Source organism: Pedobacter gandavensis (assembly GCF_032678745.1).
GTDB lineage: Bacteria > Bacteroidota > Bacteroidia > Sphingobacteriales > Sphingobacteriaceae > Pedobacter > Pedobacter gandavensis_C.
In genome coordinates this window covers 173,014-230,684 of sequence record NZ_JAVTST010000008.1, presented here as the reverse complement: position 1 = coordinate 230,684, position 57,671 = coordinate 173,014, and the positions used below count along the sequence as shown (strand labels likewise).

The window sequence follows — 57,671 nt, the reverse complement described above, 5'->3', positions numbered from 1 at the left end:
TCTACAGCTGCTTTGCGCATTGCGAGAAGGCTCAGTGGTTTATGGCCATTATGGTATGGCTTCATCATCATTCCTGCATTTATCAGGGACTTTTTCTATCAGCTTATTTCGAAAAACAGGTATCGTATCTGGGGTAAGCTGGAAAACTGTATGGTTCCAACAGCTGCGCTAAAGTCTAAATTTTTAGAGGAAAAATAGTTCAACAAGGCAGGCGGTTAAATTGAAGGTAAAGTGAATGATTATTCCATACCAAAGTGTGTTTTCTTTTATTCTGAGGAAGGCTAAGATCATCGCGAATGGTAATAGCCAAAAGAAGGAGAAGAAAGAAAAATGAATGAGGAAAAATAGGGCGGAAGAGATGTATATCGCTTCATTACGGTCAACCACTTTTAACAATTTACCTAACAAATAACCCCTGTATGCGAGTTCTTCAAAAATGGCAGGGCAAATTGCCATAAAGAAAATCATGAGGAATTTGGAATACTTGTAAGAAGAATACGGTGAATAATAGGACTGTCTTTGATTAAATAACTCATCATTGAGCAGCTCCACAAGAAAATGGACAATTACAGCACTTAAGGTGGTTAAAAGAACAATGACTATTATTTTCTTAAGAGAGAAGCTGGACCATTTCAATAAGCTTTTGTTATCCTTCCAATCTGAAAGGAAGAACGCAATGGCGCTAAAGGCAAGTAGTCCTTGAAAAAAAATCTCTGTAGCGAGGCTACTTTTTTTTATAATCAGCGCTGACAGACAAATGATGAGTTCGACGGCAAAAAACAGAGCCATGCCCTGGATATTGGACCATTTGTGCGCAGCAGAAATTTCCTGCTGTACTTGTGGACTGCCACATCCAGGACAAAATTTATTGCCTGCCTTCCCAGGCTGTGCGCAATGTTCACATTGCAGGGAATTAAAATCTTCCAATTAAAGAATATTTAATTCTTTTTTGAGGTTGTCAGCTTCAATTACCGCTTTAATGCCTTTAATTAAATAACCGATGATAATAATTTTCACAATGATTCCTGAAAAGATACTGATTGGGTCAATGATGGCAATTAGCAGATGGAGGATCACATAAAGTGATAATCCTGAAATGAGTGCAGTGGATGCTTTTCTTTTTGCTAAAAGACCAAGGCCAAGAAATGCCGCTATTAAAATAAGAGTTAGGATCATATCGGCAGTTTGTTCAACTCCGGATTGTCCCTTAAACGCGGTAAAAAGAAAAGATACCCCACAAAGTCCTGCTACCCAGAATAAAGATTTTCTCGCATTTTCTACTTTTTCTTCCAGGTCTATCAGTTCAATTTCTTTGACACTTCGCTGTGAATGATGAAGTTCCTGTTCCCGTTCAGTTCCCTTTATAGGGAAGCCGCAGATGTTACAAAAAGCATCGAGAGGCGCGTAGTCTGCCATACAGCCATTGCATTGGCTAGCATTGTTTATTTCCATGAGTTGCGTATAATTATGGCTAAATATAGTAAAATGATAGATTCAAAGCCAAAGCATCGGAAATTAAGGTTATAAATATCTTTTACTATACTTAACGCCCATCATATCATACCTCCGAAACTGCTCTTTAAGTCGCTCCTTAAAATTGACAAAATTGCGCTTAGGCTTCGGGCTCCACAGTACTTCACTTAAGGCATCTAATCTTGGAAAAAGCATGTACTCCACTTTAGCTGGATTGGTGATGTATTCCGTCCATAAGTTTCCTTGTCCACCCCAAATGTATTTGGCTTCAGCAGGGGTCAGTACCGTGGGTACAGGCTCATAATTATAGACATCTGCTAAAGGTAAATACCGGGCTGCAGTTAAGGAATCATCTTTTAAAAATTGCGAGTGGTTGAAGTACATGAAATTTTCTGGCGTCATGATCACTTTATGTTTTTGTTTCGCAGCGGCAATGCCTCCTTTTTCTCCGCGCCAACTCATTACAATTGCATTTGGAGCAAGGCCACCGTCTAGAATTTCATCCCAGCCGATGATGGTTTTTCCTTTGCTGTTCACAAACTTTTCAATCCTATGTATGAAATAGCTTTGCAGTCCATTCTCATCTTTTAAACCTTTCTCTTTAATCAGCTGCTGAGAAAAAGCAGATTGTTTCCACCAGATTTTTGAACACTCATCACCGCCAATATGAATATAAGGGGAGGGGAAAAGTGCCATGACTTCTGTGAGAACTTCTTCCAGGAAATTGAAAGTCTGATCAGAAGGAAGTAATACATTGTTGAATTTATTGAAGATGCCCCAGGTTTCTGCTACTTTCTTAGGTTGTTTTGGTGTAGTGCTCAATTCTGGATAAGCGGCAAGGACCGCCATGCTATGTCCTGGCATTTCGATCTCCGGGATAATGGTAATGTATCTGTCTGCGGCATATTTGATCACCTCTTTGACTTCTGCCTGGGTGTAATAACCGCCATGTCTGATGTCATCGTTTCCTTTTCCAGGATAGAGGCCAATGATGGATCCATCTCTCCAGGCACCAACAGTAGTTAAGCGTGGATGTTTTTTGATTTCTATACGCCAGCCATGGTCATCGGTCAGGTGCCAATGGAAATAATTCAACTTATGCATGGCGAGGTAATCGATGTATTTTTTAACAAAGCTGACATCAAAAAAGTGTCTGCTCACATCCAGGTGCATGCCGCGATAAGCGAAGCGTGGATAATCCGTAATGCTCACCGCCTTTATTTGTAAAGGAAATGGTTTTGGGGAAGGAGGTAGGAGCTGGATCAGCGTTTGGATCCCATAAAATGCACCAGCAGGGGCGCTGGAACGTATCGTCACAGACTTTGCCAGTACTTCCAGACTGTATTGTTCTGGATTTTTAATATTTGTGCGCTGCTGTGCTGGATATTCCTTGATCAAGTTGATCACATTCTTCCTGTTTGGATCTGCAGTGGTGGTCAATGTTAAATCGAGCAGATAATATTTTTTAATGAAACTGATGAAGAATTCGGCGGAAGGCCTCAGACTATTGTCACTGATAAAAACCTGTGTACTTTTATTGGCGATGGTAAAGTTATCTGTGGTTCTCCCTATTTTCATTTCCACAGGCTGTGGAATTAAGGAAGGGGTAGGGTATTGAGCAAAGCTGCTCAGCTGAAGGCAAAGTAAGGCGCTCAGCATGGATATAAAGATTTTCATAAAATTCAGGATACTAAAAAAGGGTATTAACCTTGGCAAAATAGCAAAAAAAAAGGCACCCCGGATTGGGATGCCTTTAATATATTAGCTTAAAAGATTATTTAGCTTTGTTTTTGCTTTCTTCACCTTCCATTTGCTCTTTTAATTGAGCAAGTACGCCTAGATCGCCAAGAGTTGATTTCTCAACTGAATCTTTAACTTTCTTAACTGCAGTGTTTGAAGCTTTAGCTTCTTTTTTCTTAGTAGCTCTTTCTTCAGCAACAGCTTCAGCTTTAGCCTCTTCCCAGATACGGGCATGAGAAACAACGATACGTTTAGCATCTTTGTTAAACTCAATGATTTTGAAGTCATTAGTTTCTTCAGCTTTGATAGTTGTTCCGTCTTCTTTAGCCATGTGTTTAGTTGGAACGAATCCTTCTACACCATATGGTAAAGCAATAACAGCACCTTTATCAGTTACTTTAACAACAGTACCTTGGTGAATTGAATCTAACGTGAAGATAGTTTCAAAAGTATCCCATGGGTTTTCTTCTAGTTGTTTGTGACCTAAGCTCAATTTACGGCTTTCAACATCTAATTCAAGAACAACTACGTCTAATGTATCACCTACTTTAGTGAATTCGTTAGGGTGGTTAACTTTTTTAGACCAAGAAAGATCAGAGATATGGATTAAACCATCAATACCTTCTTCAATTTCTACGAATACACCGAAGTTAGTCATGTTTTTAACTACAGCAGTATGTTTGCTTCCGATAGGATATCTTTCAGCAACATTTTGCCAAGGATCTTGAGTTAACTGCTTAATACCTAAGCTCATTTTGCGTTCGTCTCTGTCTAAAGTTAATACTTCAGCTTCGATTTCATCGCCAACTTTCAAGAATTCTTGTGGGCTACGTAAGTTTTGTGACCAAGACATTTCTGATACGTGGATTAAACCTTCAACACCAGGAATGATTTCTAAGAAAGCTCCGTAATCAGCAACAGTAACAATTTTACCTTTAACTTTAGAACCAACAGCTAAGTTAGTATCTAAAGATTCCCAAGGGTGTGGAGTCAATTGTTTTAAACCTAATGCAATACGTTTTTTCTCGTCATCAAAGTCAAGAACAACAACGTTGATTTTCTCATCTAAGCTTAATACTTCTTTTGGATGCTCTATGCGGCCCCAAGAAATATCAGTGATGTGAAGTAAACCATCAACACCACCTAAATCGATGAATACACCGAAGTCAGTAATGTTTTTAACAGTTCCTTCTAATACCTGTCCTTTTTCAAGTTTAGATACGATTTCAACTTTTTGGCTTTCTAAATCGTCTTCGATTAAGATTTTATGAGAAACTACTACGTTTTTAAACTCATGGTTGATCTTAACAACTTTGAATTCCATTGTTTTACCCACGTATACATCGTAATCGCGGATAGGTTTGATGTCAATTTGTGAACCAGGTAAGAAAGCTTCAACACCCATGATGTCAACGATAAGACCACCTTTAGTACGGCTTTTAACAAATCCGTTGATGATTCTGTCATTGTCAAGAGCCTCATTAATAGACTCCCATGATCTTTGGGTTTTAGCTCTTTTACGAGATAAAATCAATTGACCGTTTGCGTCTTCTGGAGCTTCCACGAATACGTCAACGGTATCACCAATTTTCAAATCAGGTGTATCACGGAACTCAGAAGTAGATACTAAACCGTCAGATTTAAATCCTACGTTTAATACTACGTCTTTATTGTTGATAGACACAACAATACCACTGATGATTTCACCTTGGTTGATTTGATTGAAAGTATCGGTATACATGTCTTCAAACTTTTTACGGTCTTCATCAGAGTATTTTCCGAAAACTTTATCATCTGCATCCCAATCAAAATCTTGATCTGGTGTTGCTAATGCTGATTTGATCTGTTCGATCGACACTGAATCAGCTTCTGATTCAATGGTTTCTTTCTCAGTGAGACGAGCGTCTGCACCTTGTAATTCGGCTTTTTTAGCCTCTAGTTCTTTTTCTGCTACTTGTTTTTTAGCCATTAAAATTTAATCTCCTTTTCCCGTGAGGGACTGCAAAGGTATAAATAAAATAATTTAAAGAAAAGAATTTCTTGATAAATGTTGTTGATTTAGAACAGATTGGACGGAAAACTTCCTTTTTTCACTATGCAGTGAAGAAAACCAGACAGATTTCCGGATCAAAAAGTAGGAAGAACATCTTGATCTTATTGGGCAGGTAGCCAAAGTATTTTTTAAAGGCACTGGTGAAATGAGTCGCGTGTTTATAACCCATCTTTTCCGATACCTCAGATACCCGGGAATCACCTTGAAGTAGCATGGCTTTAGCCTGTTCCATCTTATATTGGTTCAGATATCCGTAAACTGTAGTGCCATATGCAGCCTTGAATTGTTTCTTCAGGTTAAACTCATTCGTGCCTACCATATGCGCCAATGTCCGAAGTGAAAATGGACGGTCAATGTTCTGAATCAGAATTTCGCGTACCTCCTGCATCTTGTCCAGCTCTTCCTGCTTTAATCGGGGAGCCGGTTGCTGTTGTTGCAGCAGTTCCAGTTGAGAAATCTTGATGGCCAGTAATTCGATTACTTTAGACTCCAGAAATAAGCGTTCACAAAAGCCGGTATGGGGAGAGTTTTCAATCCCATTTAAAATCGCATTGATTTCCGGGGTGATGTGTAAATGCTGCTCGGAGAATAAAATGATATTTTGATCAGCGGCTTCGGGTGCTGGTAATTGTAAATGAATCGCTGCAGGATGATCTTCTGGCAAATACCTCGATAAAAACCCCGGACTGATCTCTACAAAAATCACCTCATTTGATTCCTCCAGTAAAGCGGTCTGAAAAGGGGAGTTTCCTGTGGTCCAGATCAGATTATACTGCTGACTTTCCAGTAGAGGGAGCACGCTGGAAGCCCCTTCCTCCTCAAAAGATAGTTTTCCTTTGATCACAAATATCATTTGATAACCAGCTTGATTTTCACGATCCTCAGTTAAATCAAGGGTGTAATGAGCGCTTAAAGCCGGTTTTCTCTTCGAATAACCAATAGCAAGGTCCTTAGATCCGTAAAATGAACGGTCTTTTATTTCTCCTTTTAGCGTCATCTGTTCTCCCTTTTGCGTCATCGGCTACTGATATCTTTGCGGCGAAGTTAAAGTTATTAAGATTAAATCTTAATAAAATATCAAAATAATATTTAGATGAACAAAAAAGCTACCCTAATTATTTTACTATTAACGATCTCCACAGGTCTCTTTGCGCAGGTAAGGATGATCACAGGGAAAGTAATAGATCAGAAAACCGGAGTAACCCTTCCAGGAGCAACTGTTATCCGCAAGGCCACCAACGAAGTGGTGAGTACCGATGCAGCAGGTAAATATTCCATTAATGCGGAAACCGGCGATTTACTTTCTTTTTCTTACACAGGCTATATGAGCATAGAATTGAAAGTGACTGCGGATAAAAATACACTGAATGCCTATCTGGATGATTCGGTAAACCAATTGTCGGAAGTAGAAGTTACCGGTGCTTTAGGTATCAAACGTCAGGCAAGAGAATTGGGTACCTCCGCCACGCTGATCAGCAATGAAAGTCTGAATCAGGGTAAAGTAGTGAATCCTTTACAAGGTCTGGCCAGTAAAGTTGCCGGATTGAGAATCAACATGAACGATGCCACAACGGGTAAGACCGATCAGTTGGTACAAATCAGGTTACGTGGTTCCAGGTCCTTCAACGACGCGAAAAACAATCCTATATATGTAGTAGATGGGGTACCTGTTCCAGACATTGGCCGTTTAAATCCGAATGATATTGAAAACATTACCGTGCTTAAAGGGGCGAATGCTGCTGCATTATATGGTTCAGAGGGTGTAAACGGTGCTTTAATGATCACCACTAAAAAAGGACAAAGAGGTAGGGGAACGGTTAATTACTCCAATACCACCACTTTTTCAAATGTTTACCTGCTGCCACCCGCACAAACACAATTCGGACAAGGACAAAATGGGGTGTATTCTCCAACAGAATATGAATCATGGGGACCAGCTTTTGATGGTAGCATTAAAGACCTGGGCCTAAAATTACCAAACGGTGTACAGCCAACCGCATTGTACGCTGCACCATCAAAAGACAACCGTTTGGATATGTTCCAAACCGGTAGAACTTTACAGAACGACCTTTCTTTTTCTGGGGGTGATGAAAATTCTACCTACTATTTCTCTGTTCAAAACGTAAATATCAAAGGAGTAATTCCTGGCGATAAAAGTTCCAGAACAGGAGCGAGGTTTAATGGTTCCAGAACTTTTGGAAAATTGAATACTTCTTATAATGTCAATTACATATCCGCAAATAGAAACACCACACCAGATGGACCATGGTATAGCACTTACGTGCAGCCTGCAAATCTTGACCTGAATAGATTAAAAAACTGGAGAGATCCTAACTCAGCAGCGAACCCGCTGAACTATTATACAGATGCTACTGCGGCAAAGAATCCATTCTTCTTAATGGATAACAACAGAAATACTTCCAATCAGCAAACTATTAATGGAAAGATTCAACTTGATTATGATTTTGCCCCATGGTTTTCTGCAATTTATCGCATTGGATTGTACAGTACTTCAGAAGAAAGTAGAGCTACTACCAATAAACTAGCTTCTCCTTCCGGAAACAGGAATGTGAATGGTTCAGTAAATGATGGTAACAATGATTTCCGCAGGGTCAACAGTGATTTAATCCTGAATTTCAAGAAAGACTTCGGAAAGTTTACGAACCGATTATTAGTAGGACAAAACATCCGTATGGATGATTCTAAATTGACTTCTATAGGAAGTGCCAATCTTTTATTCCCAGACCTTTTCAATCCGGGGAGCCGCGCTGGCGAGCTGGATGGTACTGCTTCGATTACTAAATACAGGGCATTGGGTACGTATTTCGAATATACTGGCGGATATAACAACTATTTGTTCTTAACCTTAACAGGTAGAAATGATATCGTTTCGGTATTGAGCAAAGAGAACCGCTCTTATTTCTATCCTGGTGTAAGTACTTCATTTGTATTTACAGAAGGGATCAAAGCCTTAAAAGACAATAAAGTACTTTCGTTCGGAAAGGTTTTTGCCTCTTTTAACAAAACAGGGAACGTGACTTTAGATCCTTACAGCTTAAACAACGCCTATTCGCAGATCAATGGTTTTCCTTTTGGTGGCTTAGTAGGCTTTACGCCTAACTTAACGAGTCCGAATCCTGATATCAAACCGGAATTTGTGAAATCTTACGAGGTTGGTACTCAATTGGGTTTCTTCAATGATCGTTTAAACTTTGAAGCGGCATATGTGTATTCAGATTCTGACGGTCAGATTTTTGATGCGCCGATTTCCAGTGCTACCGGTTACAATAGTACCATTGTTAACGCAGGGCGATTGACCAATAAAATCATTGAATTGAGCTTAAGTGGTGATGTGATTCGTAAGGACGACTTCAGGTGGAACCTTGGTTTTAACTTCACACACATTAATAATAAGGTGAAAACTATTTTCGGTGGACAGGAAGAATTCAGAATGTTCAGACAAGCTTATGCAGTAGTTGGACAAACCTATCCATTATTGAAGGTGAGTGATTACCTAAGAGATGCGCAAGGAAGAGTAGTAGTGGATTCGAAAGGAAATACAACTACTGTAGCCGATAGCGCACCACTAGGCACCATGGTACCTCCTTATCAAATGGGTTTAAGTACGATGATTAGTTTTAAAGGAATCAGCATTGGCGCTCAGTTTGATGCCCGTTTAGGTGGTTGGTTATATTCTGAAGTAGTACCAAGAATGTACACTGCAGGTACACATCCGGCAACTGTAGCTCATGGCCGTCAGCCTTTTATTTTCCCTAATTCGGTAATCAATACAGGTACAGCAGAGCAGCCCGTATATGTAGAGAATACCACAGTGTTCTCCAAAGGCGATAAAGCATTCTGGGACGGACAAGGAAAAGTGCAGAGAAATACAGCTGCAAAGTCCGACTTCTTTAAACTAAGGGAATTGAACATTAACTATGCTTTACCTAAAGCATTACTGGCTAAACAAAAAGTGATTCGTGAAGCTAGTTTCGGCCTTGTAGGTACAAATCTATTCATCGTTAGACATAAGAGCAATACTTATGGAGATCCTGAATCCTTGTACAATCAAACCGATGGTTACCTGAGTTTCAGACAGATTCCTCCAACCAGAATGTTTGGTTTTAACCTGAACGTGACGTTCTAATTTATTAAAGATATACACGCTGAAGAATAACATATAATGAAGAAAAGTATAAAAATATTCGTTTTCGCGGCCAGCTTATTCAGTCTGACTTCCTGCGATAAATTCCTGGATGTGAATGACAATCCGAATGGTCCAACAGAACAATATCTGATCTTAAGTGCCCGTTTACCGGGTGCTTTAATCAGTACCATAAACCAGGAAACGGTACAAATCAACCAGCTTGCAGCCTTTTGGGCAGGTTATTGGGGCACTACCTCTGAAGCAACCAATAAGTTCTATAAAGAGAAAACCTATAATGGGGTCGCTATTCGCGGAACCAGAGACGGGATTCAAATTTGGGAAGGCACTTTTAACACCTTATTATATTATCAATTGATCAAGGAACAGGCGCAAAAAGAAAATGCACCGTTTTACTCCGGAATTGCGAAAATCATGCAAGGATGGCACTTCTTACACCTGGTAGATATTTATAACAATGTCCCTTTTGAGGAAGCCTTGAACAGAACACAATATTTGAAACCTAAATATGAAGATGGAAAGACAGTATATGAAAAGTCTATTGCGCTGATTACTGAGGGGATGTCAGAGATTAAAGCTGCTACTGCAGATCAAAGTCCGGGCAAAGCCGATATCATCTTTAGCGGCGACAAGCAGCTTTGGGCTAAATTTGGGAATACCATAAAGTTGAGAGCGCTCATCCGCCAGTCGCAAGCAAATAACGACGCTTACATTACTGCTGAAATCGATAAGATTAAACTGGAAGGAACTGGATTTTTAGGCTTAGGACAACATGTCGCTACTAAACCTGGTTATATCAATTCTAAAGGTAAAATGAACCCATTCTGGGAAACCAATTACAGAGGAGTCAACGCTTCGGCTACCAATCATGTGGAGTTACGTCCAACACAATACATCATTGACAAGTATAAAGGATTGAATGATCCTCGTCTGGCTAGTTTATACACGAGTATCAACGGTACTTTTAAAGGGGTGCTTTTCGGAAATCCTAATGTAGATGCGCAATATGCAGCAAAGAGTACTTCTGCTTTTAAAGGACCAATTGAAAATGATAGTAAACCTACCGGTCTTTTCAAAAGCTTTGATCAGGCACTGATTTTAATGGGCTCTTTTGAAAGTTTATTCCTGCAAGCTGAAGCAGCAAACAGAGGATGGATCGCCGGTTCTGATCAGACCTTCTATGAACAGGGGATTGCAGAGTCATTTAAATATATGGAAGTAAATGCAGGAGCATTTGCAGACTATAACAAACAAGGTTCAGTGAAGCTAAGTGATGCAGCGCCAGCTGAGCGCTTAAAAAGAATCATTGAGCAAAAATGGTTAGCCTTAAACAGCATCAGTAGTCTGGAAGCCTGGAGTGATTACAGAAGATTAGGATTCCCTGATATTCCTAACTCTTTATTGGCTCCTGCACCAACAGATAGACCATTAAGGTTAATGTATCCGGAATCAGAGCGCCAAACCAATGCTGCAGAAAGTGGTAAGCAAGGCAATGATGAAGTGACCGTAGGAAAGATCTGGTGGAATAAATAAGTCTTCAAAGAATTAAAGTAAAGCACCCCATAGTAACAAATCCGCAGGTATTAAGACTTAGTCTAAATAATTGCGGATTTGTTTTATATTTGTAAAAAATAGCCTTAATGAAACCAACTACACCTAAAAGCGCCTGGCAAAAAACACGTAAATTTTTTAACGACATCCATTTATGGATTGGATTAGGAAGCGGGATCATTGTGATCCTGGTTTGTTTAAGTGGTACCCTGTATGTTTTCAATACAGAATTCAAGGAGATGGCGAATCCTGAATTGTATAAAGTAAATGCACCAGCAGCTGCAAAACCATTGCCGATTGAATCGCTGATTAAGCAAGTCAAAGAAAGCACAGGGGGGAAAGTAGTTTCAATAAAAATCCCTGCAGATCCAAACCGGACTTATCAGTTTATGGTGAGGATGAAGGAAGGTGATAAAGAAGGGAAAGATAAAGCCAAAGCTGGACAAGATAAAGCCCTTGCCGGAAAAGAAGGTCCTGGCCGCGAAGGAAAAGCTGGAAAAGGAAAAGCTGGAAAAGGAAAAGATGGCAAAGGAAAAGCTGGGAAACCGGAAGAAGGAAAAAGACCTTCGGCTTTTGCAGTAAATCCATATACTGGTGAAGTTATTGGCAATATCTCTGAAGTAAAAGGTGCGACGGCTTCCTTCATGAAAACCATGTTTAGCCTACACAGATGGTTGTTATTAGATAAAGTAGAAAAACCGATTTTCGGCGAACTTGAAAATAGAAAATTAGGAAGTTATATTACTGGTGCTGCCACTATATTATTTACACTAGGCGTGATTACCGGAATGGTGATCTGGTTTCCTCAAAGGATTAAATCCTGGAAACAAGGACTAAAAGTTAAATGGTCTGGAAGCTGGAAAAGAACCAATCATGATTTGCACAATAGTCTGGGTTTTTATTCTTGTATATTTCTATTCCTGATGGGGATTACAGGCCCACAATGGTCTTTCCCTTGGTACAGAGAAGCCTTAAGGAAATCTTTGGGTACTTATCAGCCAGAAGGATTTGAGCCGCCTAAAGACCCGGTTTCGACGGTTGTAGCGGGTGCTGCTCCTTTAAACCTGAGTGATTACCTTAAAAAAGCAGATCAAGTATTGTCTTATCAAGGTGATTATAGTATCAGCTTACCAAAAGATTCCGCTTCGGCCATCGCAATTATGAAAAACAAAACAGGATTTTTTGCACCTGCTGCAGGGGATAAAGTGCTGTTGGATCAATATACTGGCAATGTACTGAAGATGGAAGTGTTTAGCGATAAACCTTTCAACGAGCGTGTTTCTGGTTCTATCAAAGCCCTGCATTTGGGTGATGTATATGGAATGTTTACCAAGATTATTTATTTCCTGGCCTGTCTGATCGCAACCAGTTTGCCAGTTACAGGAACATTGATCTGGCTGAACAAGCTAAAAAAGAAAAGAAAGAAAAAGGTAAAAGAAGTGCCTGCTATGCGGCTTTCGGCTTAAATTTATCCCGATAATCTTTAGGAGTCATTCCGGAGTTTTTCTTGAAAAGCTGTCTGAACGTTTTCAGATCATTATAGCCGGAATCTAACATTACTTCCAGAATACTGAGGTTGGTTTGCTCTAAGAGCTTTTTAGCCGCCTCAATTCTGGTTTTTTGTAAATATTCAATCAGTGTATTTCCCGTAGCCTGTTTAAACCTGCGCACGATATTCCTCCTGCTGGATGGAATATGTTGCAGGATATCTTCAATCGTTACGGCCTCTTTATAGGCATTTTCAATGCAGACCTGTGTTTTGGCAACCAGCTCATCGCCATGGTCTCTTACCGGATGAAAACTACCAAAATAGCTCTGCTGCTCCCGGTTCATATCAATAGAAAATATTTTGGCAATGTGTATGGCCGTATCCCGGTTACAATAATTGTGGATCAGCATCAACATCAAATGAAAACTACTCGTTGCCCCACCACTGGTATAAATCCCCTGATCTACAGTAACCACCTTTTCCGGTTTAAAATAAACATCAGGAAAGCAGTTGGCAAAGGCATTACTCGCATTGACATGGGTAGTGGCAATTTTCCCATTCAGTAAACCTGTGGCGCCCAATAAAAAAGCACCCGTGCAGAAACTTGCCAGTTCAGCCCCTTTTTTATACTGTTGTTGGAGCCATGGCAGGAACTCCAGGTTTTGCTGGATGGCTGTATTTAGGTCCTGATGATCAAATGCAGGAATTAAAATCAGATTTTGCTGCCCGGATTCGGACAAGCTAAGTGCCTTGTATTTTTCAAAAAGATTGCCCTCCGGGGAAACGGTTGCATTCCGAATCAGGCTGATCTGGAAAAGGGGGCTACGGCCAATTTCCTCATAATGATGATTTACAGTATCAAACACATCCAGTATCGCCGCTACACTTAGTAAACGATATTTATTGGGGAGTAATAAAGCTACCTGTACCATTTGATTTACGTTTTATGCGCTGCAAATTAATAAATAATCTCTCATATTCAATAAGATAGAGAAAGCATATATTGGCAAACGAAATGTAATGGAAACCTGTTCCGCTAGGGCTTTGCTAGGGGCATATTATGGTACTGATACCCGGGATCCGGGCCTGATGCCCAATAGCTATCCCAAGTATACCCTATTACTTGCCCATCTTCTAGCATTTCTATGTGGAGTCTGTTTCCAAATATATAACAGTTGGTGTTCAGGAAATGTTTATTAGGGCTACTGCTGGCTTTGCGCTGCTAAATCTTGTAACTGGTGTCTCTTTTTTCTTCTGATAGTACCAGGAAGCTTTGTACACTGCCCACATTTGGAAGTTTAGACAATTGACCGCGTAGAAAGTCATTGTAACCCTTCATATCAGGAGATACAATTTTGAGGATGAAATCGAAATTACCAGTAATATAATAACACTCTCTAACATCTTCGAACTGTACCACTTCTTTTTGAAAAGCACTTAAAGCTTCCTCAGAATGGTCGTTCATCTGGATATGTGTAAAAGAAATAATGCTGTTGCTACTTTTTTGAAGGTCTACCAAAGCAGTATAACCTTTAATATAGCCATTTTGCTCCAGCCATTTTACCCGCTCAAAGATCGGTGAAACACTTTTCCTTAACCTTCTGGCCAATTCTTTATGCGTCATTCGGGCGTCTTCCTGTAGCAGGCGCAAAATTCCAAGATGGGTGGGATCTAGTTTAGACATTTTTCAGCAAATAGATTTATAGCTTAGTGTAGGTGTTTTACAAAGTAATATGGGTCAAATATAGTATTATTTATTTTTTATGAAACATTTCAAGGCTATCTGCCAAAGGATAGTGTATAACTTACCTTAACCCCTTAAAAAATAGGGAGGTAGGGAAATTAAATTTTGCAATGGAGCCGGCACAGAATTGCTGCCCGAAAATTGTATGGTATAAAGCAGTCAAAACAGAAAAATTTGCTGAATGTAAGTGGAAAATGAGATATCTGTTTTGACCTTCCGAACTTTGGAGCTATCAACCATAACCTATAAACAATGATCAAACATAATTTCGGTGCCGGACCATGTATTTTACCAGCGGTAGTTTTAGATCAGGCAGCAGATGCTGTCAGGAACTTTAATGGCATTGGCCTCAGTGTTTTGGAGATTTCTCACCGAACGCCAGAGTTCGAAGCGGTCATCAATGAAACACAGGATTTGGTGAGAGAATTACTTGGCGTTTCTGCAGATTATAGCGTCTTGTTTTTGCAAGGTGGTGCCAGCACTCAATTTTCTATGCTGGCCATGAATTTTCTGCAACAGGGTAAAAAAGCAGCTTATCTGGACACAGGCTTCTTTTCTTTGAAAGCCATCAAAGAAGCCTTGTTTTATGGAGAGGTGGAAATCGTTGCCTCTTCAAAAGATAAAAACTATTATTATGTTCCTAAAGCATATCAAATTCCAGCCGATGCTGCGTATTTTCATTATTGCTCAAATAATACGATTGAAGGAACGGAAATGTTTAGCGTTCCAAATACCAATGTTCCGGTGATCTGCGATATGTCTTCGGATATTTTTAGCAGAAAGATTGAGGTAGGAGATTTCGACCTGATCTATGCAGGAGCACAAAAAAATATGGGACCTGCAGGAATGACACTGGTAGTGATTAAAAATAGCTTGCTGGAAAAGATCGAAACTGATATGGCTTCTATGTCCGATTATCGGATCTTCAGAGATAACAACTCTATGTTCAATACCCCTCCGGTATTTTCAATTTATGTAGCCATGTTGAATTTAAGGTGGCTAAAAGAAAAGGGAGGTGTTCCACAGCAGGAAATTGAAAATATTGCCAAAGCGGAATTGTTATATAACGAGATAGATAGAAACTCCTTGTTCTATGGACTGGCAGATCCTGCCGACAGGTCCAGAATGAATGTGACTTTTAAGGCGAAAGATCTTGACTTGGAAAGCAAATTTTTAGATTTCGCAACCGCACAAGGCATGGTGGGTATTAAAGGATACCCTTCTGCAGGTGGTTTCAGGGTTTCCCTATACAATGCATTACCATTATCAAGTGTAGAAGCATTGGTGAAATGTATGCAGGATTTTGAAGTAGAGCATTTAAACAAAAAAGTATCATTTGAAAATAAAGCGACGGTATGAGACAATTGAAAATTGCACCATCTATTACCAATCGGGACTCCGAATCTATTGATAAGTATCTAACAGATATTGGAAGAATCGACCTGGTGAATGTGGAGGAAGAGTTGAATCTGGCCAGAAGAATAAAAAAAGGCGATAAAGCAGCACTGGATAAACTAGTGAAAACCAATTTACGCTTTGTCGTTTCTGTGGCCAAAAAATATCAAAACAGAGGTTTACAATTAGCAGACCTGATCAGTGAAGGCAACTTGGGTTTGATTAAAGCTGCGGAACGGTTTGACGATACCAAAGGTTTCAAGTTTATCTCTTTCGCTGTTTGGTGGATTCGTCAGAGCATCATGCAGGCATTGGCTGATCAAAAGAGAATGATCCGCCTTCCTGGAAATCAGGTGCTAGGCATCATCAAAATCAACAAAGCATCAGATTTATTAGAGCAGAAGTTAGAACGTTTGCCTACCTATGAGGAGATTTCTCAGGAAACTGAACTTTCTGCAGATAAGGTTTCTGACTATTTATCAAGCGCACCTCTGTCTTTTTCATTAGACATGACCACCAATGAAGAAAGTGGTTTTAGTTTACTGGATAGTCTGGTCAATACCAATGTGCCGAATACAGATGCACAAATGATGACAGAATCGCTGAGCGAGGATTTGCAGCGTACTTTAGGGGTACTTCCGGAAAGAGAAAAATGGATTATCACGCTTTTCTTTGGACTGGATAACCATACTGCCTTAACATTGGATGATATGGTAGAAGTCTTTAACCTGAGTAAGGAGCGCATCAGACAGCTAAAAGATAGGGCACTGAAAACACTAAGACAAAACTGCAGAACCCCATACCTGGCAGAATATTTTTAAAAAGAATAAATAAAATGACCACCCTGGAAAAGCATTAAATTTCCGGGGCTTTTTTTATAGGAAGCAATAAATGCTGAAAAAGAAAGCGCTTGCTAAAATCCTTTAAACAAAAAAAGACGAAGTCTGGAGCAACTTCGCCTTAATTTAAGAGATAAATCCCTTGTACACCCAATAGGATTCGAACCTATGACCTACGGTTTAGAAAACCGTTGCTCTATCCAGCTGAGCTATGGATGCATGTCCCAATTTTTGGTGGGGCAAATGTATAAGTAAAACAGGATACCTGCAATAGTTTGTGAAAAGAAATAATTAAAGAAAAACCAGGCCTATTTGGCTTTGGTTTTTTCTTTTAAATTCGATAAGTCTTTCAGTTCCACTTTTCGGAAGTCAATCGGCTGTCCTTCACTTTGTAAGGCAATAAAACCGCTACTTAGCAATTTGCCGTCAATCTTGATTTTAGGATCATAACCATTAGCGGTACCACCACCAATTTGTGGCTTCGAGTATTGTAATACCGTATCCCCATTGATGATATGCGTGATTAGCGAGTCACCTAAAACGACTAATTCCGCACGAACCCATTGGTCGCCATGATAAGTTTTTGAAGTTGAATTGAGACAATGGGAAGCGGCAATTTTTCCTTTGTAAACTACATTTGTCCCCGGAGAACACATGTTTCCTGTAGGTCTTGGTTTGCCATCTCCCAGGCCTCCTAAAAACTGCATCTCTACAGAAATCGGCCAATCCTGTTCCTTAGGCATCGTTCTTGGATCCTGAGAATGGAACATCACTCCGCTATTTCTTAACGTATAATCGGGTGCGCCTTTCTGTAAATCACCTACAAAGCGATATTCTACCACCAAATGGTAATAGGAGTAAGGCACCTTATAATACAAATGACCAAACTGGTCGTTAAAGTCGCCATACTGGTCGTATCTTACTTTTACCATGCCATCTTCCACGCGGAAAGTATTGCCATAATTCTCGCCAACCTCATGATGAGCAATCTTTACAAACCAATCATTGATATCTTTTTGATTAAACAAGGAGATAAAGCCATCTTTATTTGCCGCCTTGCCGGCAGGTCCTTGCGGTGCTGAAGCTGGTTTCTTTAATGAACTACAGCCAAAAAAAAGGGCAGCGCAAGCGAGGGGAACAAGGAATAATTTCTTCATAATTTGGTTCAGATTTGTTTGTGGTTGAAGCCAAAGTACAAAAAAAAGAGGATATCCATATCTGAATATCCCCTTAGGCTATAGTTCTTAACGAGGTGGTTAAGACTTATTTTTGTTTTGCTACAGGTTTAACAGCTGCTTTTGTAACAGGAGCTGCTGCAGTTTTAGTAACTTCAGCTTTGTGAGCTACTGCTTTTGCATGGTGTTTATGAGCTACAGGTTTTGCAGTTGCAGCAGGAGTTTGTGCGAATGCGCCGAAAGTTGTTGCAACTAATGCAAGCGCTAAAATTGTTCTTTTCATGTTTTTAATTGTTTTATGTGATTTGTTAGATCAAAGTTGCTCATCAAACATGAAGATTTTATGAAGATTGAATAGGTTGGATTATTTTCTTTGGAAATATAATCGTTACCCTTGTTCCTTTACCAATTCCCGAATCGATATCCAGGTCAATCTGATGGAAAGCGGCAATACTTTTCACAATTGATAGCCCTAAACCATAGCTGTCTTCTTTTTCCGACTGGAACTTTTCAAAGCGTTGAAAAGCATGGGAAACCTGGTTTATTTCCATTCCTTGGCCGGTATCGGCGATAACCACGGCATAACTATCGTTAATAATCGTATCATAAATCTGAACGCTTCCAGATGGAATATTGTATTTAATCGCATTGTTTACAATGTTCATTAGTAAAGTATGAAACAAAGAACGGTTTCCTTTGAAAACATAGGACTCCGTTAAATTGATGGTAAAACTTAGGTTCATCATCTCCAGCCGATGTTCCAGTTCTTCATAAACTTCATGAATCATTTCCTTCAGCACAATCGTATCCGGTTTTTTGTATTGGTTGTTTTCTACTTTGGAAATGAGCAACAGGCTATTGATGATGGACTTGAGACGATTGAGTGTTTTTAAACAAGCAAATATCTTATTCTCCCCTTCAATACTTAACTTTTCATCGTTCAGCAGGTTTTCCAGTCTGGTGTTTAAAATAGAGATCGGGGTGAGGAGTTCATGAGAAACATTGGCAATGAATTCTTTTTCGCTCAGGAAAAGATCAGTGATTTTATTCATTAACGTGCTGATGCTTTGGTCTAGTATCCGGAAATCTTCTGTGGTCGTTTTTACAGGCTCATAATTGAAACTAATCGGATCGTTTACCTTGTTGAGCTTCTGGTCAATGATCTGATAAAAAGGGGCCAGTAAGAATTTACTAAAGGCGAGGTCAGTTACAAGGGTCAGGACTACAGCTGCGAGTAGGATTACAAAGGTGAATACGGAAATCGTATGTTCCAGCTGCCCAACCGTGGACATGGTTTCTCCAAGTTCCAAAAGGTATCTTTTTCCCTGGTATTCAAACTCAGCGGTTAGGATCTGGTATTCCTCCTGATTCCCCTCAATTTCCCGTGTTTCCTGAGAAAAATGCTGTTTTAATTTCTCCTGATGGTTGTTCTTGACTTCCTTTAGAATGATGTATTCTTCTTTCAGTAAGTTGTAATCGGTAAATGTTTTTTGTTGTGTCAACAGATCATTGATCGCGGCACCGGACAGGTGAGTCACCAGCTTGTTCTTTTTCTGAATCAGACGCTGGTGCATGTGGTTCACCGAAATCCTGTTGATTGATACCAGGATTAAAATGCCCATTAGGGTGATGATTGCCGCCTTCGTGAGCGTATTATATAAAGCAAGTTTGAGTTGCAGCTTCATCTTTCCCAGAGTTTTATGATGTCGAATTGATTCGGTAACCAATGCTCCTTACCGTTTCAAACCAATCGATATGGGCGTGTACCGAAAGCTTTTTCCTTAAATTTTTCACATGAACATCCACAAAGTTAGAGTCGGAATTGATTTCCAGGATATCACCCCATACATGCTCCGTCAGGTTGATCCTCGAAATCACTCTGTTTTTATTCAAAACCAGGTAATTAAAGATCTCAAATTCTTTTCCTGTCAGATTAATCTTTTGCCCCTCGAAACTGAGCTTATGATTCTTGATATCCAGGATAAAGTGATGGATGTTGACCTCATTCATTTCCAGCTTATGCTTTCTTCTAATGATGGCATGCATCCTGGCCAGGAGTTCCGTGAGGGAAAATGGCTTAGGTAGATAGTCATCTGCTCCGGATTCCAAGCCCTTAATCCGGTCTTCCACATCGCCTCTTGCGGTCAGGATAATCAGGGCATCCTCGCGGTCTTTTAATTGTTTAAACTGATGGAGTAATTCAAAACCATCGCCATCAGGAAGCCCAAGATCCAGTAAAATAAAGTCGTAAGTGTTCACAAATATTTTTTCCGCTGCGGAAGATTTCTTCCAGGCATGTTCTATGGTATACCCTTCTTTCCCCAGAAATGTTGCCATTTCCAAAGCCAGATTTTTTTCATCTTCCACAATCAGAATATTCATACAGCCAATATTACATAAAAAAATAATGATTATCAGGGCTTTGATTTTCTGAGAAAAACAGCACAATCTTAGTTCCAAAAGGCCTGATTATAATTTTTATTATCCTGAAACAATATTGATATATAGGTTGTTGTCAAATCATAACCAGAAAAGCGTTAGTAAGAAAAACTAGCGTTTTATGATATAATACGACAACAATACCCATTAAGAATCTCCCTTCATCTGGTTAATTAATAATATCAAATGAACAATGAGTATCGGTAAGAGGAAAGTGTGAACGAGGTGATCTGGTATTCATTTTTATAGAAAGGAATAACAAACTATGATGATTTTATAAATACTTCATTTTCCTACCTTATGAAACTACAAAAACCGATCTTAACGTTCTTCCTGATCCTACCGGTTACCTGGTGTTCGGTTGCTTTTGGACAAACGGAACAGCAGACTAAAGAATTGAAAAATGCCACACTACAGGAGGTGATCAACTATGCCCTGGTCAATAAGCCCGGAGTGCAGCAATCGTTGATCGATGAAGAGATTGGAGAGCGGGATATCAAATCTGCGCTTTCAGGTTGGTTTCCTCAAATCAATGGTACTGCGAATTATAACCATAACCTTAAGCAGCAGGTGAGTGTACTGACCACTGGTGGACAGAGTCAGACATTGATATTGGGTACTAAAAATACTTCTGCGTTTACGATACAAGCGGATCAGAAATTTCTGGATGCTGGATTAATACAAGCCTCCAAAGCTTCGAAGTATTACAGACAGCAGTATCAGCAAAATACAGAGAATACGAAAATCAATACCGTAGTAAGTGTCAGTAAAGCTTATTTCGATGTACTGACAAGTAATGAGCAGTTAAAGATCATTAATGAAAACATTGCAAGGCTGGAGAAGCAGCTGAAAGATGCAAAGGCACAATATGAAAATGGTTTGGTCGACAAAACCGATTATCAGCGGGCACAAATTAGTTTGAGTAATTCCAGGGCAGATAAAAAGAGGTCAGAGGAATTGATCAAATATAAATATGCTTACCTGAAAGAACTGATTGGCTATGCCGGGGAAAAGGATTTTAGTCTGAACTTTAATGCGGTAAAGATGGAAAATGAAATTCTTATTGATACCAATCAAAGGGAAACTTATGAAAACAGGATAGAATACCGGTTGCTTCAAACACAAAAGCAGCTGCAGCACCTCAATACCAATTATAATAAATGGTCTTTCTTGCCCAATATCTCTGGTTTTATCAACTACAACTGGAATTACCTCAATAACAATTTTGGGGATCTTTATAACAAAAATTACCCGAGTTCCTTATTTGGCTTAAAATTGAATCTGCCTATTTTTCAGGGAACCAAAAGAATTCAGGAGCTAAAAAAATCACAATTGCAGGAGCAAAGGATAGACCTCGATCTGGTCAATGCCAAGAATCAGATTAAGACGCAATATGAGGCAGCTATGGCGACCTATAAAGCCAATCTGAACGATTGGAAAACAGCAGGAGCCAATGTTGCGATTTCCCAACAGGTGTATCAAACCATCAAATTACAATATGATGAGGGTATAAAAACTTACCTGGATCTGATGACCTCAGAAACAGACCTGCGCACCGCTCAGCTCAACTATTTAAATTCTCTGTACAGCCTTCTTTCTTCCAGAATAGATGTACAACAAGCATTAGGCACAATTACCGTAAACCAATAAGTACTCAAATGAAGACGATTAATCACGTAAAACTAGGCATTGTTATTTTGGGCTCCATTTCTTTAGCGTCATGCGGTAATGGAAATAAAGCTGCACAGCAGCAAGCAGGCCCGCCTCCCGCAACTCCAGTATCGGTTTATAAGGTAGCTGCCCAGCCAGTCACCACGGTGGATACCTATCCCGGCGTAGTTGTCGCGCTGGATGAAGTGGAAATCAGGGCGCAGGTTGGTGGATTTATTACGGCCATCTATGTACGTGACGGACAAAAAGTAACGAAAGGGCAAAAGCTCTACGAAATAGACCGCACAAAATATCTGGCGACTTATAATTCGGCAAAAGCTAATGTAGCAGTTGCTCAGGCCAATCGGGACAAGGCTAAGAAGGATGCAGAACGTTATAAGAACCTTGCTGCCCAGGATGCGATTGCAAAGCAACGCGTTGACTATGCCTTAACAGATCTGGCAAATGCAGAATCTCAGGTAGCTGCCGCAAGGGCAACACTTTCTGCGGCAAACAACGATCTTCAAAATGCCATCATTGTTTCTCCTTTAACCGGAACTATAGGTATTTCGCAAGTGAAACCAGGCGCCTTAGTAGCGCCCTCAACTACAATTCTAAATACCGTTTCTACTGGAAACCCGATTGCAGTAGACATCACCGTAAATCAAGGTGATATTCCGCATTTCCTGAAAATGAAGAACAATCCACAAATCCTGAAAGACTCTGTTTTTACAGTACAATTGCAAGATGGAAGTTTATATAAACGTCAAGGTAAAATCATTACGATAGACCGTGCTGTAGATCCCGCAACCGGGACTATAAAAGTACGGATTGGTTATCCCAATAATGCCGGAAAACTAATCGCCGGGATGACGGTAAATATGAGAGTGCTCAACAAATCCACAGATAATGAATTGGTGATCCCTTATAAAGCAGTTACTGAGCAGTTAGGTGCATTTAATGTATATGTAGTGGCTGATAGTAATAAGGTAGAACAACGGATTGTTCAACTGGGTAAACAATTTGACAAGAGTGTGGTGGTAAAAGAAGGCCTGAAGGCAGGAGAAATGGTTGTCTCCGAAGGGGCGCAAAATTTAAGGCCTGGTGCTGTGGTAAAATTTTAAAAGAATCTCAAGCTTATGATCTCAGAAGTATTTATCAGGCGCCCGGTCACGGCCATCGTAATTTCCATATTAATTGTACTGATTGGAACAATTGTTATCACAACTTTACCCATCAGTCAGTACCCAAGTATTGCACCTCCAACAGTTACCGTTTCAGGAACCTATACCGGAGCTGATGCGCAAACTGTGGAACAAACAGTGACCACTCCCATAGAAAGCCAAATTAATGGCACACCCGGAATGAAGTATTTGTCTTCTAACAGTACTTCCGATGGACGTTCTTCTATCACAGTAACCTTTGATGTAGGAACAAATATTGATATCGCTGCACTGGATGTACAGAATAGGGTCGGAATCGCCGAACCTTCCTTGCCGGAGGCAGTTAACCGTCTAGGAGTAACTACCAAGAAAGCGAATAATGATATTTTAATGGTGGTAGGTTTATATTCTCCCAATGGGACTTATGATGATAAATTTATATCCAATTATGTCAATCTATACGTAAAAGATGCCTTATTGCGCGTTCAGGGAGTAGGAGATGTTCAGGCTTTTGGTCAGCCATTTAGTATGCGGATTTGGTTGGATGCCAATAAACTCGCCAATTATGGCCTTACCCCGGCAAATGTTTCGGCTGCCGTACAGGAACAAAATACCCGTGTCCCGGGAGGTAGTGTTGGGGCACCTCCACAACCAGATCATCAGACTTTTGAATTTTCTGTGATCCTGGATGGTGATCTGAATACGGTAGATCAGTTCAAGAATATTGTCATTAAAACAGGAGCCGACGGTTCTGTCGTTTATCTAAAAGACGTTGCCAGGATAGAACTTGGTGCTTTTAGTTATTCCATTAACTCTAAGGTGAATGGAAAAGTGGCCTCGATGATGATGATCAATCAGACACCTGGAGGGAATGCGGTACAGGCTGCTGATGGTATTTATGCAGCATTGGAGCAATTGAAGAAATCATTCCCCAAAGACCTGGATTATACCGTTCCTTATGAAACGGTAACCGTAGTAAAGGTTTCTATTAATGAAGTGGTACATACGCTGATCGAAGCATTGGTACTGGTAACAATAGTAGTGTTTATCTTCCTGCAAAGCTGGAGGGCGACCCTAATTCCGGTACTGGCTATCCCCGTGTCTATTATCGGTACTTTTATCTTTTTCACTTTCTTTGGTTTCTCTATCAATACCCTGACCATGTTTGGTTTTGTACTCGCCATTGGTATTGTGGTAGATGATGCTATTGTGGTGGTGGAAGCGGTCCAGCATTATATGGATCATGATGGTTTATCAGCACCTGAGGCTACGAGAAGAGCAATGAGCGACATTACCGCTCCCGTAATTGCGATTGCGCTGATCCTGGCTGCAGTATTTATTCCGGTGGGATTCATACCCGGAATGGTTGGTAAATTGTATCAGCAATTTGCCATTACCATCGCCGTTTCCGTATTGATCTCCGCCTTTGTTGCACTTACACTAACGCCTGCATTGTGTTCTATCTTGTTGAAACCAATGAATTTAACGGAGGACTCTAAAGGACTAAATAAGTTGTTCTTTAAGTTTAACCAATGGTTTGCCAGAGTGAGTCATAATTACTCTATGGGGGTTAAAAAAGCCTTAAAGGCAATTCCTTTGGTGATGATTATTCTGGTTTGTATTTACATTGGAACAGGCACTTTATTTATGAAAAAGCCTACCGGCTTTATTCCTAATGAAGATGCCGGGATCTTTTTAGTTGGTGCAACTTTACCTGAAGGCGCTTCAGCGGCACGTACTGATGCTTTTATTAAAAGAATCACGGATAGCATCCGTAATAATAATCCGGAAGTAGATAACATTACTTCTATTAGTGGGATCAATATCCTCAACAGATCCTTTAAGTCTAATGCAGGAACCTTCTTCGTACAGCTTAAAAACTGGGATGTCCGCGAAAAAGACGTGAACACGATTATGGCTGGCTTAACGAAGTCATTTACCGGAGATAAGGATGGAAGTATTCTGGTGGTATCACCACCGGCAATTCCAGGTCTGGGGATTAGTGGTGGTTTTACCCTTCAAATTCAGGAGAAGCAAAGTGGCGACATTAAAGAGTTTGAAGCCAATGTAGGTAAATTCCTTGCCGCAGCTAATCAACGTCCGGAAATCGGAATGGCCTATACTTTGTTCAATTCAAAAACACCGAATTATAAAGTTCAGGTAGATCGGGATCAGGCGAAAAGGATGGGGGTTTCTGTCGGTGCAATTTATAGTACCATCTCCACCTATCTTGGTAGTAGTTATATCAATGATTTTACCAAATATGGAAGAAACTTTAGGGTGGTGAGTCAGGCAGATACCAATTACCGGACAAATATCGAAAACCTGAAACAGCTTCGGGTGATGAATGCTAAGGGGGTGTCAGTTCCACTCAGTACTCTGGTTTCCTATAAAGTGATCGAGAATCCTTCTATCATCAATCACTATAACCTTTTCCGTTCTGTAGAGATTGGAGGAGCCGCTAAGGCAGGTAGTAGTTCTGGGGATGCCTTAAAGGCTTTGCAAGAAGTGGCGGCTCAGACTTTACCGGCTACCTATGCTTATGATTTCTCCGGACTAAGTCTGGAAGAAACTGAAGCAGGGAATAGTACAACGCTGATCTTTACGCTGATCATTGTCTTTGTGTTTTTATTACTTGCCGCTTTATATGAAAGCTGGTCGGTACCCTTCTCGATTTTGTTATCAGTACCATTGGGTTTATTTGGTGCCATCCTGGCATTGACTTTCCTCCCTAAGCTCGATAATAATATTTATGCACAAGTGGGATTGATTACCCTCATCGGTTTATCTGCAAAGAATGCAATTCTGATTGTAGAATTTGCTAAGGAAAGGGTCGATTGGGGAATGGAACTGATCGCCGCAACAATTGAAGCGGTTAGGTTGAGGCTCAGACCAATTATTATGACCTCACTAGCATTCATTCTGGGGGTAATTCCTTTGATGATTTCTACAGGTGCAGGTGCCGTTTCCCGTCAAACCATAGGCTGGACAGTTGCTGCAGGAATGCTATCAGCAACGATATTTGCACTCTTTATTGTACCAGTACTTTTTGTATTGATCACCAGACTGGCTTATGGCAAGAAAAAACTTGCAGAGTTGCAGGCTTCCTATAACCCGGAAGCACATAAAAACACCCTGCATGCCGAGGATGATTAAAGAAAGCCTCTTTAATGATCCGGTTTTAAACGCTAATTTAAATTCCCCTAATATTGAAAATGCCCCCAAAAAGTTAGACACTTTATGGGGGCATTTTTTTGTATTTAAATCAAGAGCTGATTATAAATCAGGAGAGTGTAGGGGATTATTTCCAACCACCACCTAATGCTCTGTATAGGTTTACCACAGATTGTAGTTTTTGCAACCTGTCATTCACACCACTCAATTGCGCAGCAAGTAAGCTTTGCTCAGAAGTCAATACATCTGTATAGTTGGTAGCAGAACTGTATCTCAATAATTCCTGTGTATAATCTACTGATTTTTGTAATGCAGCAATCTGTTTTGCACGTGCGTCTTCTTTTTCAACAGCAGTCTGATAAGTATATAATGCATCAGATACTTCCTTTCCTGCTACCAGTAGTGTTTTCTGGAAGCTATTTACTGCTTGCTCCTGAACGGATTTTGCAGTGATTAATCTCGCTTTGTTCAAACCTTTATTGAAAATTGGCTGTGTTAATCCACCCAAAAGGTTGTAGAAAATAGACTTGTCAAAGAAGTTTTTAAGATCCAGACTAGATAATCCAGCTGTTGCCGTAATGGTAAAAGATGGATAGAAATAGGTGCGTGCTAAATTCGTATTCTCGAATGCAGCTCTGAAAGCAAGTTCCGCACTTTGTACATCCGGTCTGTTTTCCAGCAATTGCGTAGGAACACCAATTTTTAAGTCGCTGCTAGGATTCTGTTGAAGCAATTTACCACGACCAATTGGCCCTGGCGCTCTAGCTAACAGAATATTTAACGCATTCTCTGTTTCTCTGATGGTTCTTTTTAAATCCGGAATAGTCACTTCTGTAGCGTATCTACTGGCCTCACTCTGTACAACTGCTGCACCGTTAACTACTGCACCTTCTTTTAAAGCTTTCATGGTTTCTACACCAGTAATCCTGCTTTTTAAAGTCTGTTGCGTAATCTCCAGCTGGCTATCTAAAGCCAGTAATGTATAATAGTTGTTGGCGATATCCGCAATCAGCTGAGTTTGTATCGCTCTCTTTGCAGCATCTGTTTGGAAGTAAGTCGCTAAGGCAGCTCTTTTGGCACTGCTTAGTTTACCCCAGATATCAGCTTCCCAACTGGTGCTGAATTGCGCCTTGAAAGAGTTGGTCAGCGTATTGATATTGATCCCCGGAGGAAAGTTTAATCCAGCTTGCGACTGTTTATTTCTGGCAGCATTCACATCAGCGGTTAGCGTAGGGAAAAAGGCAGCCTTACTTTGTTGTAAGGTTGCTTTCGACTGCACAATATTCTGAACGGCATTCTTCAAGTCCAGATTTTGATCCAGGCCTTCCTGGATCAATCCCGACAATTGAGGATCTGCAAAGACACTTTGCCATGGCGTATTGGCCATGGAAAGCGTATCTGTTGACGTTTGCTCACGAAACAATCCCATGGTTTTTACCTGTGGACTTTCGTAAGGTTTAGTCACCCTGCAGGAGGCAAAAACGGTAGCCGCTAGTGCAAGGGTGAACATCTGTTTTTTATAGGATAATGTCATTGTTTCTTCTTAATAAATGAATTAATGCTGCGGCGCTTTTTTAGCCTTAGTCGGATCAATAGCGTCTTCGTCATCATCGTCGTAAGTCTTTAAATGTAAAGGACCACTGATTTTTTCCTGTAACGTCTGGAAAATAATGAACAACACAGGGATCACAAATACCCCTAAGATTGTTCCGATAAGCATACCACCCACAGCACCTGTACCAATAGACTTGTTACCCACTGCACCGGCACCGGTAGAGAACATCAATGGAACCAATCCAAAGATGAAGGCAAATGAAGTCATTAAGATCGGTCTGAAACGTGCTACAGCACCTTGAATGGCCGACTGTACAATGTCCAGTCCCTGGCGTCTTCTTTCCAGAGCAAACTCCACAATCAAAATACCATTCTTGGCCAATAAACCAATAAGCATGATGAGGGAGATCTGAAGGTAAATGTTACTGTTTAATCCAAAGATGATCGAGAACAGATAAGCACCTGCCAAACCGAATGGAATAGATAGAATAACCGCAAATGGAAGAATATAACTTTCATATTGCGCACTCAACAGGAAGTAAACGAAGATCAGACATAGGATAAAGATAAATACCGTCTGACTTCCAGAAGCCAACTCTTCACGGGTAAGGCCAGAGAAATCATAACCATAACCTGCCGGTAATGATTCTTCAGCAACTTCCTGAATCGCTTTAATCGCATCCCCAGAACTGTAACCCATGTTCGGTGCACCTGTCACAGCAATCGAGCTGAAAAGGTTGAACCTCGAAATCGACTCCGGACCATATACTCTGGTCATGTTGATGAATTCCGTGATTGGCGCCATTTCTCCTTTGCTATTTCTAACAAATACTTTATTTAATCCTTCTGGATTTTTACGGTAATTGGCATCTGCCTGAATCATGACACGGTACTGCTTACCAAACTGGTTAAAGTTTGAAGCATAAAGACCTCCATAATAACCTTGTAAGGTATTCAGTACAGAATTTACTGTAATCCCAGCTTCCTTACATTTTTCCAGATTTACATCCAGCATATATTGTGGGAAATTCGGGTTAAAGGAAGTGGTCGCATATTGGATTTCCGGACGTTTAGACAGGTTGGCAAGGAAATCAGAGTTTACCTTGAACAATTCCTGAACGGTATGTCCACCTTTATCCTGTACCTGGAATTCAAATCCACCACTCTGGCCAAATCCTTGAATAGTAGGAGGGGAGATGAAGAAGATACTTGCATCTCTGATGCCTGCTGTTTTAGCGAAAAGTTCGCCTATAATTTCCTGAATCCCACGGTCGCGATCGCTCCATGTTTTTAGTTTCAGAATTACCATACTGTAAGCACTACCCTGACCAGCAGTAAAGTTTTGCCCTACAATACGCAAGGTGTTTTTTACTTCCGGGATGGTGTGTGCCAGACTATCTACTTGCTTCGCGATGATCGTTGAGCGCTCCATAGAAGCCGATGGCGGTAAGCTGATGTTGGCAAAAATAGTTCCCTGATCTTCCGAAGGAACAAAAGATGATGGCGTGGTTTTCATCATATAGAACAATGCACCACTAAACAACACAATAGAACCTAGTACAATCCATTTCTTAATAGAAAGGAACTGGATAGATTTCTTGTATTTGCTGGTTACATTGTCAAATGATACGTTGAAAGCCGTATAGAAACGTTGCATGAAGCTTTGATGCTTATGGTCGTCTGCATGTGGTTTCAGTAATAAAGCACACAATGCCGGACTTAAGGTCAATGCGTTTACTGCGGATAAGATAATCGCTACTGCAAGGGTAATACCGAATTGCTTGTAGAATACTCCTGTAGAACCTGTAATAAAGGTTACCGGAATAAATACGGCGGCCATAACCAGTGTAATCGAGATGATGGCTCCTGAGATTTCACTCATGGCATCAATGGTCGCTTTTCTGGCAGATTTATAACCATGATCTAATTTCGCATGGACGGCCTCCACTACCACAATCGCATCATCCACCACAATACCAATGGCGAGGACGAGTGCAAACAGGGTTAGTAAGTTGATTGTAAAACCAAATAAGTTTAAAAAGAAGAAGGTACCCACAATCGCTACCGGTACTGCTATCGCAGGAATTAAGGTGGAGCGGAAATCCTGTAGGAAAATAAAAACAACGATAAATACCAGGATAAAGGCTTCAATAAGGGTATGTACTACCTTCTCAATTGAAGCATCAAGGTTTTCATTTACATCAACAAGGTACACGTAACCTACACCTTTAGGGAAGTCTTTAGAAGCCTGTTCGATGATCTTTTTCGATTCAATGATTACGTCTCTTGCATTGGATCCAGGAGTCTGGCTAATCGCCATACCTACCGATGGTCTGCTGTTGGTGGTAATGTTTGAGCTATAACTTAAAGAACCCAGTTCTACTCTAGCCACATCTTTTAGTCGCAACAACTGGCCATTACCTGCTGATTTAACCACGATGTTTTCAAACTCAGTCGCTTTAGTTAACCTTCCTTTGTATTTGATTACATATTGGAAAGCTTCGTCACCATTCTCTCCAAATTTACCCGGTGCTGCTTCAATATTCTGCTCAGCCAATGCTGCAGAGATATCTGAAGGAATGAGGCTATACTGTGCCATCATATCTGGTTTTAACCAAATACGCATCGAGTAATCTTTAGATCCGAAAATCGTCGCATTACCAACACCAGTAACCCTTTGAATGGCGGGAACTAAGTTGATCTTTGCATAATTCTGTAAGAAAGTCTGGTCGTATGCCGGATTCTCACTGTAAAGTGAGAAAATCAACAAATTACTACTCTGACTCTTAGTTACAGTAACCCCTGCCTGTGTTACCTCTTGAGGCAATAAGCTGGTCGCCCTGGAAACCCTGTTCTGCACGTTTACGGCAGCTAAATCGGGATCAGTTCCTACTTTAAAGAAAATGTTAATACTTGCCGAACCATCATTGGTTGCTGTAGAGGTCATGTAAGTCATGTTCTCTACCCCGTTGATTTGCTCCTCAAGTGGTATGATTACGCTTTTAAGTACCACATCGGCATTTGCACCCGTATATGAAGCAGAAACCTGCACAGTAGGAGGGGCAATGTCAGGGTATTGTGAAATGGGCAGCGCGAGTAGCCCTAGTAGTCCCAGGATTACAATGATCACAGAGATCACTGTAGAAAGCACCGGGCGCTGTATGAATATCTTAAACATATATGGATCTTATTTTAAATCTGCGTAAACAACTGCATCGCTTACCGGGGATACTTTAATCTGAGTGTCGTCTTTTAAAGTGGCAACACCTTCTAATACAATTCTATCACCTGCTTTCAGGCCTTCTTCTACCACAAAGTAAGTACCTGCAGTATTTTTCATTACGGTGATGGCAGTGCTTTTCGTTTTACCATCCTTATCTACTACAACTGCAAAACGTTTGTCCTGTAATTCGAAAGTTGCACTCTGAGGAACCAGAATCGCATCTTTAATCGCATCAGGAATCCTTACTGTAGCACTGCTACCGCTGCGGATCATACCTTTAGGATTAGGGAAACTTGCACGTACATTTGCTGAACCTGTAGTGGTGTTAATTTGTCCAGTGATGGTTTGAATACGTCCTTTTTGGTCGTACAAAGTACCATCAGATAAGATCAGGGAAACTTCAGGAAGTTTAGCCAGCTTTTGAGCAAGCGTCATACCACTGCCGTCTTTAAAGAAGTGAAGCAATATTTTTTCATTAAATGCAAAATAAGCATATACGTTTCCTGTGCTGGATACCGTAGTCAATGGCTCTGCATTGTTACCACTCACTAAACTTCCTAAACGGAAAGGAATGGCACCCACAACGCCGTCAACCGGACTGGTTACTGTGGTATAACCTAAATTGGTTCTTGCATTAGATAAAGCTGCTTTTGCCTGTGCCAATGCAGCTAATTTTGCCTGGTAAGTATATTGTGCAGATTCTAACTCGTATTTACTGACGATGTCTTTTTCTACTAATGGTTTTACTTTGTTTACCGCCATATTTGCAGCACTCACTTCAGCTTCTGCACTTTTAATGCTTGCTGTAGCTGTGCGAACTTCCTGCTCATATTGTGGGGCATTGATTTTGAACAATGGCTGGCCTTTTCTAACGACAGAACCTTCATCTACATAAATCTTTTCCACATACCCATCTACTCTTGGTCTGATTTCTATATTTTGTTGTCCCTGAATACTTGCCGGGTAATCTGTGTTTAATGTTGCACTACGTGGCTGCAACTCTAATACTTTGTATTCTTTGACCTGTGCAGGTCCAGCGCCAGGGCCGCCTTGCTTTGATCCGCTATTTCCGCATGAACTGATAATCATTAATGCCGGAAGCAATAATAGTGATTGAATTGTGTATCTCATTTTTGTGGGTATTGTTCGTGTTTTGATTTTATAGGAAATAATATATATAGATTTTTAAGGGAAAATGGTTTCGTAGATCAGTTGCTTACGTTCTTCCATCAAAGTCGCGTACTCTTCATCATTCATGCCAAATAATGCCTTATGTAAGGGCGCGGTAAGGAAAGGATGTGCCATTAAAGAAAAAATATTCAGGATGAATTGCTTCGGATCCATTTTTTTAATGAGGCCTTTATCCATTTCTACCTGGATCTCTTCCATGAAGATTTTTACCGTTTTAGCCCTAGATTTCTTTTCATTTAAGATCACATTCCTATTCATTTCTGTGATGATGAAAAGCTGACGATAGGGGTAAAGTGCCGTTTCATCAATAAAGACTGAAATCAGGTTTCTGATTTTTTCTTTAAAGGGCATATTGGATTCAAAAACTTCATCCAGTGTGTTGATAAAGCCTCCTTGTGCTTCAGTGAATACCTGATCAAACAAGATATCTCGGGAGCGGAAGTAATAGTTTACGAGTGTACGGTTTACTCCGGCTGCATCCGCTATTTCTTGCGTGGTGGCATGTAATTTACCTTCTGCAAAGAATAGGTGTTTCGCCGTATCTTTTATGAGTTGTTCCGTACCAGTGTCGCGAGTTGACATATACTTTTAAGTTTAACAATTTTGTTAAACAAAAGTATTAATCTTGCTTTTGAGATAAAACACGGAATTGTAATGTTTAAGTTAAGAAAAGCTTTGTAACTGATTATTGACAAAAAAAAGGGCTCTAGGCCCTTTGTATAATTGATAATTACCGAATTTAGGATACAATAATTTTATTATTGTAGTCATTTTTACTGATGACTGATATTTAATATTATTCCGGGAAATGAAGTTTTACCTGTTCCAATGCAAATTCTAATTGCTGCTGCTCGGTGATTTCAGTGTTGTCTAAGATCACAGCATCATCTGCGCGGGTCAATGGACTTTCTACACGGGTAGTATCTGCGTAGTCTCTGTGTGCAAGATTTTCAAACACGTCTTCCAAACTGGTCGTCGTATCACCTTTGCTTTGCATTTCTTTGAAACGACGCTCTGCCCTGATCTTTGGATCCGCAGTCATGAAAAACTTAATCTGTGCATCCGGAAATACAGTAGTACCAATGTCACGACCATCCATTACAATGTTTTTGGACTTGCCCATGCGCTGCTGCTGCTTCACCATATCTTTGCGCACAAACTTGTTCGCCGAAACTTCACTTACCGCTTCAGAAACGGGCATCTGTCTGATTTCTTCCGACACTTCCTCACCATTTAAAGTGATGTGCGACTGGTAATCTCTTGAATGAAAGTTCAGTTCTATATGTTGTAAGGCATCTTTTACCGCTTCAGGATCATTAATATCTACATGATTACGGATAAAATATAGCGTTACCGCCCGATACATCGCCCCACTATCAATATAAATGAAACCTAGCTTCTTTGCCAGGGCTTTCGCCAAGGTACTTTTTCCACATGATGAGTAGCCATCAATAGCTACAACCAGATTTTTCCTCATATAGCGCAAAGTTAGTATTTTAGAGAATTGTTAGTCCAATTTTTTTTAAATGGCCGCTTTTCTTTAGCTACTTTTACGGCTATGTTACCTAATAAAGAAGATATCCTTAAAGTAGTCACCTTTAAAACCTCAAGAAGTGGGGGTAAAGGGGGCCAGAATGTAAACAAGGTTTCGAGTAAAGTAGAGCTGATCCTTCATATCGAATCCGCAGGTTTTTTTACGGAAGAAGAGAAAGCACTTTTAATGGAAAGATTAGCTCATAGGCTCGATCAGGAAGGAAACCTTCACATCGTTTCCCAGGAAGATAGAAGCCAGCTCATGAACAAAGAGCGAACGATCTTAAAATTAATCAGCCTCCTGAAATCGGCCCTTCACATTCAAAAGACAAGAAAGCCAACTAAGACACCAAAATCGGTGATCAGGAAAAGGCTACAGGACAAACAGAGCGTTTCCACAAAGAAAACCTTGAGGAAACGTCCTGCCCTGGACTAAATGAATAATCTGTATTAATTGAAACGGTAAAACATGCTGATACTACCATATTGGTGCGCTCTGGCAACACTTTTTACCTCCTTAGTCTTAAAGATCATCCCAAAATCAAAGGTGAACCGCTGACTACTATAATTGAATCCCAACTGCTGTGCAAAAACAACAGGTTTTACACCGAATGTAACCGGGCTGTTGTTGTTAAACATGCTCCCTTGTATGGTGGCATCATAAGCCACAAAATTTAACTGTGGTTTTGCATAAAAGAACAACTCACTTTTTACCAAATTCTTTGTTTTCGCTTGATTTCCAATCACCGAATTGGTATAAGCGGTATTGAAGAGCTGGTTAATTCTACCTGCTCTGAATAAAATACCTGCTCCAGCCCCACTAAAGGTCGTTCCAACATTGGCATATCCTTCAAAAGAGAAATCAGCAGCCTGATCTTTAAAGCGGTGTAATAATCGGGTGTATTGTGCAGATAGGTTGACCTGCATCTCTTCTTTAATCTGATAGTCCCAGCCTTGCAGCTCGTAGAAACCAACGGTATTGTGCAACAACTCCTGACCTTTTTCGGCAAGAGATGCCGGACCCGTAACCCCAACTTGCAGACTTGTTTTTATAATGCTTTCATTTTTATAAAACCAATTCAACCCACCCTCCGCATATAAATATCCTGCAAATGGACGGTCTTGTTTCGCAGGATCTGCTGCCGCTCCAGAATAAGGATTGTACATCTTCTGACCTACCGAAATTTCATAAGTTTTCTTTTCCAGCTTTTCCGAAAGCCCGCTTTGATTTAAAGCATGGCGGAAATTAATGAATAAGCCATTGGTGTAGTAGCGATCAGAACCCTGTAGCAGATAGGAGTCATTATCGCTCTTAAAGCCAAACTCATTTTTGAAATCCTGTGCCGAAACCGGATTCGATGCCAATATATATATCAGAGATAAAGGGAGCAGTACTTTGCTAATTGATTTCATTTTTATTTTTCTAAAAAAAAACTCCGGCAGATTTGCCGGAGTTGAATATCGTATTTTTTATGCTAAAAAGTATAACCAAGACTTAGACCACCATAATAAGGAAGGAAGAAATCTCTGCTGAAGACCGGACTTAAACCAATCCTGAAAGCGAAACCACTATCCTCTGGTTGTACCCGGTAGAAAAAACTCATAGTACCAATTACATTGCTTTCATTCTTATTGAAAAGGACTTCCGCATCTCCACTGGTAGAGATATATGTAGCACCCAAGCCAAGTTCAAAGTATTTCCCCTCTTTTCCTAACAGGTAGTTCAAAGATAAGGGAACTGTTGTTACCTTATCGCCATCTATGGAGAAGTAACCAATACCTGCTCTACCACCTAAACCATCTCTCTTATTGAAGAACCTGGAATCGTAATTCGCTGTAAAGGTTAAACCCTGACCACCCAGTTCAATAAATATATTTTGTGCCCTGGAGGTAGCAGGCGCTGTAGTACTACTGGTTTGTGCGAAAAGCTTAGTTGCGCTGGTTAAAGCTAAAACTAAGGTAAATGCTAGTGTTAATTTTTTCATTATGGTGTGTTTGGTGGCGCAATATTAAGCAAAAACAACCTAGTTTGCAATTGGCTTAATTTTTACACTTAAATCTTGCGCATCCTTTACCTTTTCTTTCATTAACGCCAGTTCAATTACTTCCTTCATCTCCGATACATAATGAAAATTCAGGTCTTTAATATAGCTTTCCTTGATTTCCAGGATGTCTTTTCTATTCGATTTACATAGAATGATATCTTTGATATTGGCACGTTTTGCTGCAAGGATTTTCTCCTTAATCCCACCTACAGGCAGTACTTTTCCACGTAAGGTGATCTCACCTGTCATAGCCAGATTAGATTTAACTTTACGCTGCGTAAATGCAGAGGTTAAGGCGGTCAACATGGTAATACCAGCAGATGGACCATCTTTTGGTGTTGCACCAGCAGGTACGTGTACATGGATATCCCATTGATCGAACAAGGCATAGTCAATTCCAAAAATAGCCGCATGAGAGCGTAAGTAAGCTAATGCAATCACTGCTGATTCTTTCATCACCTCACCCAGGTTACCGGTTAAGGTTAATTTTCCTTTACCCGGGCTTAAACTGGCCTCAATAAATAAAATATCTCCACCAACCTGTGTCCATGCTAAACCAGTCACCACTCCGGCAACTTCATTGCCTTCGTAAAGATCCTTATCGTAGATAGGGGCACCTAAAATGCGCTCCACATCTTCTAAAGTCAGATTTGGCTCGTAAGTTTCTTCCATTGCGATTTTAGTCGCCACACCACGTACCAATGAACCTATCTTTTTCTCCAGACCACGAACACCAGACTCTCTCGTATAATCTTCAATTACTTTTTCAATCAGACTATTCTTAAGAACGATGTCTTTTGATTTGATACCATGTTGCTCTTTTTGCTTAGGCAACAAGTATTTTTTCGCAATCTCAATCTTCTCCTCAATCGTATAACCATTCACTTCAATGATTTCCATACGATCCAGCAAAGCTGGTTGAATACTGCTCAATGAATTCGCAGTAGCAATAAATAACACATTGGAAAGGTCATAATCCGCCTCTACATAATGGTCATTGAAAGCACTGTTTTGCTCAGGATCCAATACCTCCAGTAATGCAGAAGAAGGGTCGCCTCTAAAATCAGCACCTACTTTATCAATTTCATCCAGTACAAATACAGGGTTTGCAGCTCCGGCTTTCTTAATCGATTGGATAATTCGGCCTGGCATTGCACCAATATAGGTCTTTCTATGGCCACGGATCTCGGCCTCATCTCTGATGCCGCCCAATGCCATACGTACGTATTTACGGTTCAATGCTTTCGCAATTGATTTTCCTAATGAGGTTTTACCTACTCCCGGAGGGCCTACCAAACAAATGATAGGGGCTTTCATGTCGCGTTTTAGTTTCAAGACAGCCAGGTACTCTATAATACGTTGTTTTACTTTTTCTAAACCAAAGTGATCTTTATCCAGTACGCGTTGCGCGCGTTTCAGGTCAAAATTGTCTTTGGTGAAATCATTCCATGGAAGGTCTAATAACAATTCCAGGTAATTGATTTGTATAGAATAATCAGGTGCTGCGGGATTCATTCTTCCCAGTTTATCCAGCTCCTTATTAAAATGTTCTTTAATCGGTTGTGCCCATTTCTTCTTCTTTGCACGTACCTGCAAAGCCTCGTATTCAAGGTCTGAAGAAGATCCACCCAGTTCTTCCTGAATGGTCTTTAATTGTTGATTCAGAAAATAATCCCTTTGCTGTTTGTCCAGGTCGGTGCGTACCTTAGATTGAATCTGGTTTTTCAACTCCAACATCTGAAGTTCCAGAGTCAATAGTTCCATCACCATCATCGCACGCTCACGCAGGTTGCCCATTTCCAGCATCTTTTGCTTATCAGAAACATCTGCATTCATGTTTGAAGAGATGAAATTGATGAGGAAAGAAGTGCTTTCTATGTTTTTTAATGCAATACCGGCTTCACTTGGAATGTTTGGCGACAATTGAATGATCTGCGAAGACATCTCCTTAATAGAGGCCACCATCGCTTTAAATTCTTTATCATTCTTGTGCTTGGACTCCTCAAACTTGCTGATGGTTACTTTAATGTAAGGCTCCGATTGAACTTCTTCAATTAGGCGGAAACGTTGTTTACCCTGAATAATCACGGTAGTATTTCCATCCGGCATTTGCAGCATCTTGATGATCTGTGCCACCGTTCCTACACTGTTCAGTTGCTCAAAAGTAGGATCCTCTATAGAAACATCCCGCTGGGAAACTACTCCGATAATTCGGTCACCTTTATAAGCTTCTTTAATTAGCTTAATAGATTTATCCCTGCCAACAGTAATTGGAATGACAACTCCTGGAAAAAGCACCGTATTCCTCAATGGAAGTATGGCCAGTATCTCAGGGGTTTCTTCATTGTTCATCTCATCTTCGTCTTGTTGTGACATCAGCGGGAAAAACTCTGTATCTTCATTTATAATGGGTAGTGCGTTGCTAAAATCAAAATGATCTTGTTTACTCATTTATTAAGTCTTTCTAAAATAAAAACGACAATCTGACAGTATGCCGTCCACGAAATTATTAATTATATTGTATTATCTATATTTTCAACTCCTGTGCCAAAAGAGTTGTCCCTCCTTTTCCCTGTTAAAAAGTCAGAGATAATATAGATTTACTAAAAACAATATGCGCAATTGTCTGACCTTTTTTTAAAAAAAATCAGAATAATTCTTCGGCTTATCATATTTTCATTTATTTAGCGTTTAAGAGAGATATTTGTAACTGGTATGATAGTTGCCTGCAAATACCTTTAAATTCCCGGAGCCTAAAAATTGTATTAATTTCAAAAGGAAAGGGAATCAAATCTAAATATATTTAATATTTTTAAATAAAACTTAATGAACTATTTCAAGCAAACCATCTTATTATTATTTGTCTTTTCTGCCCAGGTCGGCTTCGCACAAAACAGCGGCTACGATAAACTAGGCATTCAGGCCATGATGAAAGGGGATTTTAAAGGTGCAGTTGGACAATTAGAGAAGGCGGATACTAAAACCCCAAACAATGCGAATGTGTTGAAAATGCTGGGATATTCTTACTTTCAATGTGGAGACTTCGAAAACTCAATTGCTACTTATAGCCGCTTACTGGTATTAAAGCCATCAGATTATTCTGCCTATTATTATAGAGGTAAAGCGAGATTGAATATTGCAAATGATCCAAAAGAGTCTCTAAGCCAAATGAGAGATAACTTTTATCTATCCTCAATTAAAGATTTTACCAAAGCAATTGAGATAAATGGGGAAGAAGATATACAGTTGATGCAAAATAGAGGATTGGCTTATAAAGATTACGCCATCTATAAATCGTATAAAGTAAAGAAAGCAGCAGAAAAAGCAGCTGTCATCGCTTTATTTAACAACTCTATTGCTGATTTTCAAAAGGTATTGGTAGTACAACCTCTACGTAAGGATATTATTGGTTTAATCGACTACGTGAAAGCACAGATTTCCAGCCTAAAATAACAGGAAAATTCCTTTAACAGATTTAATGCCTGCTATTGTAACCGCAATAGCAGGCATTTTTATTATACTTCCGCCCCGTCAAAAATTTCTACGAATTTGGAACGACTCAAAGGTTTAGTCAAGAAGTCCGTCACAACAGGAATGTTCTGAGAACGCTCCAACTCTGATGGAGAGATCGAAGAAGAAACAATGTAAATTTCAATCTTCTTACTCATCTTTGGCTCCAATAATGAAAATTCTTCTAGGAATCCCCAGCCATCTAATACCGGCATATTTAAATCCAAGAAGATAACATCTGGTAATGAATCCGGTTGATTTGCAAATAATTCCAAATCTAATAAAGCTTTTTTTCCATCTTCAAAGACGGTCAGGTCGGTACTTAGATTGGCAACCTGTAACGTTTTTCTAGTTAAAAAAACGAAAATAGTGTCGTCATCTATCAGATAAAATTTTTTCATTGGATTATATTTATTCGTTGGTTATCATTCTGTTTATTTGTAATATCTGGGATTCTATACCTGCTAAGTCATTGAATCCTGTTGTTGCTGTTCATTCTGGTGGCAGGATCTGGTTATCCTCTGCCTGGTGTACAATAGAAGCAATAGACTCATTTAATTGAGCGGTAGACTCCTTTAACATATAAAGTAAATCAATATGGTCGCCGTGTGGATTTTGGAGCATCATCTCTGTTAAACTCATGATATTCGTTAATGGTGCCCTTACCTTATGACTCTGAATCCAGGCAATTTCTTTAAAATCCTGATTTTGCTTTTCAATCATCCGTACGTAATTCATTCTTTTAGAAACATCTGTAGCAAGAACCAATCTTGCGTCCAGTCCTTCCAGATTCACAATGGTGGTATCGATCTCTACGGGAAATAAATGCCCGCTTTTGTCCATATGCGTTAGAATCCCGGAATACTCTCTGGTCTTAATGGTACTAAAAATGTCCATTAGCTTGCTGATCTCAGAAGCAGGTCTGATTTTAGTAATGTTCATCGATAGAAACTCTTCCTGAGAATACCCGTATTTTTTTACTGCAGCATCATTTACCTTTAGGAAATTACCGGTCGTTAACTCAAAAATGTACATTGGCACCGGGTTGGAATCAAAGATATTCCGATAATAACGTTCAGAAGCATCCAGCTTTTTCACCAGCATCGCCTCCTTAATCCTGGTCTTTTCAAAACCATTGAGGATGGTACTGATCATAAATACACTCACAAAACTTACAAATATGAAATTCCAGGAATAGGCAATCCATAAGGTAAGGTCATATGTATCGGATAAGGCATTGGGGAAAATCTTAAACTCAATGATGAGCCCTATCAGCACACAAATGATAATATTGACCACCAATGGAATATAAGTGGCTTTCGTTGGAAAGATCATTGCCGTGAAAAAGGTAATGATCAACAAGTATAAAGCACCAGGCCCATCTGAACCTACGAAAAGCAGGTAAAGAAGGGCAATGAGATAGAGTAGGGCAACCACGATCACCATTCTATAATCCAATTTAATTTTTCTATTTACTACAAAACCCATAAGAGAAATGATAACAACCACCATAAATACCGGAAAGAATACTTTCCCATTAACGAGCTCATTGACCAGGAACAAAAGGATACCAACCATGCCTAATGGGAGGCAATACATCATCGTATCTCTAAATAAATCCAGTTTCCAGGGACTGATCCTGAAAAGCTTGAATTCATGATTAGCGGGGATAACATATAGAAATGTTTTCCTGTATTTGTTCAAGTATGACTTAATTGTTGCCATTTTTCAAAGGATCAATGTCTTAAATGAATTTATACCGCTGATATGAGTACATTAAATGAGGAATTTATTTCCCGAAATCTGACAGTGTAGGTATCGGGTTGTATATAAACCGTTTAGTTGTATTTCATAAAAGATACGCTCTTGCTTCTATTAGGCGTTTTGCTCGTTTAACGCCTTATATTTACACTCCAGATAGGCCTATTATCATGCCAATGTTGTAGTGTAATTGGGCACAGTAAATCCTGATTCGGAAGGATTCTGAATCAGGATTTACTGTGCCATTAAGATTATAGATATAGGTAAAATAGAAGTTCCTTTATTTGAATCTTCCGGTGATCCGGTAATTCTTTTCGGAAAGTAACCTGATGTGCTGGTTCTTTTTCACTTCATATAAGCTGTCAGGGAAATAAGACAGTGTATCTGAAGAAGTATAAAGGGTATTCGAGTTGCGAATCACAATACTAAGGCCGTAAATCTGGCCGTTCTTTTTGATGACTTTCATTTCTTTTACCGGAACCTTCTCATTGTTGGAGGTATAAAGTTCTATACTGTCCGTTTTTTTAACCTGAAACAAACCTTTCCAGGCCGACTTATTCAGATCGGCATCTGAGAATATACTCAGTTCTTTTTCCCAGTTTGGGATAACCAGGTCTTTGCTTTCTATGGAGTCATTCACAACCACCGTTTTATGAATCAGGGGCTTCTTGCGATTTAATCTCGTCGCTTCTCCGGCAAAGTATCCTTTAAGGTCGAAATAAGGATGCACCTCCTTTTGTTGGGTCACAGCCGAGTCTCCACAGCCAAAACACAACAAAAGAAAAGCACCTAATAACAAACTGTTTCTCATTATACCAGACAATTACCGGTCATGATCGCTGGTTTCTCAATACCCATAATCTTTAAGATCGTAGGGGCGATATCACCAAGTTTTCCGTCAGCAATGGTTTTATAATCATTGTCGATTAAAATACAAGGAACAAGGTTGGTGGTATGGGCAGTATTAACCGATCCATCCGCGTTACGCATATATTCCGAGTTTCCATGATCCGCAAGGATGATGAAAGAATAACCGTTCTCTATTCCTTTTTTTACCACTTGCTCTGCACAATGGTCGGCAGTTTCTACAGCTTTAATTACAGCCTCAAAAACACCAGTATGACCTACCATATCCGGATTAGCAAAATTCAGACAAACAAAATCCGGCCAGCCAGATTCCAGTTCTTTTGAAATGGCTTCTGTAATTCCTGCCGCACTCATCTCTGGTTGCAAATCATAAGTAGCCACTTTCGGAGATGGAATAAGAATTCTCTTTTCATTCTCAAATTCTAACTCTCTGCCACCAGAGAAAAAGAAAGTAACGTGTGGATATTTTTCAGTCTCCGCAATACGGATTTGATTCTTGTGGTTTTTCTCCAATACTTCTCCCAACGTTTCCGTAAGGTCATCTTTGGTGAAAACAACTTTTACATTTTCGAAGTTTTCATCATAGGTAGTCATCGTCACATAGTATAATGGCAATTTATGCATCCCAAAATCAGGATAGTCATTCTGCGTCAATGCCGCAGTAATTTCTCTACCTCTGTCCGTTCTGTAATTGAAACAGATCACCACATCATCAGGTTGTATGGTTGCTACCGGGCTGCCATCAGGCTGAGTCACTACAATTGGTTTGGTAAACTCATCTGTGATGCCTTCGCTATAAGATTGCTCAATAGCCTTTACTGCATCAGTAGCTGGTTGCCCAATACCTTTGGTCATCACATCATAAGCAAGTTTTACCCTTTCCCAACGTGAATCTCTGTCCATTGCGTAATAACGACCAACTAAACTGGCAATTTTACCTGTTGAACTTTCCAGGTGATGCTCTAAGTCTTTAATGAAGGTCAATCCTGAGTTCGGATCGGTATCTCTACCATCCAGGAAAGCATGTACAAATACATCGTTCAATCCTTGTTCACCAGCAGCATCACATAACGCTTTCAGGTGATTGATATGGGCATGCACACCACCATCAGAAACTAGTCCGATGAAATGAACTGCCTTGTTATTTTGTTTTGCATAGTTAAAAGCATCCAGTAACACCGGGTTCTGGTGAAGTGTTCTATCTTCAATTGCCTTATTAATTCTGCCTAATTCCTGATAAACTACTCTGCCTGCACCTAAATTCATGTGTCCAACTTCCGAATTTCCCATTTGTCCGGCCGGTAAACCTACCGCTACACCTGAAGCTTCCAATTTGGAATTAGGATAGTTTTTCAATAAAGAGTCAAAGAAAGGAGTGTTAGCTGCATACGCGGCATCGGAACTGTCCTGGTTTCCGTAACCCCAGCCGTCAAGAATAAGTAGAACTAATTTTTTATTATTCATCATGAATTAATTTAATATTTGTCGCACGATTGTGTATCAATCTAACAAATATAAGCGTATTGTGTGTTTTTTTTGAGCCTAATTGTAATTCAACTGTAGTATATTTGTTTTCGTTGCTAGGGTCAATAATGGCATAATTTATGTAACATTGACCAGTTAGCTATATAGAGAATATGAAGCCCTTACTTTTTTTTACGATTCTGTTTACCTCTTTTTCCTCTGCTATTGCTATTCAAAGCGATATTATTGACAATCTTTCCGGTTATTTTAAAGCTGGTAATGCAAAAGATATAGCTCAAAGTTTTTCTTCTTCTGTAGAACTCATCATCATTGATGAAGAAGATGTATACTCTAAAGCACAGGCCGAGCAGATTCTAAGGAACTTCTTTGGCAAGTATCCACCTATAAAATCATCGGTTACGCATACCATTAATGCCAATCCGAACTTCCGATTTGGCATCCTTACTCTCCAGACAAAGAATGGGAAATTTCGCGTTTCGATCACGATGAAAAAATCAAATAATGCTTTTTTTATTACGGAATTGAGAATAGAGCCGGATAAATAATAGTAAAAATGCTATTTTTGGGTTTAATTTTAAGTTTTGGATAAGCAAATCATAGATCAATTCATAAAAAACGCTGTTGCCGAGGATTTAGGTGATGGGGATCATACTTCACTTTCTACCATTCCTGCTAATGCACAAGGCAAGGCAAAATTGCTGATTAAAGAGGATGGGATTATTGCAGGGATAGAACTCGCTGTAGCAATTTTTAACTATATTGATCCTGAGTTAGTAGTCGAACTGAATATTGCAGATGGTGCAGCAGTTAAATATGGAGATATCGCATTGACAGTTTCAGGTAGCACACATTCTATTTTGTTAGCCGAGCGACTGGTTTTAAACTGTATGCAAAGGATGAGTGGTATTGCCACGAAAACCAATCATATTGTTGGCCTCCTGGCTAAGTATCCTACCAAACTGTTAGATACCCGAAAAACTACACCTGGATTAAGGTACCTGGAAAAATGGGCTGTTGTGATCGGAGGCGGAGTAAATCACCGCATCGGTTTATACGACATGATCTTAATTAAAGATAACCATGTAGACTATGCCGGTGGAATCGCGAATGCGATTAAAGCCGCCAACCAATATTTAGCGGATAAAAATAAAGATTTACAGATAGAGATAGAAGTGAGAAACCTTTCGGAGTTAAATGATGTTTTAATGAACAGAGGCGTAGACAGAATCATGTTGGATAATTTTAGCTTTGCGGATTTAAAAGAAGCGGTCAAGGTGATCGATGGCAGATTTGTGACAGAGGCGTCCGGTGGAATCACCGAAGAAAATGTTGCGGAATACGCAGCATGTGGGGTAGATTTTATATCTATGGGCGCTTTAACCCACTCTGTTAAAAGTTTAGACATGAGTTTAAAAGCATGCTAAATAACCTAATTCATCAGAATTTGATTCTGTTTTTTTACTATAATTGCAGTTAATGATTTCGGTCTATTCAATATCAGCAGTAATTTTAGCATATTTATTTGGGTCTATACCAACAGCGGTATGGCTCGGACAAGCATTTTACGGTGTCGACGTGAGGGAGTATGGTAGTGGGAATGCCGGTGCAACCAATACTTTTAGGGTATTGGGGAAACGTGCAGGACTTGCCGTGATGACGATAGATATCGCCAAAGGCTATACTGCAACCAAACTTGCCTATTTTATAGGGCTATCGGTTACCGGGCCTCAAAACTCTTCTCAATTTATCAATTATGAACTTGCATTGGGTGTAACCGCTGTGATGGGACATTTATTCCCAATATTTGCGGGCTTCAGGGGCGGTAAGGGAGTGGCTACACTTTTTGGAATGATTTTGGCAGTTAACTTCCCGGCAGCAATGCTTTGTGTTCTTGTTTTTGTAGTCGTGCTTTTAACGACCAAGTACGTATCATTAAGCTCTATTTGTGCAGGTTTTACCTTCCCATTGAGCATTATTTTCATCCTCCATTCTTCCATTAAATCGGAAGTACTGTATGGAATGTGTGTATGTATACTTATTCTGGTGACACATCAGAAGAATCTTGAGCGACTCCTCATGGGCAAAGAATCCAAAGTTTACCTGTTTAAAAAGAAAACAACCTAAAACAAAGAATTCATGAAAGCTTTAAATTTAACGGTCATTGCTGCGGCGATGCTTTCCATCTCCTCCTGCTCTACTGTTCCTTTAACAGGACGTAGCAGACTGAGCATTGTGAGTGAAAGTGAAATGCAGAATGTGGCCGCTCAAAGCTACACCTCTTTGCTGAGAGACCCTAAAACAAAGGTGCTTAACAATGCAGATGCAGCAAGAGTAAAAAGAGTAGGGCAGAAGATTCAAGCTGCCGTTACCAAATATATGAATGCCAATGGCTATGCCAGTCAGATCCAGGGATTCAACTGGGAATTTAACCTGATCGATAGTAAAGAAGTAAATGCCTGGTGTATGCCTGGTGGTAAAGTCGCGGTTTACAGCGGTATTTTACCAATCGCTAAAGACGATGCCGGACTGGCAACAGTAATGGGGCATGAGATTGCACATGCGATTGCACAACACTCCTCAGAAAGGGCTTCACAAGCTACTTTAGCGCAGGCTGGAGGTAGTTTATTAGGTGCTGCTACTTCAGGTAAATCTCAAATGGCACAATCGATTATCAATCAGGCTTATGGTTTGGGTGCGCAAGGTTTTGTGTTATTACCGAATTCCAGAAAGCAAGAACTGGAAGCAGATCAGTTGGGATTGATTTTTATGTCTATGGCTGGTTATGATCCTACAAGTGCCATTTCTTTCTGGCAACGAATGGCTGCAGCAAGTGCAGGCGCTCAAAAACCATCAGAGTTTTTAAGTACTCACCCTTCCGATGCAACACGTATTGCTCAGATTCAGCGACTTTTACCAGAAGCTAAAAAATATTTTAACTCTACTACCGGAAAGCCAATTAAGTAATCGGAAGTTTAAGATTTAACAGTAGGCTGTTACCATCGGGTAACGGCCTTTTTAATGCGTTAAAGTCTGGATGATAGCTGATGCTTTCAACATGCATTCTTCATATTCATCGTTCGCATTGGCCGCATAAGTAATGGCGCCACCAACCTGGAACGATAGGTGCTTGTTGCTTTCCTGATAAAGGATGCTGCGGATGATCACGTTGAAGTCGAATTCCCCATCTGGGCTGATATAGCCAAAAGAGCCTGAATAAGCACCTCTTTTGCTCAATTCATACTTTTCTATCAGTTCCATAGCCGAGATCTTTGGCGCGCCTGTCATAGAGCCCATTGGGAAGGTATTCTTAATGGCTGCAACGAAATGTAGCTCAGGATCCAGCTCGCAACTGATCGTTGAAATCATCTGGTGTACTTGCGGGAAGCTGTAGATGCCAAAAAGTTCCTCTACCTTAACACTTCCTTTTAAGGCGCTTTTGGTAAGGTCATTGCGAACCAGGTCCACAATCATTACATTCTCCGCTTGTTCTTTTATATTTTCACTTAGGGCCTGTTTGATCTGCTCATCGGCCAGTTCGTCTTTGCTACGTCGGGCAGTGCCTTTGATGGGCTGAGAGATCAATTTATTGCTACGTTTGCAAAGAAACCTTTCCGGACTGGCAGAAAGGATGTACTGGTCATTGATTTTGAAATATCCTGCAAATGGGGTAGGAGAAAGTGCATTGAGCTGCTCAAATACATACAAGGGGTCAATCTCTGCATTTTCGGCAAAGAACTCCTGACAATAAGTAACTTCATAGATATCGCCTCTGCTGATGTGCTGATGGAGTTGTTTGATTTTCTCCAAATAGCTGTCCTTGTCCATTGAAGCCTGAATATTCAGAGGAGGATAGGTTTTTTCCTGCGGAATTTCAAAGTTCGCTATTTCTTTCAGTACCTCCGGGCTTCCAAGAATCACCTGTACCTGACCATCTTTCCAGGCGATTAAATATTGAGGAACGAAGAAAAATAAGGCTGGAAACTCGTGAAAATCGGGGTGATTGGATTGCAGCTGTTCATGTTCGTTCTTCAGGTCATAGCTGAATAACCCAAACATCCAGGTTTTCTGCTGTTCATAAAAAGCTTGCAAGGCTTCAAATGCCCCCCCAATTTCTTTAGAAAGTACTTGTTTAGCACCAGCGGCAACGATAAAATCAAATTTCCCGTAAGGATCAGTGTAATTGTTGGAGTCTAAACAGCAGCAGATGTCAAAAGTATTGGCCCAGTGTAGTGCCTTACTTTTAAATAACGATAATTCCAGATGGCTCATTTCGCTACAAAGGTAAGGGAAAACAGGGTATAAAAAAAGGCGGCCATTGGCCGCCTTTAGTATATATCTGAAGAATAATTCTAGATCAATTCTAAAGTTTGTACTCTATCTGGTCCAACAGAAAGGTATTTTACTGGTACTTCCAGTTCTTTCTCTAAGAAAGCAATGTAAGCTGAAAGTTTCGCAGGAATATCTGCTACCTGATTTACCTTGGTTACATCAGTTTTCCAACCTTCGATCGCTTTTAAAACAGGCGTAGGTTTCACAGAAATGATGTCGTATGGCATATAATCAATAGTTTCACCATTGTGCTCATAATGAGTACATGCATAAATGGTATCAAAACCATCCAATACATCTGCTTTCATCATGATCAGTTCAGTTACACCATTTAACATGATCGCATATTTCAATGCTGGGATATCAATCCATCCACAACGACGGGCACGGCCTGTTGTTGCACCGAATTCATGACCCACCTGACGTAGGTTTTCACCAACTTCGTCATCCAATTCCGTAGGGAATGGACCACCACCAACACGTGTACAGTAAGCTTTGAAAATACCGTATACATTGCCGATTCTGTTTGGTGCAATACCTAAACCAGTACAAGCACCAGCAGTAGTAGTGTTTGAAGAAGTTACAAATGGATAAGAACCGAAGTCAATGTCTAATAATGTTCCTTGCGCACCTTCTGCCAATACTTTCTTTCCTGCTTTAAGGAAACCATTTACATAATGCTCACTATCTACATGAGGAATGCTTTTGATAAACTCAATTGCTTCAAAGAATGCAGCTTCTTTTTCCGTTAGATCGTATTCGAATTCATAATGAGAAAGAATCTCTTTATGTTTCTCTACCAATTTGTTGTAACGTTCTTTGAAATCAGGAAGTGTAGTATCACCGATTCTTAAACCGTTACGACCGGTTTTGTCCATATAAGTTGGGCCAATACCTTTTAGTGTAGAACCGATTTTGTCCTTACCCATTCTTTGCTCATTTGCAGCATCCAATAATTGGTGCGTTGGCAAAATCAAATGCGCTTTACGGGCAATAACCAATTTACCTGTTGCAATAGGATCATGTCCTGCTGCTCTAAGGTTGTCTAACTCTCTTTTTAGAATGATCGGGTCAATAACCACACCATTACCAATAAGATTCATTGTTTTTTCATTGAAAATACCTGATGGTATGGTATTTAAAACAAACTTTTTGCCATCAAACTCTAAAGTATGTCCGGCATTCGGACCGCCTTGAAAACGAGCTATCAAATCATATTGAGGACTTAATACATCAACAATTTTTCCCTTGCCTTCATCGCCCCATTGCAGGCCCAGAAGCACGTCTACTTGCGTCATTATTTAAATTTGAATATTATAAATTGGATATGTTAACTTGCATGTTTTATTTCGCTATTCTGATTGTTCATCGCATTTTTTGCAGTGCAATCGAAACAAACGCCATAAAGATTTAGAGAGTGGTGTTTAATTTCAAACTTTAGCAAATCACCAACCATACTCTGTATCTGATGAATGCGCGGATCGCAAAATTCTACTACTTTCCCGCAGTCAATACAAATGATATGGTCATGTTGATGGTAGCCGTAAGATTTCTCAAACTGCGCCATGTTCTTGCCAAACTGATGTTTAGTTACTAAATCACAGGAAACCAATAACTCTAAAGTGTTGTATACAGTAGCTCTGCTCACACGATATTTTTGGTTTTTCATGTGGATATAGAGGGTCTCTACATCGAAATGGTCATCTCTGGAATATATTTCTTCTAAGATGGCAAAACGTTCCGGTGTTTTTCTCAGACTCTTATTTTCGAGGTAAGCTTCGAATATTTTTCTCACTAACTCGCTGTTGTGGTTTGTAGACATAGTTTTTAAACTCCTTTCAAAGGTACCAATTTTTATATAAACCTGTATGTTTTATTCGTTTTTTTAGGCATCAAAACGGGTAACAGCCGTTACACCTTTTACTTCCAATAGATTTTTAATCAGGTTGTCTAAGTGTTCTTTATCGTTTACATAGACCATAATTGAGCCATCAAAGATGCCATTATCTGTGTCGACAGTGATAGAACGCATATTTACCTTGAAATCTCCGGAAATTACCTTTGTGATGTTATTGATCAAACCTACGTCATCTATTCCAATAATATGCAATCCGGTTAAGAACGTGAGTTCCTGCTGACGGTTCCACTTGGCTTTCACTACACGGTACCCATAATTGGCCATCAGCTGTGCGGCATTCGGACAATTGGTACGGTGGATTTTGATGCCTTCATTTACGGTTACAAAACCAAAAACGTCATCCCCTGGAATAGGATTACAACAGGCCGCAAGCGTATAGTCGATCTTTTGCAAGTCTTCACCGATCAAAAGAATATCAGATTCAGGTCCTTTAACTCTGCTCAGTAAAGCCTCAATCTTTTGATTGTCGCTTTTTTCAGAAGAACCTCTGTTTTCAATCTCTTTTTCACTCGCCAGGTAATCTTTCAGGTCTTTCAACTCGATCTTTCCTTTCGCAACAGCGATGAAAAGCTCCTGTGTAGATGGAAGTTTGAAGAAATAAGTCAGCTTGTTCAGGTTGTCTGTATTGTAAGTGATCTTTAACGATTTTAACTTACGCTCCAACGTTTCTTTACCCTGATCAGCTATTTTCCTTTTCTCTTCTTTTAATGATGATTTGATTTTCGACTTAGCCTTAGCCGTCACCACAATATTCAGCCAATCTTCTTTTGGCGTCTGTTTACTCGAGGTGATGATTTCTACCTGATCTCCATTCTGTAGCTTGTAGGACAAAGGAACCAATTTATGGTTCACTTTTGCACCAATACATTTGGCACCTACATCAGTATGGATTTCAAAGGCAAAGTCTAATGCTGTAGCACCCAATGGCAATTGAAGTAAAGCTCCTTTTGGGGTGAAGATGAAAATCTCATCAGAGAAGAGGTTCATTTTGAAATCATCCAGGAAGTCTAACGCATTCGCTTCCGGATTGTTCAACATCTCTCTCACTTTCATGATCCATTGGTCAAGACCATTGTCATTGCTGGATTCTTTATATTTCCAGTGTGCAGCAAAACCTTTTTCTGCAATCTCATTCATCCGCTGTGTACGGATCTGAACTTCTACCCATTGCCCTTTAGGGCCCATTACAGTAGTATGCAGCGATTCATAACCGTTTCCTTTTGGGGAAGAAACCCAGTCGCGCAAACGATCCGGATTCGGACGGTATAAATCAGTTACTATAGAATATGCCTTCCAGCAATCTGCTTTTTCATTCTCAGGTGCGCTGTCCAGAATGATCCTGATAGCGAAAAGATCATACACTTCCTCAAAAGGAATGTTCTTGCTTTTCATCTTGTTCCAGATGGAATGGATAGATTTCGGGCGGCCATAGATATCTGCCGTTAGTCCCTGTTCTGCCAGGATTTCATTGATTGGCTCCACAAATCTCTTGATAAATAAAGTCCTTTCGGCCTTTTTCTCATTCAATTGTGTTGCAATGTATTTATAAGTGTCTGGCTCCAGATATTTCATGGAAAGATCTTCCAGCTCAGATTTAATGGCATATAACCCGAGGCGATGGGCCAGGGGAGCATAAAGGTAAATGGTTTCCGAAGCGATTTTCAACTGCTTATGTCTGGGCATAAAGTCCATCGTCCGCATGTTGTGTAAACGATCGGCCAGTTTAATCAGAATTACCCGCACATCATCTGCCAGTGTCAGGAGCATCTTACGGAAATTCTCCGCCTGTAAAGAACTGTTGTAATCAAAAACACCAGATATTTTAGTCAGACCATCGATGATTTTGGCAGTTTTCTTGCCAAATTCACGCTCAATATCTTCCAGTGTAATGTCTGTATCTTCTACTACATCGTGTAATAACGCGCATACAATCGAAGTGGTTCCTAATCCGATCTCTTCTGCGGCGATCTGCGCAACAGCAATAGGGTGGTAAATATAAGGCTCACCAGATTTTCTACGCATATTTTTATGGCTTTCCAATGCCATATCAAATGCTTTCCGGATTTCCTTTTTATCCCCCCTCTGAAGTGTTGGCTTACAGGCACGCAAAAGCGCTCGGTATCGCTTCAATATCTCTTGCTTCTCTGCTTCTAAATCAATCACTAGTGTGTTCTTCATCAATCTAAATTGTTTTTCGGTAATGTTATCGGTTAGGGATCGCGCTTCAAATGGCAAATGAACCTAAAATTTTACTCAAATGCTAGTTTATTGCTCCTATACTTTTGTTAATATAAGCTTTTTGTAAAGATCCTATAACGATACACAATAATTCATCCAATTTTAAGTTTCTCCTTAGGTTAATCCTGTTCGTTCCTAACCGATCATTTTGTGGAATGATCATTGGTATTTCATTTGTATTATTTACGTCAGGATGATAAGCTTTCTTTGTGAAAACTTTATCTTAGAATCGTAATCAATTAATATATTTAAATTAGCCTTCAAAGAAGAGGTATAAATTTATGAAATTTTATAGGTTGTTTTTTCTGTCAATTGTCATGATTACAGCTGCTTCTGCGAAAGCTCAGATGGGCAATGTAAACGTGAAATACCCTGTATTGGGGAAAAACGACACTATCCGAGTGGCTTCCACTAATGAGAACGGGGAGATGATCCCCTGGATTCCGCTCAATGAGGTGGTCATCTATGGTTATCGGATATTTAAGACCCCCGAAGATCGTGCTGCTTATAACCGTTTGCGTTACAATGTGATGAAGGTAATGCCTTATGCGCTTTATGCCAAGCGGAGATATGAACAACTGGAAAAGGATTTGGCCCTGGCAACCGATAAAAAGGAACAGAAGAAGCTGGTTAAACAATGTGATAAAGAGATTAAAGACATGTTTAACCGGGAAATTAAGGAACTGACGATTTCTCAGGGACAGATTTTAACGAAGCTGATCGACAGGGAGGTAGGACGGACCACCTATGAAATTGTAAAAGAAACTAAAGGAGGCATTACCGCCTTTTTATACCAATCAGTAGCCAGAGTTGTTGGCCATAACCTAAAAAGTAAATACAACCCATCGGAAGAGCGGGACATTGAAGCAATCATTCTTTCTTCTGGGTTTTACCAATAAAATATGTCGGATCACCTAAAAAGTATACACCAGTTTAAGGTAAAATTGCTCAATGGAACAGAAAAGAACCTTTCAGATTATAAAAACAAAAACTTATTAATTGTAAATATTGCTTCGGCTTGTGGTTTCGCACCACAGCTAAAGGAATTACAGCAGCTAAGGGAAGAACTGAAATCCCAGGATTTTGAAGTCCTAGCCTTTCCTTCAAATGATTTTGGCAGACAAGAACCTTTAGAAGGTGCCGGAATTCAGGAGTTCTGTGAGTTAAATTATGGGGTAGAATTTCCTGTATTTGAGAAAACAATGGTCAGAGGCGAACATGCACATCCCTTGTTTAAATTCCTGGGGGATAAAAAGCTCAATGGACAGCTGTCTTCCACACCAAGATGGAACTTTCATAAATATTTGATCAATAAAAAGGGAGAAGTGGTGGACTATTTCTTTCCCTTTACCAAACCTATGTCCACCAAAGTAAAGAAGAAGATACAGCGACTGGGATAATAAATCCCAACAATTTTTAAACGTTATGAAGTTAGATATATTAGTGCTTGCAGTTCACCCGGATGATGCAGAATTAGGCTGTTCGGGCACTATAGCAAAACACATTGCCCTTGGTAAAAAGGTAGGAATTATTGATTTTACCAGAGGTGAGCTGGGAACCAGAGGCTCTGCAGAAATCAGAGATGAGGAAGCTGCAGAATCAGCCAGAGTTTTAGGCATCCATGCCCGTGAAAACCTGCGTTTCAGAGATGGATTTTTTACCAATGATGAAGAACACCGCCTGGCCATTATCAGGATGATCCGTAAATATCAGCCAGATATTATTTTAACCAATGCGCTCCACGATAGACATCCGGATCATGGTCGTGCCGGCGACCTGAGTAATGATGCTTGTTTTCTGTCGGGCCTCCCTAAAATCCACACCGAAATTGATGGGATTGCACAGGAAGCATGGAGACCAAGGTTGGTGTTGCAGTACATCCAGGATAGATATATTGAACCAGATATCATTATAGACATTACCCCATTTATTCAAACCAAGATCGATTCTATTAAAGCATTTAAAACACAGTTTTTTAATCCGGATCATGAAGAACAGGAAACTTATATCTCCTCACCGGATTTTTTCGATAGCGTGATTGGCCGTGCCCGTGAGTTTGGTAAATCTATTGGTGCTACTTACGGAGAAGGATTTACCTCCCGTAAACTGCTTGGTGTAAATGATCTTTTCAATTTAAGATAATCCTTTTTCAGCAAGGATTTGCATTACTGGAAAGGGCATCCTCGCTGAAAACTAACAAAATCGCCTTTTTGCTGTTTTTAATAGAAACAGCAAAATATGGCGAATATCTTTTCTTCCCTCAAAAATGCCTACACGCTTTTCAAAAGTGTAGACTTCCAGAAACTGGAAGCCCTCTCTAAAAAGGTCGACCTGACTAAAATTGTAGATTCGGTATCCAATCTTGATGAAACACAATTGCAGGGACTCATGAAAATGATTGGAACACCGCATAAACAACGGGAGCTTCCGCCAATTGAAGGTGATTTTTACCACCTCGGTGATGAAGCCCTAAAAGAAGAAGACCGCGCTTTACAACTTAAAGTAAGAGAATTCCTGGAAAGAGAAGTGAAACCTGTGGTCAATAAATACTGGCTGAAAGCAGAATTCCCTTTCGAGCTGATCCCTGGAATAGCTGAACTCAATATCTGCGGCCTCACCTATAAAGGCTATGGTTGTCCAAATAAATCAAACTTAATGGAAGGCATCCTCGCGATGGAAATGGCCAGAGTAGATACTTCTATGTCTACTTTTTTTGGCGTGCAAAGCGGGTTGGCGATGGGTTCTATCTATTTGTTAGGCTCAGAAGCGCAAAAAGAACAATGGTTGCCAGATATGCAGCAAATGAAAACAATCGGTGCTTTTGGGTTAACGGAACCGGAGGTTGGCTCTGGAGTAGCAGGGGGATTAACGACCACCGCGAAACGTCAGGGTAACAAATGGATTTTAAACGGGCAAAAGAAATGGATTGGCAATGCGCCTTTTTCTGATGTCACGATCATCTGGGCAAGAGATCTGGAAGATCAGGAAGTAAAAGGTTTCCTCATTAAAAAAGGGAGCAAGGGCTTTGCCGTCGAGAAAATGATGGATAAAATGGCGCTTAGGATCGTACAGAATGGATTGATCACACTAACCAATTGCGAAGTAGATGAAGAAGATCGCCTGCAAAATGCAAATTCCTTTAAAGATACCGCTAAGGTGTTAAAGATGACCAGAGCAGGAGTGGCCTGGCAGGCCGTAGGCTGCGCTAGAGGAGCCTATGAGAGTGCTTTACATTATACCCGCACCAGGAAGCAATTCGGTAAACCTATCGCTTCTTTTCAATTGATACAAAATCACCTGGTAGAAATGTTGTCTAACCTGACCGCCATGCAAACCCTTTGCTTCCGCCTGTCGCAACTTCAGGATCAAAACCTGCTGACTGACGAGCATGCTTCTTTAGCAAAGGTGTTTTGTTCTATGCGGACCCGGGATGTGGTAAGCAGGGCAAGAGAAGTGATGGGTGGAAATGGTATTTTACTGGAGTATGATGTGGCGCGTTTCGTGGCAGATGCCGAAGCCATCTACTCTTATGAAGGAACCAAAGAGATCAACACCTTAATCGTAGGTAGGGCCATCACCGGTTTTTCTGCTTTTGTCTAAATTAAAAATAATAGGAGTCCGGATAAATGGGGCACTATTTAAAAGGATACTTGGTTAAACTTGTATTGCCCATTGCGCTTTTTTCGTAAAGGGCAATACAAGTAGCATTATAAGAAGGGTCAAAGTTTAATTTCCCCGGGCCTAACTGATTTGGAACCGCGGTACCTTTCATGAAGAAATAAACCTTGGTATTACCCCCTTTATGATGGGGTTTGAAATTACCATAAGTCTCCATTTCAGACCAGATCGTATCTTTTACCGTCACGGCAAATACATGTTGGATGGGACCAGTATTGTTTTCGTTCCGGTAATGAGCAACTTCGGTAAACTCTCCTTTCAGATCGTCAATCCCCGGTTGGCTAAAGGTGCCTTTTATCATCCATCCCAACAGCACTAAAATCAGTATACTCAGAAAAATATTAAACTTTTTATTACGCATTATAAACTTGGTAAAATTTTACTCATGACTTCCATTCCTTCATCAATATGCTTTTTCTCTATACAGAGCGATGGTCTGAAACGAATGGTCTGGTTGCCGCAACCAAGAAACATCACATTGTTTTCCATTCCTTTTTGAACGAAAGCATTGCGCATTTCTTTGCTTGGGAAGTCAAAAGCACAAAGTAAGCCTTTTCCTCTTACATTGCTCATCTTATCGTGTTTTTGAGCAAACTGCTCCAGATTTTCTTTCAAATACTGACCTACTACTGTCGCATTGTCGCATAGCTGATCTTCCTCCAGGATTTGTAAAATTTGAGTAGAACGTACCATATCTACCAGATTACCGCCCCAGGTAGAGTTGATTCTCGAAGGAACATGGAATACATTGTTTTCTACCTGGTCTACTTTATCCCCAACCAGAATTCCACATACCTGCATTTTCTTACCGAAGGCAAGAATGTCAGGGCGTGCTTTTTCACTATAATGTTGGTGACACCAGAATTTACCAGTTAGTCCTACACCAGTTTGTACCTCATCATAAATCAAAAAGGCTTCATTCTCATCGGCAAGCGTTTTCAATTGAATTAGAAACTCTTCCCGCAAATGGTTGTCGCCACCCTCCGATTGGATTGGCTCTACAATGATCGCACAGATCTCATCTTTGTTTGCAGCAAAAGCTTGTTTAATCTGAGCTATAGAGGCTTCTTCTGTCGAGATTACCGTCTTTAAGTTTTCATCCTGTAAAGGGAATCTGACTGTAGGCACCGATACCCTTGGCCAGTCGAACTTTGCAAACCACTTGGTCTTATCGGGCAATGTATTTGTTAAACTGAGCGTATAGCCCGTACGTCCATGAAAGGCTTTCTCAAAATGAAGTACTTTAAAACCTTTTTCATCTTTATACCCTTTGGCAAAGTTCTTTTGAACTTTCCAATCCATCGCTACTTTTATTGCATTCTCGACAGCTAAACCACCACCAGCAATGAAAAAAGCATGAGGAAGATAGGACGGAATTCCAATCTTAGAAAAGGTATCTACAAACTGAGCATACTGTTGTGTATACACATCTGAGTTGGATGGATTAGACAATGCAGCCAATAATAAACTTTTCTTAAAGGCTTCGTCATTAATCATTTTAGGATGATTATATCCCAGGGGAACAGAAGCAAAACAAGTAAAGAAATCCAGTAAATTCCGATTGTATTTTGAATCATAAATATACGCTCCCTGGCTTTTCTCCATGTCATAGGTGAGGTCGTAGCCATCCGCTAAAATATGTTTGCTTAAAGTCTCTTTAACCTGACCCGGGCCTACAGTAAGTTCATACATAAATTCTATATTTTGGTGTAATCAAATTTAACAAAATGTGCCAAAGAAACAAGTGCAGGCGGTTTTTGGAAGGAAAACGTAAAATCATACTTTAAACAGTTTAAAGTATGATTTTGGTATGGATTGACTTTTGGTCTAACAAATGTTGGTAATTTATTTTAAGAGATCTGCTCTTTTTTTACTCTTTTCTGGCTTCTCTTAGGAGCGCTTTTACTGTGCTACAGTTTTTATCCTACTCCTCATTTAATCCTTTGCCATTGAGAATTTGAGGTAGGTGCTTTTCTACTCTTGACTCCCGTGTTTTAGCTTGTTTGGCTGCAGAGAAGTAAAGTAAGTAAGCGCGTTGTCTTCCAGGTGTCAATGCTTCGAAAGCAGTCTTCAATGCAGGGATCTCTGTTAATTTACGTTTAAACTCCTCCGCCATGGCGAATTCGGTGGTCTTTTTTAAATCCACTTTCAAACCTGCTTTCTCTACTTCAATAGCTTCATAGATATAGGATTTCAATATGGCTTTCTGTTCAATAATTTCCAGTGTATTTTTGAAGCGAATCTGGCGCGCTGCCTGTACATTCTTCGTTTGTTGAATTAAAATGCCAT

Annotated in this window: 49 protein-coding genes and 1 tRNA gene (2 of these 50 only partly in view); 19 read left to right on the top strand and 31 right to left on the bottom strand. The window is 40.1% G+C overall.

Going from position 1 to position 57,671, the window contains the following annotated elements; genetic code table 11:
• On the top strand, window positions 1-198 hold the end of the coding sequence (locus R2S10_RS21320; RefSeq protein WP_316842439.1) for a DUF393 domain-containing protein. 216 nt of this gene lie to the left of the window's left edge; 198 of the gene's 414 nt are visible here — the last part of the coding sequence; the start codon falls outside the window, past its left edge; its stop codon occupies window positions 196-198.
• On the opposite strand, the gene R2S10_RS21315 is transcribed toward R2S10_RS21320, so the two are convergent.
• From R2S10_RS21315 to R2S10_RS21295, 5 genes are all read right to left on the bottom strand, one after another.
• Window positions 184-927: a type II CAAX endopeptidase family protein gene (locus tag R2S10_RS21315; protein ID WP_316842438.1), complete on the bottom strand. Its 744-nt coding sequence runs from the start codon at window positions 925-927 to the stop codon at window positions 184-186. The two genes, R2S10_RS21320 and R2S10_RS21315, sit on opposite strands and share 15 nt — an antisense overlap.
• Window positions 928-1,416 carry a hypothetical protein gene (locus R2S10_RS21310; protein ID WP_316842437.1) on the bottom strand — a complete coding sequence of 163 codons (489 nt, stop codon included), beginning with the start codon at window positions 1,414-1,416 and terminating at the stop codon, window positions 928-930. It lies immediately after the preceding gene.
• 105 nt (window positions 1,417-1,521) lie between these two features.
• Window positions 1,522-3,150, bottom strand: a complete 1,629-nt coding sequence (locus R2S10_RS21305) for a beta-N-acetylhexosaminidase (protein WP_316842436.1) — start codon at window positions 3,148-3,150, stop codon at window positions 1,522-1,524.
• Between the two features lie 97 nt (window positions 3,151-3,247).
• Window positions 3,248-5,182, bottom strand: coding sequence for a 30S ribosomal protein S1 (gene rpsA, locus R2S10_RS21300; protein WP_316822874.1), 1,935 nt, complete (start codon window positions 5,180-5,182; stop codon window positions 3,248-3,250).
• Window positions 5,183-5,306: 124 nt separating this feature from the next.
• Entirely contained in the window at window positions 5,307-6,284 is a 978-nt protein-coding gene (locus tag R2S10_RS21295) for an AraC family transcriptional regulator (protein ID WP_316842435.1), read from the bottom strand.
• Between the two features lie 75 nt (window positions 6,285-6,359).
• Between R2S10_RS21295 and R2S10_RS21290 the strand changes: the two genes are divergently transcribed.
• The 3 genes from R2S10_RS21290 to R2S10_RS21280 all read left to right on the top strand — a co-directional run bounded on the left by R2S10_RS21290 (window position 6,360) and on the right by R2S10_RS21280 (window position 12,448).
• Window positions 6,360-9,413, top strand: a complete 3,054-nt coding sequence (locus R2S10_RS21290) for a SusC/RagA family TonB-linked outer membrane protein (RefSeq protein WP_316842434.1) — start codon at window positions 6,360-6,362, stop codon at window positions 9,411-9,413.
• A gap of 36 nt (window positions 9,414-9,449) precedes the next feature.
• Window positions 9,450-10,964, top strand: coding sequence for a SusD/RagB family nutrient-binding outer membrane lipoprotein (locus tag R2S10_RS21285; protein WP_316842433.1), 1,515 nt, complete (start codon window positions 9,450-9,452; stop codon window positions 10,962-10,964).
• A gap of 107 nt (window positions 10,965-11,071) precedes the next feature.
• A complete protein-coding gene (locus tag R2S10_RS21280) occupies window positions 11,072-12,448 on the top strand; it encodes a PepSY-associated TM helix domain-containing protein (RefSeq protein ID WP_316842432.1) in 1,377 nt (458 codons plus the stop codon).
• Here the strand turns inward: R2S10_RS21280 and R2S10_RS21275 are convergent.
• Both R2S10_RS21275 and R2S10_RS21270 read right to left on the bottom strand, forming a co-directional pair.
• Window positions 12,429-13,403, bottom strand: a complete 975-nt coding sequence (locus tag R2S10_RS21275; protein WP_316842431.1) for a GlxA family transcriptional regulator — start codon at window positions 13,401-13,403, stop codon at window positions 12,429-12,431. The two genes, R2S10_RS21280 and R2S10_RS21275, sit on opposite strands and share 20 nt — an antisense overlap.
• A 290-nt stretch (window positions 13,404-13,693) precedes the next feature.
• Window positions 13,694-14,155 (bottom strand): Lrp/AsnC family transcriptional regulator, encoded by a 462-nt coding sequence (locus tag R2S10_RS21270; protein ID WP_062550140.1) that lies wholly within the window; start codon window positions 14,153-14,155, stop codon window positions 13,694-13,696.
• Window positions 14,156-14,470: 315 nt separating this feature from the next.
• Here R2S10_RS21270 and serC point away from each other — a divergent pair, with 315 nt between their 5' ends.
• Both serC and R2S10_RS21260 read left to right on the top strand, forming a co-directional pair.
• Window positions 14,471-15,574, top strand: a complete 1,104-nt coding sequence (gene serC / locus R2S10_RS21265; RefSeq protein ID WP_316842453.1) for a 3-phosphoserine/phosphohydroxythreonine transaminase — start codon at window positions 14,471-14,473, stop codon at window positions 15,572-15,574.
• Window positions 15,571-16,431: an RNA polymerase sigma factor RpoD/SigA gene (locus R2S10_RS21260; protein WP_316842430.1), complete on the top strand. Its 861-nt coding sequence runs from the start codon at window positions 15,571-15,573 to the stop codon at window positions 16,429-16,431. Before serC ends, R2S10_RS21260 begins: the two co-directional genes overlap by 4 nt.
• A 163-nt stretch (window positions 16,432-16,594) precedes the next feature.
• Here R2S10_RS21260 and R2S10_RS21255 read toward each other — a convergent pair.
• The 5 genes from R2S10_RS21255 to R2S10_RS21235 all read right to left on the bottom strand — a co-directional run bounded on the left by R2S10_RS21255 (window position 16,595) and on the right by R2S10_RS21235 (window position 20,006).
• A tRNA-Arg gene (locus R2S10_RS21255) sits at window positions 16,595-16,668 on the bottom strand.
• A gap of 89 nt (window positions 16,669-16,757) precedes the next feature.
• Complete coding sequence (locus R2S10_RS21250) at window positions 16,758-17,606, bottom strand: DUF1080 domain-containing protein (RefSeq protein ID WP_316842429.1); 849 nt, start codon at window positions 17,604-17,606, stop codon at window positions 16,758-16,760.
• Between the two features lie 106 nt (window positions 17,607-17,712).
• Window positions 17,713-17,907 (bottom strand): hypothetical protein, encoded by a 195-nt coding sequence (locus R2S10_RS21245; protein WP_316842428.1) that lies wholly within the window; start codon window positions 17,905-17,907, stop codon window positions 17,713-17,715.
• A 58-nt stretch (window positions 17,908-17,965) separates the two neighbouring features.
• Window positions 17,966-19,309, bottom strand: a complete 1,344-nt coding sequence (locus R2S10_RS21240) for a HAMP domain-containing sensor histidine kinase (protein WP_316842427.1) — start codon at window positions 19,307-19,309, stop codon at window positions 17,966-17,968.
• Window positions 19,310-19,322: 13 nt separating this feature from the next.
• Window positions 19,323-20,006: a response regulator transcription factor gene (locus R2S10_RS21235; RefSeq protein ID WP_316842426.1), complete on the bottom strand. Its 684-nt coding sequence runs from the start codon at window positions 20,004-20,006 to the stop codon at window positions 19,323-19,325.
• A 357-nt stretch (window positions 20,007-20,363) separates the two neighbouring features.
• On the opposite strand from R2S10_RS21235, the gene R2S10_RS21230 reads away from it, so the two are divergent.
• From R2S10_RS21230 to R2S10_RS21220, 3 genes are read left to right on the top strand one after another with little or no spacing between them, the layout of a single operon-like run.
• Window positions 20,364-21,713: a TolC family protein gene (locus R2S10_RS21230; RefSeq protein WP_316842425.1), complete on the top strand. Its 1,350-nt coding sequence runs from the start codon at window positions 20,364-20,366 to the stop codon at window positions 21,711-21,713.
• A gap of 8 nt (window positions 21,714-21,721) precedes the next feature.
• Window positions 21,722-22,837: an efflux RND transporter periplasmic adaptor subunit gene (locus R2S10_RS21225; RefSeq protein ID WP_316842424.1), complete on the top strand. Its 1,116-nt coding sequence runs from the start codon at window positions 21,722-21,724 to the stop codon at window positions 22,835-22,837.
• A gap of 15 nt (window positions 22,838-22,852) precedes the next feature.
• Window positions 22,853-26,032, top strand: a complete 3,180-nt coding sequence (locus R2S10_RS21220) for a multidrug efflux RND transporter permease subunit (RefSeq protein WP_316842423.1) — start codon at window positions 22,853-22,855, stop codon at window positions 26,030-26,032.
• A gap of 145 nt (window positions 26,033-26,177) precedes the next feature.
• On the opposite strand, the gene R2S10_RS21215 is transcribed toward R2S10_RS21220, so the two are convergent.
• The 5 genes from R2S10_RS21215 to cmk form a co-directional block, all read right to left on the bottom strand.
• On the bottom strand, window positions 26,178-27,584 hold the full coding sequence (locus R2S10_RS21215; protein ID WP_316842422.1) for an efflux transporter outer membrane subunit: 1,407 nt from the start codon (window positions 27,582-27,584) through the stop codon (window positions 26,178-26,180).
• 21 nt (window positions 27,585-27,605) lie between these two features.
• Window positions 27,606-30,782 carry an efflux RND transporter permease subunit gene (locus R2S10_RS21210; RefSeq protein ID WP_316842421.1) on the bottom strand — a complete coding sequence of 1,059 codons (3,177 nt, stop codon included), beginning with the start codon at window positions 30,780-30,782 and terminating at the stop codon, window positions 27,606-27,608.
• 9 nt (window positions 30,783-30,791) lie between these two features.
• The gene (locus R2S10_RS21205) at window positions 30,792-31,958 is read right to left on the bottom strand and encodes an efflux RND transporter periplasmic adaptor subunit (RefSeq protein ID WP_316842420.1); all 1,167 of its coding nucleotides are present in this window, start codon (window positions 31,956-31,958) and stop codon (window positions 30,792-30,794) included.
• A gap of 54 nt (window positions 31,959-32,012) precedes the next feature.
• The gene (locus R2S10_RS21200) at window positions 32,013-32,600 is read right to left on the bottom strand and encodes a TetR/AcrR family transcriptional regulator (protein WP_316842419.1); all 588 of its coding nucleotides are present in this window, start codon (window positions 32,598-32,600) and stop codon (window positions 32,013-32,015) included.
• Between the two features lie 214 nt (window positions 32,601-32,814).
• The gene (gene cmk, locus R2S10_RS21195; protein ID WP_316842418.1) at window positions 32,815-33,495 is read right to left on the bottom strand and encodes a (d)CMP kinase; all 681 of its coding nucleotides are present in this window, start codon (window positions 33,493-33,495) and stop codon (window positions 32,815-32,817) included.
• Between the two features lie 81 nt (window positions 33,496-33,576).
• Between cmk and arfB the strand changes: the two genes are divergently transcribed.
• Window positions 33,577-33,987 carry an alternative ribosome rescue aminoacyl-tRNA hydrolase ArfB gene (gene arfB, locus R2S10_RS21190; RefSeq protein WP_316842417.1) on the top strand — a complete coding sequence of 137 codons (411 nt, stop codon included), beginning with the start codon at window positions 33,577-33,579 and terminating at the stop codon, window positions 33,985-33,987.
• Between the two features lie 14 nt (window positions 33,988-34,001).
• Here the strand turns inward: arfB and R2S10_RS21185 are convergent, their stop codons facing one another.
• From R2S10_RS21185 to lon, 3 genes are all read right to left on the bottom strand, one after another.
• Window positions 34,002-34,964, bottom strand: a complete 963-nt coding sequence (locus R2S10_RS21185; protein ID WP_316842416.1) for a lipid A deacylase LpxR family protein — start codon at window positions 34,962-34,964, stop codon at window positions 34,002-34,004.
• Between the two features lie 62 nt (window positions 34,965-35,026).
• Window positions 35,027-35,536, bottom strand: a complete 510-nt coding sequence (locus R2S10_RS21180) for a hypothetical protein (protein WP_316842415.1) — start codon at window positions 35,534-35,536, stop codon at window positions 35,027-35,029.
• 39 nt (window positions 35,537-35,575) lie between these two features.
• Complete coding sequence (lon, locus tag R2S10_RS21175; RefSeq protein ID WP_316842414.1) at window positions 35,576-38,047, bottom strand: endopeptidase La; 2,472 nt, start codon at window positions 38,045-38,047, stop codon at window positions 35,576-35,578.
• A 375-nt stretch (window positions 38,048-38,422) separates the two neighbouring features.
• On the opposite strand from lon, the gene R2S10_RS21170 reads away from it, so the two are divergent.
• Complete coding sequence (locus R2S10_RS21170; protein ID WP_316842413.1) at window positions 38,423-39,049, top strand: tetratricopeptide repeat protein; 627 nt, start codon at window positions 38,423-38,425, stop codon at window positions 39,047-39,049.
• A gap of 62 nt (window positions 39,050-39,111) precedes the next feature.
• Here the strand turns inward: R2S10_RS21170 and R2S10_RS21165 are convergent, their stop codons facing one another.
• From R2S10_RS21165 to gpmI, 4 genes are all read right to left on the bottom strand, one after another.
• Window positions 39,112-39,507: a two-component system response regulator gene (locus R2S10_RS21165; protein WP_316842411.1), complete on the bottom strand. Its 396-nt coding sequence runs from the start codon at window positions 39,505-39,507 to the stop codon at window positions 39,112-39,114.
• A 91-nt stretch (window positions 39,508-39,598) separates the two neighbouring features.
• A complete protein-coding gene (locus tag R2S10_RS21160; protein WP_316842410.1) occupies window positions 39,599-40,831 on the bottom strand; it encodes a PAS domain S-box protein in 1,233 nt (410 codons plus the stop codon).
• 316 nt (window positions 40,832-41,147) lie between these two features.
• Complete coding sequence (locus R2S10_RS21155) at window positions 41,148-41,678, bottom strand: hypothetical protein (protein ID WP_316842409.1); 531 nt, start codon at window positions 41,676-41,678, stop codon at window positions 41,148-41,150.
• A complete protein-coding gene (gene gpmI / locus R2S10_RS21150) occupies window positions 41,678-43,198 on the bottom strand; it encodes a 2,3-bisphosphoglycerate-independent phosphoglycerate mutase (protein ID WP_316842452.1) in 1,521 nt (506 codons plus the stop codon). Before gpmI ends, R2S10_RS21155 begins: the two co-directional genes overlap by 1 nt.
• 173 nt (window positions 43,199-43,371) lie before the next feature.
• Here gpmI and R2S10_RS21145 point away from each other — a divergent pair, with 173 nt between their 5' ends.
• From R2S10_RS21145 to R2S10_RS21130, 4 genes are read left to right on the top strand one after another with little or no spacing between them, the layout of a single operon-like run.
• Complete coding sequence (locus tag R2S10_RS21145) at window positions 43,372-43,764, top strand: DUF4783 domain-containing protein (RefSeq protein WP_316842408.1); 393 nt, start codon at window positions 43,372-43,374, stop codon at window positions 43,762-43,764.
• A gap of 36 nt (window positions 43,765-43,800) precedes the next feature.
• The gene (gene nadC, locus R2S10_RS21140; protein ID WP_316842407.1) at window positions 43,801-44,643 is read left to right on the top strand and encodes a carboxylating nicotinate-nucleotide diphosphorylase; all 843 of its coding nucleotides are present in this window, start codon (window positions 43,801-43,803) and stop codon (window positions 44,641-44,643) included.
• A 52-nt stretch (window positions 44,644-44,695) separates the two neighbouring features.
• Window positions 44,696-45,343, top strand: a complete 648-nt coding sequence (plsY, locus tag R2S10_RS21135; protein ID WP_316842406.1) for a glycerol-3-phosphate 1-O-acyltransferase PlsY — start codon at window positions 44,696-44,698, stop codon at window positions 45,341-45,343.
• 12 nt (window positions 45,344-45,355) lie between these two features.
• The gene (locus tag R2S10_RS21130) at window positions 45,356-46,183 is read left to right on the top strand and encodes a M48 family metallopeptidase (protein ID WP_316842405.1); all 828 of its coding nucleotides are present in this window, start codon (window positions 45,356-45,358) and stop codon (window positions 46,181-46,183) included.
• A 51-nt stretch (window positions 46,184-46,234) separates the two neighbouring features.
• On the opposite strand, the gene R2S10_RS21125 is transcribed toward R2S10_RS21130, so the two are convergent.
• The 4 genes from R2S10_RS21125 to R2S10_RS21110 form a co-directional block, all read right to left on the bottom strand.
• On the bottom strand, window positions 46,235-47,488 hold the full coding sequence (locus tag R2S10_RS21125) for an anthranilate synthase component I family protein (protein WP_316842404.1): 1,254 nt from the start codon (window positions 47,486-47,488) through the stop codon (window positions 46,235-46,237).
• A gap of 80 nt (window positions 47,489-47,568) precedes the next feature.
• The gene (locus R2S10_RS21120; RefSeq protein ID WP_316842403.1) at window positions 47,569-48,846 is read right to left on the bottom strand and encodes an adenylosuccinate synthase; all 1,278 of its coding nucleotides are present in this window, start codon (window positions 48,844-48,846) and stop codon (window positions 47,569-47,571) included.
• 32 nt (window positions 48,847-48,878) lie between these two features.
• On the bottom strand, window positions 48,879-49,370 hold the full coding sequence (locus R2S10_RS21115) for a transcriptional repressor (RefSeq protein ID WP_316842402.1): 492 nt from the start codon (window positions 49,368-49,370) through the stop codon (window positions 48,879-48,881).
• A 63-nt stretch (window positions 49,371-49,433) separates the two neighbouring features.
• The gene (locus tag R2S10_RS21110) at window positions 49,434-51,644 is read right to left on the bottom strand and encodes a bifunctional (p)ppGpp synthetase/guanosine-3',5'-bis(diphosphate) 3'-pyrophosphohydrolase (protein ID WP_316822839.1); all 2,211 of its coding nucleotides are present in this window, start codon (window positions 51,642-51,644) and stop codon (window positions 49,434-49,436) included.
• A 341-nt stretch (window positions 51,645-51,985) separates the two neighbouring features.
• On the opposite strand from R2S10_RS21110, the gene R2S10_RS21105 reads away from it, so the two are divergent.
• The 4 genes from R2S10_RS21105 to R2S10_RS21090 all read left to right on the top strand — a co-directional run bounded on the left by R2S10_RS21105 (window position 51,986) and on the right by R2S10_RS21090 (window position 55,304).
• Window positions 51,986-52,603, top strand: a complete 618-nt coding sequence (locus tag R2S10_RS21105) for a DUF4294 domain-containing protein (protein WP_316842401.1) — start codon at window positions 51,986-51,988, stop codon at window positions 52,601-52,603.
• Between the two features lie 3 nt (window positions 52,604-52,606).
• Window positions 52,607-53,104 carry a glutathione peroxidase gene (locus tag R2S10_RS21100; RefSeq protein WP_316842400.1) on the top strand — a complete coding sequence of 166 codons (498 nt, stop codon included), beginning with the start codon at window positions 52,607-52,609 and terminating at the stop codon, window positions 53,102-53,104.
• A gap of 25 nt (window positions 53,105-53,129) precedes the next feature.
• Window positions 53,130-53,846, top strand: coding sequence for a bacillithiol biosynthesis deacetylase BshB1 (gene bshB1 / locus R2S10_RS21095; RefSeq protein ID WP_316842399.1), 717 nt, complete (start codon window positions 53,130-53,132; stop codon window positions 53,844-53,846).
• Window positions 53,847-53,942: 96 nt separating this feature from the next.
• Window positions 53,943-55,304: an acyl-CoA dehydrogenase family protein gene (locus tag R2S10_RS21090; protein WP_316842398.1), complete on the top strand. Its 1,362-nt coding sequence runs from the start codon at window positions 53,943-53,945 to the stop codon at window positions 55,302-55,304.
• Between the two features lie 34 nt (window positions 55,305-55,338).
• Here the strand turns inward: R2S10_RS21090 and R2S10_RS21085 are convergent, their stop codons facing one another.
• The 3 genes from R2S10_RS21085 to R2S10_RS21075 all read right to left on the bottom strand — a co-directional run.
• On the bottom strand, window positions 55,339-55,743 hold the full coding sequence (locus R2S10_RS21085) for a hypothetical protein (RefSeq protein ID WP_316842397.1): 405 nt from the start codon (window positions 55,741-55,743) through the stop codon (window positions 55,339-55,341).
• Entirely contained in the window at window positions 55,743-57,074 is a 1,332-nt protein-coding gene (lat, locus tag R2S10_RS21080) for an L-lysine 6-transaminase (protein ID WP_316842396.1), read from the bottom strand. The genes R2S10_RS21085 and lat overlap by 1 nt, the downstream gene beginning before the upstream one ends.
• Before the next feature lie 232 nt (window positions 57,075-57,306).
• Window positions 57,307-57,671 carry the 3' portion of a YdeI/OmpD-associated family protein gene (locus R2S10_RS21075; RefSeq protein ID WP_316842395.1) on the bottom strand. It continues 220 nt past the right edge of the window, so only the last 365 of its 585 coding nucleotides appear in the window; its start codon lies off the right edge, out of view — the gene reads right to left on this strand; the stop codon is at window positions 57,307-57,309.

Excerpts from the sequence above, each read along its gene's own strand:
- R2S10_RS21305 (WP_316842436.1), bottom strand. The coding sequence starts at position 3,150 with ATGAAAATCTTTATATCCATGCTGAGCGCCTTACTTTGCCTTCAGCTG.
- lon (WP_316842414.1), bottom strand. The coding sequence starts at position 38,047 with ATGAGTAAACAAGATCATTTTGATTTTAGCAACGCACTACCCATTATA.
- cmk (WP_316842418.1), bottom strand. The coding sequence starts at position 33,495 with ATGAGGAAAAATCTGGTTGTAGCTATTGATGGCTACTCATCATGTGGA.
- R2S10_RS21275 (WP_316842431.1), bottom strand. The coding sequence starts at position 13,403 with ATGGTACAGGTAGCTTTATTACTCCCCAATAAATATCGTTTACTAAGT.
- R2S10_RS21270 (WP_062550140.1), bottom strand. The coding sequence starts at position 14,155 with ATGTCTAAACTAGATCCCACCCATCTTGGAATTTTGCGCCTGCTACAG.
- R2S10_RS21230 (WP_316842425.1), top strand. The coding sequence starts at position 20,364 with ATGAAACTACAAAAACCGATCTTAACGTTCTTCCTGATCCTACCGGTT.
- R2S10_RS21180 (WP_316842415.1), bottom strand. The coding sequence starts at position 35,536 with ATGAAAAAATTAACACTAGCATTTACCTTAGTTTTAGCTTTAACCAGC.
- plsY (WP_316842406.1), top strand. The coding sequence starts at position 44,696 with ATGATTTCGGTCTATTCAATATCAGCAGTAATTTTAGCATATTTATTT.
- R2S10_RS21110 (WP_316822839.1), bottom strand. The coding sequence starts at position 51,644 with ATGAAGAACACACTAGTGATTGATTTAGAAGCAGAGAAGCAAGAGATA.
- R2S10_RS21310 (WP_316842437.1), bottom strand. The coding sequence starts at position 1,416 with ATGGCAGACTACGCGCCTCTCGATGCTTTTTGTAACATCTGCGGCTTC.
- R2S10_RS21240 (WP_316842427.1), bottom strand. The coding sequence starts at position 19,309 with ATGAAGCTGCAACTCAAACTTGCTTTATATAATACGCTCACGAAGGCG.
- R2S10_RS21155 (WP_316842409.1), bottom strand. The coding sequence starts at position 41,678 with ATGAGAAACAGTTTGTTATTAGGTGCTTTTCTTTTGTTGTGTTTTGGC.
- R2S10_RS21160 (WP_316842410.1), bottom strand. The coding sequence starts at position 40,831 with ATGGCAACAATTAAGTCATACTTGAACAAATACAGGAAAACATTTCTA.
- R2S10_RS21215 (WP_316842422.1), bottom strand. The coding sequence starts at position 27,584 with ATGACATTATCCTATAAAAAACAGATGTTCACCCTTGCACTAGCGGCT.
- R2S10_RS21210 (WP_316842421.1), bottom strand. The coding sequence starts at position 30,782 with ATGTTTAAGATATTCATACAGCGCCCGGTGCTTTCTACAGTGATCTCT.
- R2S10_RS21105 (WP_316842401.1), top strand. The coding sequence starts at position 51,986 with ATGAAATTTTATAGGTTGTTTTTTCTGTCAATTGTCATGATTACAGCT.
- R2S10_RS21220 (WP_316842423.1), top strand. The coding sequence starts at position 22,853 with ATGATCTCAGAAGTATTTATCAGGCGCCCGGTCACGGCCATCGTAATT.
- R2S10_RS21165 (WP_316842411.1), bottom strand. The coding sequence starts at position 39,507 with ATGAAAAAATTTTATCTGATAGATGACGACACTATTTTCGTTTTTTTA.
- R2S10_RS21260 (WP_316842430.1), top strand. The coding sequence starts at position 15,571 with ATGAGACAATTGAAAATTGCACCATCTATTACCAATCGGGACTCCGAA.
- R2S10_RS21130 (WP_316842405.1), top strand. The coding sequence starts at position 45,356 with ATGAAAGCTTTAAATTTAACGGTCATTGCTGCGGCGATGCTTTCCATC.
- R2S10_RS21100 (WP_316842400.1), top strand. The coding sequence starts at position 52,607 with ATGTCGGATCACCTAAAAAGTATACACCAGTTTAAGGTAAAATTGCTC.
- R2S10_RS21200 (WP_316842419.1), bottom strand. The coding sequence starts at position 32,600 with ATGTCAACTCGCGACACTGGTACGGAACAACTCATAAAAGATACGGCG.
- R2S10_RS21145 (WP_316842408.1), top strand. The coding sequence starts at position 43,372 with ATGAAGCCCTTACTTTTTTTTACGATTCTGTTTACCTCTTTTTCCTCT.
- R2S10_RS21235 (WP_316842426.1), bottom strand. The coding sequence starts at position 20,006 with ATGAATATTCTGATTGTGGAAGATGAAAAAAATCTGGCTTTGGAAATG.
- rpsA (WP_316822874.1), bottom strand. The coding sequence starts at position 5,182 with ATGGCTAAAAAACAAGTAGCAGAAAAAGAACTAGAGGCTAAAAAAGCC.
- gpmI (WP_316842452.1), bottom strand. The coding sequence starts at position 43,198 with ATGAATAATAAAAAATTAGTTCTACTTATTCTTGACGGCTGGGGTTAC.
- R2S10_RS21085 (WP_316842397.1), bottom strand. The coding sequence starts at position 55,743 with ATGCGTAATAAAAAGTTTAATATTTTTCTGAGTATACTGATTTTAGTG.
- bshB1 (WP_316842399.1), top strand. The coding sequence starts at position 53,130 with ATGAAGTTAGATATATTAGTGCTTGCAGTTCACCCGGATGATGCAGAA.
- R2S10_RS21290 (WP_316842434.1), top strand. The coding sequence starts at position 6,360 with ATGAACAAAAAAGCTACCCTAATTATTTTACTATTAACGATCTCCACA.
- R2S10_RS21280 (WP_316842432.1), top strand. The coding sequence starts at position 11,072 with ATGAAACCAACTACACCTAAAAGCGCCTGGCAAAAAACACGTAAATTT.
- R2S10_RS21250 (WP_316842429.1), bottom strand. The coding sequence starts at position 17,606 with ATGAAGAAATTATTCCTTGTTCCCCTCGCTTGCGCTGCCCTTTTTTTT.
- R2S10_RS21205 (WP_316842420.1), bottom strand. The coding sequence starts at position 31,958 with ATGAGATACACAATTCAATCACTATTATTGCTTCCGGCATTAATGATT.
- R2S10_RS21245 (WP_316842428.1), bottom strand. The coding sequence starts at position 17,907 with ATGAAAAGAACAATTTTAGCGCTTGCATTAGTTGCAACAACTTTCGGC.
- R2S10_RS21185 (WP_316842416.1), bottom strand. The coding sequence starts at position 34,964 with ATGAAATCAATTAGCAAAGTACTGCTCCCTTTATCTCTGATATATATA.
- R2S10_RS21125 (WP_316842404.1), bottom strand. The coding sequence starts at position 47,488 with ATGAGCCATCTGGAATTATCGTTATTTAAAAGTAAGGCACTACACTGG.
- R2S10_RS21285 (WP_316842433.1), top strand. The coding sequence starts at position 9,450 with ATGAAGAAAAGTATAAAAATATTCGTTTTCGCGGCCAGCTTATTCAGT.
- lat (WP_316842396.1), bottom strand. The coding sequence starts at position 57,074 with ATGTATGAACTTACTGTAGGCCCGGGTCAGGTTAAAGAGACTTTAAGC.
- R2S10_RS21225 (WP_316842424.1), top strand. The coding sequence starts at position 21,722 with ATGAAGACGATTAATCACGTAAAACTAGGCATTGTTATTTTGGGCTCC.
- R2S10_RS21090 (WP_316842398.1), top strand. The coding sequence starts at position 53,943 with ATGGCGAATATCTTTTCTTCCCTCAAAAATGCCTACACGCTTTTCAAA.
- R2S10_RS21120 (WP_316842403.1), bottom strand. The coding sequence starts at position 48,846 with ATGACGCAAGTAGACGTGCTTCTGGGCCTGCAATGGGGCGATGAAGGC.
- arfB (WP_316842417.1), top strand. The coding sequence starts at position 33,577 with ATGTTACCTAATAAAGAAGATATCCTTAAAGTAGTCACCTTTAAAACC.
- R2S10_RS21295 (WP_316842435.1), bottom strand. The coding sequence starts at position 6,284 with ATGACGCAAAAGGGAGAACAGATGACGCTAAAAGGAGAAATAAAAGAC.
- R2S10_RS21115 (WP_316842402.1), bottom strand. The coding sequence starts at position 49,370 with ATGTCTACAAACCACAACAGCGAGTTAGTGAGAAAAATATTCGAAGCT.
- R2S10_RS21170 (WP_316842413.1), top strand. The coding sequence starts at position 38,423 with ATGAACTATTTCAAGCAAACCATCTTATTATTATTTGTCTTTTCTGCC.